At 56.3% G+C, this 55,716-nt stretch carries 57 protein-coding genes and 1 pseudogene (2 of these 58 running past the window's edge); 36 read left to right on the top strand and 22 right to left on the bottom strand.

Annotated elements, in window-relative coordinates; genetic code table 11:
• Positions 1–326: the 5' portion of a ubiquinone-dependent pyruvate dehydrogenase gene (gene poxB, locus FJD38_RS02435; RefSeq protein ID WP_122784444.1), read on the bottom strand. Its footprint begins 1,396 nt before the window's first position; only the first 326 of its 1,722 coding nucleotides appear in the window; the start codon lies at positions 324–326; the stop codon falls past the left edge of the window.
• A gap of 286 nt (positions 327–612) precedes the next feature.
• Between poxB and FJD38_RS02430 the strand changes: the two genes are divergently transcribed.
• The 5 genes from FJD38_RS02430 to FJD38_RS02410 all read left to right on the top strand — a co-directional run bounded on the left by FJD38_RS02430 (position 613) and on the right by FJD38_RS02410 (position 5,487).
• The gene (locus FJD38_RS02430; protein WP_146383816.1) at positions 613–1,098 is read left to right on the top strand and encodes an Hcp family type VI secretion system effector; all 486 of its coding nucleotides are present in this window, start codon (positions 613–615) and stop codon (positions 1,096–1,098) included.
• Complete coding sequence (locus FJD38_RS02425; protein WP_146383815.1) at positions 1,095–1,820, top strand: DUF4225 domain-containing protein; 726 nt, start codon at positions 1,095–1,097, stop codon at positions 1,818–1,820. The genes FJD38_RS02430 and FJD38_RS02425 overlap by 4 nt, the downstream gene beginning before the upstream one ends.
• Positions 1,813–2,115 carry a hypothetical protein gene (locus FJD38_RS02420; RefSeq protein WP_146383814.1) on the top strand — a complete coding sequence of 101 codons (303 nt, stop codon included), beginning with the start codon at positions 1,813–1,815 and terminating at the stop codon, positions 2,113–2,115. Before FJD38_RS02425 ends, FJD38_RS02420 begins: the two co-directional genes overlap by 8 nt.
• 1,194 nt (positions 2,116–3,309) lie before the next feature.
• Positions 3,310–4,689 (top strand): glutamine synthetase family protein, encoded by a 1,380-nt coding sequence (locus tag FJD38_RS02415; RefSeq protein WP_146383813.1) that lies wholly within the window; start codon positions 3,310–3,312, stop codon positions 4,687–4,689.
• A gap of 150 nt (positions 4,690–4,839) precedes the next feature.
• Positions 4,840–5,487, top strand: coding sequence for a class I SAM-dependent methyltransferase (locus FJD38_RS02410; protein WP_122784450.1), 648 nt, complete (start codon positions 4,840–4,842; stop codon positions 5,485–5,487).
• Here the strand turns inward: FJD38_RS02410 and ampC are convergent.
• The gene (gene ampC / locus FJD38_RS02405; protein WP_146383812.1) at positions 5,484–6,647 is read right to left on the bottom strand and encodes a class C beta-lactamase; all 1,164 of its coding nucleotides are present in this window, start codon (positions 6,645–6,647) and stop codon (positions 5,484–5,486) included. The two genes, FJD38_RS02410 and ampC, sit on opposite strands and share 4 nt — an antisense overlap.
• Positions 6,648–6,938: 291 nt before the next feature.
• Between ampC and rnd the strand changes: the two genes are divergently transcribed.
• The 3 genes from rnd to FJD38_RS02390 all read left to right on the top strand — a co-directional run bounded on the left by rnd (position 6,939) and on the right by FJD38_RS02390 (position 9,422).
• On the top strand, positions 6,939–8,072 hold the full coding sequence (gene rnd, locus FJD38_RS02400) for a ribonuclease D (protein WP_146383811.1): 1,134 nt from the start codon (positions 6,939–6,941) through the stop codon (positions 8,070–8,072).
• Entirely contained in the window at positions 8,069–8,362 is a 294-nt protein-coding gene (locus FJD38_RS02395) for a YcgL domain-containing protein (RefSeq protein ID WP_122784453.1), read from the top strand. Before rnd ends, FJD38_RS02395 begins: the two co-directional genes overlap by 4 nt.
• A gap of 127 nt (positions 8,363–8,489) precedes the next feature.
• Positions 8,490–9,422: a D-2-hydroxyacid dehydrogenase gene (locus FJD38_RS02390; protein WP_122784454.1), complete on the top strand. Its 933-nt coding sequence runs from the start codon at positions 8,490–8,492 to the stop codon at positions 9,420–9,422.
• A gap of 147 nt (positions 9,423–9,569) precedes the next feature.
• On the opposite strand, the gene FJD38_RS02385 is transcribed toward FJD38_RS02390, so the two are convergent.
• Positions 9,570–10,163, bottom strand: coding sequence for a nitroreductase family protein (locus FJD38_RS02385; protein ID WP_122784455.1), 594 nt, complete (start codon positions 10,161–10,163; stop codon positions 9,570–9,572).
• A 156-nt stretch (positions 10,164–10,319) separates the two neighbouring features.
• On the opposite strand from FJD38_RS02385, the gene FJD38_RS02380 reads away from it, so the two are divergent.
• The 9 genes from FJD38_RS02380 (at position 10,320) to FJD38_RS02340 (ending at position 21,382) form a co-directional block, all read left to right on the top strand.
• A complete protein-coding gene (locus FJD38_RS02380) occupies positions 10,320–10,769 on the top strand; it encodes a YcgN family cysteine cluster protein (RefSeq protein WP_122784456.1) in 450 nt (149 codons plus the stop codon).
• A 29-nt stretch (positions 10,770–10,798) separates the two neighbouring features.
• Entirely contained in the window at positions 10,799–12,031 is a 1,233-nt protein-coding gene (locus FJD38_RS02375; RefSeq protein ID WP_146383810.1) for a hypothetical protein, read from the top strand.
• A 108-nt stretch (positions 12,032–12,139) separates the two neighbouring features.
• The gene (locus tag FJD38_RS02370; RefSeq protein WP_146383809.1) at positions 12,140–13,144 is read left to right on the top strand and encodes an RHS repeat-associated core domain-containing protein; all 1,005 of its coding nucleotides are present in this window, start codon (positions 12,140–12,142) and stop codon (positions 13,142–13,144) included.
• Between the two features lie 182 nt (positions 13,145–13,326).
• Positions 13,327–13,416 carry a K(+)-transporting ATPase subunit F gene (gene kdpF / locus FJD38_RS02365; protein ID WP_146383808.1) on the top strand — a complete coding sequence of 30 codons (90 nt, stop codon included), beginning with the start codon at positions 13,327–13,329 and terminating at the stop codon, positions 13,414–13,416.
• A gap of 8 nt (positions 13,417–13,424) precedes the next feature.
• Entirely contained in the window at positions 13,425–15,119 is a 1,695-nt protein-coding gene (gene kdpA, locus FJD38_RS02360; protein ID WP_146383807.1) for a potassium-transporting ATPase subunit KdpA, read from the top strand.
• 10 nt (positions 15,120–15,129) lie between these two features.
• On the top strand, positions 15,130–17,202 hold the full coding sequence (gene kdpB, locus FJD38_RS02355) for a potassium-transporting ATPase subunit KdpB (RefSeq protein ID WP_425281160.1): 2,073 nt from the start codon (positions 15,130–15,132) through the stop codon (positions 17,200–17,202).
• 17 nt (positions 17,203–17,219) lie between these two features.
• A complete protein-coding gene (kdpC, locus tag FJD38_RS02350) occupies positions 17,220–17,771 on the top strand; it encodes a potassium-transporting ATPase subunit KdpC (RefSeq protein WP_146383806.1) in 552 nt (183 codons plus the stop codon).
• A 218-nt stretch (positions 17,772–17,989) separates the two neighbouring features.
• Entirely contained in the window at positions 17,990–20,656 is a 2,667-nt protein-coding gene (locus tag FJD38_RS02345) for a sensor histidine kinase (RefSeq protein ID WP_146383805.1), read from the top strand.
• A 36-nt stretch (positions 20,657–20,692) separates the two neighbouring features.
• Positions 20,693–21,382 carry a response regulator gene (locus tag FJD38_RS02340; protein WP_146383804.1) on the top strand — a complete coding sequence of 230 codons (690 nt, stop codon included), beginning with the start codon at positions 20,693–20,695 and terminating at the stop codon, positions 21,380–21,382.
• On the opposite strand, the gene FJD38_RS02335 is transcribed toward FJD38_RS02340, so the two are convergent.
• Positions 21,379–22,416, bottom strand: a complete 1,038-nt coding sequence (locus FJD38_RS02335) for a patatin-like phospholipase family protein (protein WP_146383803.1) — start codon at positions 22,414–22,416, stop codon at positions 21,379–21,381. The genes FJD38_RS02340 and FJD38_RS02335 overlap by 4 nt on opposite strands.
• A 162-nt stretch (positions 22,417–22,578) precedes the next feature.
• On the opposite strand from FJD38_RS02335, the gene FJD38_RS02330 reads away from it, so the two are divergent.
• The 3 genes from FJD38_RS02330 to FJD38_RS02320 all read left to right on the top strand — a co-directional run bounded on the left by FJD38_RS02330 (position 22,579) and on the right by FJD38_RS02320 (position 24,547).
• The gene (locus tag FJD38_RS02330) at positions 22,579–22,860 is read left to right on the top strand and encodes a hypothetical protein (protein ID WP_122784466.1); all 282 of its coding nucleotides are present in this window, start codon (positions 22,579–22,581) and stop codon (positions 22,858–22,860) included.
• A 28-nt stretch (positions 22,861–22,888) separates the two neighbouring features.
• On the top strand, positions 22,889–23,653 hold the full coding sequence (locus FJD38_RS02325; protein WP_122784467.1) for a CHAD domain-containing protein: 765 nt from the start codon (positions 22,889–22,891) through the stop codon (positions 23,651–23,653).
• A gap of 96 nt (positions 23,654–23,749) precedes the next feature.
• Entirely contained in the window at positions 23,750–24,547 is a 798-nt protein-coding gene (locus FJD38_RS02320; RefSeq protein WP_146383802.1) for an acyl-CoA thioesterase, read from the top strand.
• On the opposite strand, the gene FJD38_RS02315 is transcribed toward FJD38_RS02320, so the two are convergent.
• From FJD38_RS02315 to FJD38_RS02305, 3 genes are all read right to left on the bottom strand, one after another.
• Positions 24,548–24,814 carry a terminase gene (locus FJD38_RS02315; protein WP_122784469.1) on the bottom strand — a complete coding sequence of 89 codons (267 nt, stop codon included), beginning with the start codon at positions 24,812–24,814 and terminating at the stop codon, positions 24,548–24,550.
• Between the two features lie 116 nt (positions 24,815–24,930).
• Entirely contained in the window at positions 24,931–26,325 is a 1,395-nt protein-coding gene (locus FJD38_RS02310; RefSeq protein WP_146383801.1) for a methyl-accepting chemotaxis protein, read from the bottom strand.
• 181 nt (positions 26,326–26,506) lie between these two features.
• Positions 26,507–27,328, bottom strand: coding sequence for a TatD family hydrolase (locus FJD38_RS02305; RefSeq protein WP_122784471.1), 822 nt, complete (start codon positions 27,326–27,328; stop codon positions 26,507–26,509).
• 236 nt (positions 27,329–27,564) lie between these two features.
• On the opposite strand from FJD38_RS02305, the gene FJD38_RS02300 reads away from it, so the two are divergent.
• The 3 genes from FJD38_RS02300 to FJD38_RS02290 all read left to right on the top strand — a co-directional run bounded on the left by FJD38_RS02300 (position 27,565) and on the right by FJD38_RS02290 (position 30,070).
• Positions 27,565–28,983 carry an MltF family protein gene (locus FJD38_RS02300; RefSeq protein WP_146383800.1) on the top strand — a complete coding sequence of 473 codons (1,419 nt, stop codon included), beginning with the start codon at positions 27,565–27,567 and terminating at the stop codon, positions 28,981–28,983.
• 101 nt (positions 28,984–29,084) lie between these two features.
• A complete protein-coding gene (locus FJD38_RS02295) occupies positions 29,085–29,519 on the top strand; it encodes a DoxX family protein (RefSeq protein WP_122784473.1) in 435 nt (144 codons plus the stop codon).
• A 242-nt stretch (positions 29,520–29,761) separates the two neighbouring features.
• Positions 29,762–30,070, top strand: a complete 309-nt coding sequence (locus FJD38_RS02290; protein WP_146383799.1) for a class I SAM-dependent methyltransferase — start codon at positions 29,762–29,764, stop codon at positions 30,068–30,070.
• 5 nt (positions 30,071–30,075) lie between these two features.
• Here FJD38_RS02290 and greB read toward each other — a convergent pair whose 3' ends face one another.
• From greB to FJD38_RS02275, 3 genes are read right to left on the bottom strand one after another with little or no spacing between them, the layout of a single operon-like run.
• Positions 30,076–30,573 (bottom strand): transcription elongation factor GreB, encoded by a 498-nt coding sequence (gene greB / locus FJD38_RS02285; RefSeq protein WP_122784475.1) that lies wholly within the window; start codon positions 30,571–30,573, stop codon positions 30,076–30,078.
• 34 nt (positions 30,574–30,607) lie between these two features.
• A complete protein-coding gene (locus tag FJD38_RS02280) occupies positions 30,608–33,112 on the bottom strand; it encodes an ABC transporter permease (RefSeq protein WP_122784476.1) in 2,505 nt (834 codons plus the stop codon).
• Positions 33,112–33,795, bottom strand: coding sequence for an ABC transporter ATP-binding protein (locus FJD38_RS02275; RefSeq protein WP_122784477.1), 684 nt, complete (start codon positions 33,793–33,795; stop codon positions 33,112–33,114). Before FJD38_RS02275 ends, FJD38_RS02280 begins: the two co-directional genes overlap by 1 nt.
• Before the next feature lie 10 nt (positions 33,796–33,805).
• On the opposite strand from FJD38_RS02275, the gene FJD38_RS02270 reads away from it, so the two are divergent.
• The 3 genes from FJD38_RS02270 to FJD38_RS02260 all read left to right on the top strand — a co-directional run bounded on the left by FJD38_RS02270 (position 33,806) and on the right by FJD38_RS02260 (position 35,873).
• Positions 33,806–34,411: an arylesterase gene (locus FJD38_RS02270; protein ID WP_146383798.1), complete on the top strand. Its 606-nt coding sequence runs from the start codon at positions 33,806–33,808 to the stop codon at positions 34,409–34,411.
• 58 nt (positions 34,412–34,469) lie between these two features.
• Positions 34,470–34,763: a hypothetical protein gene (locus FJD38_RS02265; protein ID WP_003446817.1), complete on the top strand. Its 294-nt coding sequence runs from the start codon at positions 34,470–34,472 to the stop codon at positions 34,761–34,763.
• A 96-nt stretch (positions 34,764–34,859) separates the two neighbouring features.
• Positions 34,860–35,873 carry a L,D-transpeptidase family protein gene (locus FJD38_RS02260; RefSeq protein WP_122784479.1) on the top strand — a complete coding sequence of 338 codons (1,014 nt, stop codon included), beginning with the start codon at positions 34,860–34,862 and terminating at the stop codon, positions 35,871–35,873.
• 122 nt (positions 35,874–35,995) lie between these two features.
• Here FJD38_RS02260 and oprI read toward each other — a convergent pair whose 3' ends face one another.
• Positions 35,996–36,247 (bottom strand): outer membrane lipoprotei OprI, encoded by a 252-nt coding sequence (oprI, locus tag FJD38_RS02255; RefSeq protein WP_003172710.1) that lies wholly within the window; start codon positions 36,245–36,247, stop codon positions 35,996–35,998.
• Between the two features lie 417 nt (positions 36,248–36,664).
• Between oprI and FJD38_RS02250 the strand changes: the two are divergent.
• A pseudogene (locus tag FJD38_RS02250) lies at positions 36,665–36,948 on the top strand (GNAT family N-acetyltransferase).
• Between the two features lie 60 nt (positions 36,949–37,008).
• On the opposite strand, the gene FJD38_RS02245 reads toward FJD38_RS02250, so the two are convergent.
• Together FJD38_RS02245 and FJD38_RS02240 are read right to left on the bottom strand one after the other, a co-directional pair.
• Positions 37,009–38,085 carry a 3-deoxy-7-phosphoheptulonate synthase gene (locus tag FJD38_RS02245; protein WP_122784572.1) on the bottom strand — a complete coding sequence of 359 codons (1,077 nt, stop codon included), beginning with the start codon at positions 38,083–38,085 and terminating at the stop codon, positions 37,009–37,011.
• A 131-nt stretch (positions 38,086–38,216) separates the two neighbouring features.
• Positions 38,217–38,660 carry a PilZ domain-containing protein gene (locus tag FJD38_RS02240; protein WP_122784481.1) on the bottom strand — a complete coding sequence of 148 codons (444 nt, stop codon included), beginning with the start codon at positions 38,658–38,660 and terminating at the stop codon, positions 38,217–38,219.
• Between FJD38_RS02240 and FJD38_RS02235 the strand changes: the two genes are divergently transcribed.
• The 4 genes from FJD38_RS02235 to cysB all read left to right on the top strand — a co-directional run bounded on the left by FJD38_RS02235 (position 38,659) and on the right by cysB (position 41,671).
• Positions 38,659–39,045 carry a YbbN family protein gene (locus tag FJD38_RS02235; protein WP_122784482.1) on the top strand — a complete coding sequence of 129 codons (387 nt, stop codon included), beginning with the start codon at positions 38,659–38,661 and terminating at the stop codon, positions 39,043–39,045. The genes FJD38_RS02240 and FJD38_RS02235 overlap by 2 nt on opposite strands.
• 24 nt (positions 39,046–39,069) lie before the next feature.
• Positions 39,070–39,987, top strand: a complete 918-nt coding sequence (locus tag FJD38_RS02230) for a 5'-nucleotidase (RefSeq protein WP_122784483.1) — start codon at positions 39,070–39,072, stop codon at positions 39,985–39,987.
• Between the two features lie 94 nt (positions 39,988–40,081).
• A complete protein-coding gene (locus FJD38_RS02225) occupies positions 40,082–40,582 on the top strand; it encodes a universal stress protein (RefSeq protein ID WP_122784484.1) in 501 nt (166 codons plus the stop codon).
• Between the two features lie 114 nt (positions 40,583–40,696).
• Positions 40,697–41,671, top strand: coding sequence for an HTH-type transcriptional regulator CysB (gene cysB, locus FJD38_RS02220; protein WP_122784485.1), 975 nt, complete (start codon positions 40,697–40,699; stop codon positions 41,669–41,671).
• Positions 41,672–41,776: 105 nt separating this feature from the next.
• Here cysB and FJD38_RS02215 read toward each other — a convergent pair whose 3' ends face one another.
• Both FJD38_RS02215 and FJD38_RS02210 read right to left on the bottom strand, forming a co-directional pair.
• Positions 41,777–42,913, bottom strand: a complete 1,137-nt coding sequence (locus FJD38_RS02215; RefSeq protein ID WP_146383797.1) for a catalase family protein — start codon at positions 42,911–42,913, stop codon at positions 41,777–41,779.
• A gap of 39 nt (positions 42,914–42,952) precedes the next feature.
• A complete protein-coding gene (locus FJD38_RS02210) occupies positions 42,953–44,767 on the bottom strand; it encodes a di-heme-cytochrome C peroxidase (RefSeq protein ID WP_122784487.1) in 1,815 nt (604 codons plus the stop codon).
• Between the two features lie 267 nt (positions 44,768–45,034).
• Between FJD38_RS02210 and bamJ the strand changes: the two genes are divergently transcribed.
• The 4 genes from bamJ (at position 45,035) to FJD38_RS02190 (ending at position 47,343) form a co-directional block, all read left to right on the top strand.
• The gene (bamJ, locus tag FJD38_RS02205) at positions 45,035–45,772 is read left to right on the top strand and encodes a BamJ family beta-barrel-assembly machinery protein (RefSeq protein WP_122784488.1); all 738 of its coding nucleotides are present in this window, start codon (positions 45,035–45,037) and stop codon (positions 45,770–45,772) included.
• A 396-nt stretch (positions 45,773–46,168) separates the two neighbouring features.
• Positions 46,169–46,531 (top strand): helix-turn-helix domain-containing protein, encoded by a 363-nt coding sequence (locus tag FJD38_RS02200; RefSeq protein WP_122784489.1) that lies wholly within the window; start codon positions 46,169–46,171, stop codon positions 46,529–46,531.
• Positions 46,528–46,896, top strand: a complete 369-nt coding sequence (locus FJD38_RS02195) for a hypothetical protein (RefSeq protein ID WP_122784490.1) — start codon at positions 46,528–46,530, stop codon at positions 46,894–46,896. The genes FJD38_RS02200 and FJD38_RS02195 overlap by 4 nt, the downstream gene beginning before the upstream one ends.
• Positions 46,897–47,343 carry an SEL1-like repeat protein gene (locus FJD38_RS02190; protein WP_122784491.1) on the top strand — a complete coding sequence of 149 codons (447 nt, stop codon included), beginning with the start codon at positions 46,897–46,899 and terminating at the stop codon, positions 47,341–47,343.
• 69 nt (positions 47,344–47,412) lie between these two features.
• Here the strand turns inward: FJD38_RS02190 and FJD38_RS02185 are convergent, their stop codons facing one another.
• Entirely contained in the window at positions 47,413–49,494 is a 2,082-nt protein-coding gene (locus FJD38_RS02185) for a carboxy terminal-processing peptidase (RefSeq protein WP_208727485.1), read from the bottom strand.
• Between the two features lie 139 nt (positions 49,495–49,633).
• Here FJD38_RS02185 and FJD38_RS02180 point away from each other — a divergent pair, with 139 nt between their 5' ends.
• Positions 49,634–50,596 (top strand): zinc-binding dehydrogenase, encoded by a 963-nt coding sequence (locus tag FJD38_RS02180; protein WP_122784493.1) that lies wholly within the window; start codon positions 49,634–49,636, stop codon positions 50,594–50,596.
• Between the two features lie 62 nt (positions 50,597–50,658).
• Here the strand turns inward: FJD38_RS02180 and FJD38_RS02175 are convergent, their stop codons facing one another.
• From FJD38_RS02175 to FJD38_RS02150, 6 genes are all read right to left on the bottom strand, one after another.
• Complete coding sequence (locus tag FJD38_RS02175; protein ID WP_146383796.1) at positions 50,659–51,312, bottom strand: HAD family hydrolase; 654 nt, start codon at positions 51,310–51,312, stop codon at positions 50,659–50,661.
• Between the two features lie 34 nt (positions 51,313–51,346).
• Complete coding sequence (locus FJD38_RS02170) at positions 51,347–52,336, bottom strand: ABC transporter ATP-binding protein (RefSeq protein WP_122784495.1); 990 nt, start codon at positions 52,334–52,336, stop codon at positions 51,347–51,349.
• Entirely contained in the window at positions 52,333–53,133 is an 801-nt protein-coding gene (locus FJD38_RS02165; protein ID WP_122784496.1) for an ABC transporter permease, read from the bottom strand. The genes FJD38_RS02170 and FJD38_RS02165 overlap by 4 nt, the downstream gene beginning before the upstream one ends.
• Entirely contained in the window at positions 53,120–53,956 is an 837-nt protein-coding gene (locus FJD38_RS02160) for an ABC transporter permease (protein ID WP_122784497.1), read from the bottom strand. The genes FJD38_RS02165 and FJD38_RS02160 overlap by 14 nt, the downstream gene beginning before the upstream one ends.
• On the bottom strand, positions 53,953–54,768 hold the full coding sequence (locus FJD38_RS02155; protein ID WP_146383795.1) for an alkaline phosphatase family protein: 816 nt from the start codon (positions 54,766–54,768) through the stop codon (positions 53,953–53,955). The genes FJD38_RS02160 and FJD38_RS02155 overlap by 4 nt, the downstream gene beginning before the upstream one ends.
• 174 nt (positions 54,769–54,942) lie before the next feature.
• Positions 54,943–55,716, bottom strand: the 3' portion of a protein-coding gene (locus FJD38_RS02150) for an ABC transporter substrate-binding protein (RefSeq protein ID WP_146383794.1). It continues 294 nt past the right edge of the window; the window shows 774 of its 1,068 coding nt (coding positions 295–1,068); its start codon lies beyond the right edge, outside the window; the stop codon is at positions 54,943–54,945.

Genomic DNA, 55,716 nt, shown 5'->3' with positions numbered 1-55,716 from the left:
ATGCCGATTTCACTGCTGGGGATATGTGCGGCCAACGCCAGCACGGGCACACCGCTGCGGTGCGCGTCGAACAGACCATTAATCAAATGCAAGTTACCTGGCCCGCAACTGCCGGCACAGACTGCCAGTTCGCCAGTCAAATGCGCTTCGGCACCGGCGGCAAAGGCCGCTGACTCCTCGTTGCGCATATGAATCCATTCAATCTGCTGCTGACGGCGCAGTGAGTCGGTGAAGGCATTCAATGAATCGCCCACGACGCCAAACACACGCTTTACCCCTGCTTGCTGCAAGGTTTCGGTGATGAAATCGGCAACCGTTCTGCTCATGGGGGGAGGCTCCTTGAAGTGGGAAATCGGGTGGCTTGAGTCAGGTTGAAAACCGTTGCCAAGCAGGATAGACACTGCATGCGACCCCATCGGTTTTTAAAACGTTCGATGAAGATGTGTTCATGTCACACCTACCGTTCGTGGTGAAGGAGATCAGCGGATGTAACCGGGCGTTACACCGCATAAGAAAAGAGAAGACGAGAATTATTTTAAATACAGAGAATTCCTACATAAAAGTAATGAGTTCTCCGCTAGCTTGCGTTCTTTAACCAGGGGGGAACAGCAAATGGCAAGTCACGGTTACATGAGCATTTCGGGCAAAAGCCAAGGCCTGATCTCGGCAGGCTGTTCCACTGCGGAGTCCATTGGCAATAAATGCCAAATCGGGCATCGCGATGAAGTCATGGTGCTCTCCTTCAATCACACCATGTTGAATCTGGGAAACCTCGACCGAGCCACTCATCAACCCATCGCGATCGTAAAAAACATAGACAAGTCGACCCCTTTGCTGGCGCAAGCCCTGACCAATAGAGAGATCCTTGAGTGCAAGATCAACTTTTACCGAACTTCGCCGATGGGCGTTCAGGAGCGTTTTTTTACCGTTGATATATCGGGTTGTATTTTGACAGAACTGACGCTAGTCATGCCCCATGCCACGTTGGAAAACGATGCCGACATTCAAGAAGTCATGGCTCTGAGTTATCGTGAGATTTGCTGGATGCATCATATCGCCGGCACCAGTGGCTACAGCAGTTGGGATGAGGACAAATGAGGCCTGATAAATCGCAGCATTCATTGGCAGACGATGAAGTGAGGGCGTTAGATCAGGCGGTGAATCTTTTGACGAATCAGGCCTGTACGGTTGGGATACAGCGACTTAAAAATTTGTCTGTTCGCTTGCAATTCAATCGAGACATAACGGAGTACACACGGGGTATTGTTCAGGACGTTTATAGCGGCAAGAAAAGCACCGCGCAGGGACTTGAAGCTATTAATAAACAAGGCAATGCATTGGTGAAACACACCTTAATGGACAAGGCGTTACTAGGCGTGGGGGTTGCGGCTGGAGGCATGCAAGTAGTTTTGGGTGGCGGCGTTTGTTATGTCTCGGCAGGTGGCTTATGTTTAGGCATAGGGGCGCCACTGATGCTTCAGGGTGGGAATAATATTTATGAAAACGGTCGTAATCTTTTATCGGGACGCTCCGATACACAGGGCCCCATACGAAAGGTCTATCACTCTGTAGCCAAAGCAGTGGGCGGGACAGAGCGAGAAGGCAATATTGCTTATGGTGTCGCGGACTTGGCAGGGTCTTTTTATGGTGCGGGAAGGTTGGTTCTGAAACCCGAATCCTGGAAACTATTTAGGTATGTTCGAGCTGATTATCTTAGAGGTTTACAATCTAGTAATCCTGGTAGCACAGCAGTGGGTCTGGTCTCGGATGCTAATAGTTTAATTGCCATTAAAGAGCAATGGGGTAGAGGCAATGAATAATGTCGTTTTTTATGTAGGTTTCGTTTTTTTTAGCATGCTGTTTTATCTTCCTTCATTTTGGGCGAGATTTGCGTACTCAGGAGGGGGTATAAGCTTACTAGGGCTACTGAGTATTGCTGTTTATAATATATTTTTTATAGGTGTTCATGTCCTTCATGCTAAGACAGGCTATTTGCCAGTCATCGATAAAAATACAAGTAATGGAGCGCAGTGGTTCTCTTTCTTTGTAGCTATGGCTTATGTATTTTCTCTCCCTGGGGCGAAGAAAAAATATATGTGGTTTACTCGCAAGTAGCATTGTTCTTCGGTGGGGTTTATGTTGTGATTTGGGTTTGAAAAACCATAGCAGGTAATGGAGCTTATACTTAGTCGAGTGGCTAATATCGTAACGGTTAAGGTGGTATGTGATGAATGGAAACGCGAGAAATGAATAATATGTTGTTTTACACAGGTATTGTTTTATTCAGTGTGGTTTTTTATTTACCTTCACTGTGGGCTACCTGTAAATGGTCCGGAGAGAATGTGACGCAGTTAAAGTTTTGGTCGGTGGTTTTATATAATTGCGTATTTGCATTTGTCCATATGTACTGAATGAGGTTTGGAGAGCTGGTTTTTATAGGCGCTGTTGATAATTTAGCGATGAGATGGTTTTTATCTTTTATGTTGCTTTTGTTTATGTTTACAGGGCCTGTATCGAAGCCTGTTAATTGTGGATTTTCAAAGCGGAAGCTTTGAGGGTGATGGATCTTGAGGTTTTCGGGTGCTTGAGCAAATGAATAGCTATTTATTCTATGTGGGTTTTGTTTTCCTTAGTTTAGTGTGTTACTTGCCTTCATTCTGGGCAACTTATGCATGGTCGGGAGAGAATAATAGCGCTCTCAAGTTTTACGGGGTCACAGTGGTTAATGTGTTTTTTATATTCATACATGTCTTCCATGCCAAGATAGGGTATCTACCCATTGTAGATAGATATACGAGTTATAGCATGCAGTGGTTCTCTTTCTTTGTAGCGTTGGCTTATATGTTTTCTGTCCCGGGGGCCAAGAAAAAATACATGTGGTTCACACGTAGAAAGCTTTGATTAGGCTGCGCCAACGAAGTGATATAAAGAGAATTGTCCGTATGTTTACCCAGAATGAACCTGAAGGTCGTAAATCCTGCATTTGATAAACCCTATAAATCGTGTGAGGCTGGGCATCCCCAATGCGGTGTGGTTGTGAGCATGGTTGTCAAAAAGGCTGAGTGTCCCAGTCCTGAATCGCCGCAGCGCCATGCGCTCCCTGCTGAGAGCTGCCTGGGTTTTCTTCTGCCCGCCCATAATCTCTGCCCCCTCCCTTCGAAACTGGCCTTCTGGGCTTTGTTCCACTGTCGACATGCCCGCCCGCCGGATACCCGTACCTTCCGTTAAGTCTTGAACGTCTGTTACCCCTCGGGGTTGCAGTCACGGCGTGCCTTTACGCCTTTCAGATATGAATTTACGAGTATTGCCATGAGTACCACGACTGCGTTTGCTGCCCTGCAAGAAGCCCAGAGTTTTCTGTCGGATAACCCTGATATCGAAATGTTCGAGCTGTTTATCCTCGACAACAACGGTGTGCCACGGGGCAAGTTGTTGCACCGCGATGAATTGCTGGAAATCTATAAGAGCGGGCGCCCACTGCCGAGCACTATCCTGGGCCTGGACATCAATGGCGATGATGTCGAAAACACCGGGCTGGTCTGGGACGTGGGCGATATTGACTGTCGCGCCTATCCCATCAGTTGCAGCTTGCAGCGCATGCCCTGGCGTTTGATACCCACGGCGGCGGTACAAGTCAGCATGCACCCGCAAGAAGGCATGCCGGCCACTGTGGCCGATCCTCGGCATCTGTTGTCCAAGGTTATCGAGGGGTTGAAGGCCGACGGCTATTACCCGGTAATGGCGGCTGAGTTGGAGTTTTATCTGCTGGATCGCCAGCGCGACAGCAATGGGCGACCGCAACCGGCACGGGACGTAGACGGTCAACGTCCGCGTGCCACTCAGGTGTACGGACTGCGAGAGCTGGAGCAAATCGAACCGTTTTTGGCGGATCTGTACAGCGCCTGCAAGCTGCAAGGGATTCCAGCCCGCACGGCCATTTCTGAATACGCGCCGGGGCAGGTGGAAATCACCCTTGAGCACCGCAACGACGCCTTGCAAGCGATGGATGAAGCCGTACGTTACAAGCGCCTGGTCAAAGGCGTGGCGCATAAACACGGGATGCTTGCCTGTTTTATGGCCAAGCCCTTTGATGACTTGGCGGGCACAGGCATGCATATGCACGTGAGCCTGGCCGATAAAGACGGCAACAACCTGTTCGCCAGTGAAGCGTCTGACGGCACACCCTTGCTGCGCCATGCCGTAGGCGGGATGCTCAGCACCTTGCTCGATTCATTGCTGATGTTTTGCCCGAATGCCAATTCGTACCGCCGTTTTCAGAGCAACAGCTATGCGCCGTTGGCCGCGACCTGGGGGGTCGATAACCGTACCGTGAGCCTGCGAGTTCCGGGAGGTCCGGCGTTTTCGCGGCATATCGAACACCGAATTTGTGGCGCTGACGCCAACCCCTATTTGGCGGCGGCTGCGATTTTGGCGGGAATCCATCGGGGTATCCGCGAAGAGCGTGATCCAGGTGCGCCGGTAGAAGGCAATGGCTATGCGCTGGCCAGCGAAAGGCTGCCGACCGATTGGTTGACCACCTTGCGGGCATTGGAAGCCTCGCATTGGGCGAAAGAAGCCTTTGGCCCTGAATTTCTGAAGGTTTATCTGGCGGTCAAAAATGCCGAGTATCGGCAGTTTATGGGGCAAGTGGGGGAACAGGATTGGCGTTGGTATTTGCATCAAGCGTAAGGGGGGAGGCTAGCGGCAAGCCTCAAGTAAGAGCGGATCGGCTTCTAGCGTGCAGCCAGATTTCCCGATCTGGCTTTTTCGTGACATTTTTTTCACTGGACCATGGTTAACCTGCTCGCAGAACATCAACAAACCTACGAGTCAGCGGGCATGTCCACTCAGCCACCGTCCACCTTTGAGCTTGAATTCGCCGAGCGCTATGGCCGCGAACATGCGCAGGTCTGCCGTGAAGTGCGCCCGCAAGGGTTGACCCGACGGTGGACCGCGTGGCGCGAAAATCAATTGGTACGTCGCGCCCTCAAGGTTGCCGGTGAACCGGGTCTGGTACTGGATATTGCTTGCGGCGCAGGGCGCTTCTGGCCTGTGCTGGCAGAACACGGCAATCGGGTGATTCTCGCTGCCGACTCTTCTCAGAGCATGCTCGATCATGCACAAACACATCATCCCGCGAGTTTGCTGGCCCGTATCAAGTTGTTCAAAAGCGCCGTGTTTTCTATCGACATGCCCGCTAACGCTGTAGACAGCATTTTTTGCATGCAGCTGTTTCACCACGTGCACAACGCTGAGCATCGTCTTGCCATCTTGCGCGAATTACACCGCGTGAGCCGCGATAGCCTCATCGTTTCGTTGTGTGTGGGACGTTCGTCGGAACTGCTCAATAACGCTCCACGGATTGTCGTACGCAAGGACGATGTGGAAGGGCAGTTTGCCGAAGCAGGTTTCAGCATCCTCAAACATTACGATGTGCTGCCCGGCCGCCGGCTGGGCAGTATTTATGTGTTAGTTAAAAAAGCCTAGTTCAAGGCGTTGAAGATTTTGTACGCCACTTCGATGCGTTCACTGTTGGGGTAATTTTTGTTGGCCAGGATCACCACGGCCTGTTTTTTAATGGGGATCAAGGCGATATAGCCACCAAAGCCAGAAGTTGACCCGGTTTTGTTCATCCATACAGCCTGTTGTGGCGCCATGGGCGGGTTCAGGGCCAGGGCGCCATTATTCTCGTAGGCCATTTTGTTTGAGTTGCCTGTCAGCAGGTTTTTCAGTGTGACCGGGTAGGGGTATTGCTCCCAGATCAAATCCTGGGTCATTGGCCCGATCTGGAAGTAGCCGGTGTGGGTCTGCGCAATGGCACGCTGGGTCTTGGGCTGGGGGTTACCCAGCCCAATGTTAAGTTCGGCAAAATGAATCAGGTCATGCACGCTGGTTTTCACGCCATAAGCTTCATTGGCCAGTACGCCGGGATTGACTCTTACCGGCTGGTCATCTGAGTTGTAGCCCTGTGCGTACAGCGACATTTTGGCCGCGGGTACCTGCAAGTAACTACTGCTCAGACCCAATGCCGGAAACAGGGTGTTTTCCATCGCTGCCACAAAAGGCTGGTTCATGCTTTTGGCCGCAATCATGCCCAGCATGCCAATGCTGGGGTTGGCATAGCTGCGCTGTGTGCCCGAAGGGTAGATGGGCTTCCAGGCTTTCAGGTAATCCATCAATTGCTGCTCGTTTTTCACGCGCTCGGGTACTTGTAACGGGAACCCACCCGCGGTGTGGGTTGCCAAATGCATGAGGAGGACTTTGCCGAAGGCACTGCCTTGCAGTTCAGGCAGGTATTTTTCGACGGGATCAGTGAGGGAAAGCTGGCCATTGGCCTGTGCATAGGCAGCCAAGGTGGCCGTAAACAGTTTGCTGATCGAGCCAACTTCAAACAGGGTGTCAGGTGTAACGGGTGCTTGGGTGGCTTTGGAGGCCACACCGAAGCTGTAGAACTGCTGGATGCCGTCATGGCTGACAGCAATCGCAAGGCCGCTAATGTCGTGAGCCTTCATGACCTCGGTGGCGGCTTGTTGCACGACGCTGTCCAAGGTTGCCGGCACAGCGTTTTCAGCGATGGCTGCACGGGTAAAAACACTGAGGCCAATCAGGGCGCAGGCGGCGAGTGACATTTTGGGGGGTGATAACATTCAGTTCATCCTCTTGTTTGTCGATCAGTCGCGCGTGTGCTTTCAAGGCGAGCTGATGGGGAGTGTCCCGTAACAGGCCAACGCGTGAGGTATCAAATTCCGTGTGGCCCGTTCGCCTGGCACCGACCTGCGTTGACACAGGTCGGTGAAACCTACCTGTAAAAATGTAAAAACTCATGCAGGTGGTTACTTTAATTTCTGTAGGTATTTTCGTCGTTTAGATTGTCAGTCATTACCCGATAAGGTCGGGCGGCGATATATACTGCGCGCCATTCTTCAAGGGAGAGCCGTGTGGCCATCGATATTCACTGGATTCGCGACAACGATAGCCTCGGCCAGCATTGTGCCAAATGGCAGCATTTGCCATTTGTAGCCCTCGACACCGAATTTATGCGGGTCGATACCTTTTATCCGATTGCCGGTCTTATCCAGATTGGTGACGGCGAGCGGGCTTACCTGATCGACCCCCTGACCATCGACAATTGGCAGCCTCTGGCCGCCTTGTTGGAGAACACGTCAGTGGTCAAAGTGCTGCACGCTTGCAGCGAAGACCTCGAAGTGCTGTTGCGTCTCACGGGCAGTTTGCCGGTGCCGTTATTCGACACCCAGTTGGCAGCGGCTTATCTCAATCTCGGTTTTTCCATGGGTTATTCGCGTCTGGTCAAAGAGGTTCTCGACCTCGACCTGCCCAAAGGCGAAACCCGTTCTGACTGGCTGCAACGCCCACTGTCGGACACTCAGATCAGCTACGCCGCTGAAGATGCCCTGCATCTGGCTGAAGTGTATGTGCTGTTGCGTCCGCGTCTGTCGGATGAAAAGTACGCCTGGGTGCTTGAGGACGGTGCAGAGCTGGTTGCCAATCTACGCCGCGAAGTAGACCCTTATGAGGTGTACCGTGAGGCCAAGCTGGCCTGGAAACTGTCACGGGATCAGTTGGCGGTGTTGCGTGAGCTCTGCGCCTGGCGTGAAAAAGAAGCCCGTGCCCGTGACCTGCCACGTAATCGAGTGGTGCGTGAACATGCATTGTGGCCTTTAGCCAAAACCCAACCCGATAATCTGGTGTCGCTGGCGCGCATTGAAGACATGCACCCGCGTACCGTGCGTCAGGATGGCGAATTTTTACTGGACCTGATCAAGCGTGCTGGCAGTCTACCGCCTGAACAATGGCCACCCGTTGTACCTGAGCCCTTGCCGGTTGAGGCTGCACTGCTGATCAAACGCTTGCGCGCCGTTGGCCAGGAATTGGCCGAGCGTCTCAATATTGCGCCAGAGCTGATGCTGCGCAAAAAAACCCTGGAAGCGCTGGTAAAAAGTGGCTTTCCCAATGGGCCTTATCAATTGCCGGACTCACTGCGCGGATGGCGCCGTGAGCTGATGGGACAGGCGTTGCTTGATTGCCTGACCTGCGCTGGAGAACCTTCTTGAAACGTATTTGCTCGATCTATCGCAGTACCAAACGCAACGAAATGTATTTGTACGTGCTCAAGGCCGATGCCCTGGAGCGTGTACCCGAAACCCTGATGCTGGCTTTCGGCAAACCTGTTCACGCGTTTGATCTGGTGTTGACGCCGGAACGCAAACTGTCGCGCGAAGACATTACCAAGGTGTTGGATAACCTTGAAACGCAGGGCTATCACCTGCAAATGCCGCCTGCCGAAGACGAATACATTGAGCACTTGCCCGAAGAGCTTCTACGTCGCAACGACCCTATGTAACGGCTGCCTCAGGTGCCCGGGCCCGGGCACCTGTCTCACATTGACTGAATTTGATTGACGGTGGCCGAGCGCGACGGGGCAAACCTGGGCGATGGGCGCTGACAGTGTTTTAAGAAGGTTTAGAAGCATGCGCGTCCTGATTGCCGAGCACGATTACCCCCTTTACGCCAAGCTCCTCCAACAGGCTGCACCGCAGCTGGACATACAAACCAGTGGCGATTCTGCGCAGCTGGCACAAATGGCCGCTGATTGCCCCGTGTGGCTAGGGCAACCCGATTTATTGGCGACCCTGTTGCGCCAAGGGCACACGCCGCAATGGCTGCAATCGACCTGGGCCGGGATCACACCTTTGCTGGCGCCAGGCCTGGGGCGTGACTATCGACTGAGTCGGGCAGTGGGTATTTTCGGGCAGGTCATGGCCGAATACGTGTTGACCTACATGCTGGGTCACGAACGCGAAGTGATGGCGCGGCTGGTCAGTCAAGTCGAGCGCAAGTGGGACAGCCGAACCGGGCAAAGCCTGGTCGGTCGCAAGGTGCTGATTGTCGGTGCTGGGGACATTGGTCAAACCGTGGCGCAGTTCCTGCTTCCGTTCGGAGTGCAGTTGTATGCCATCGCCAGCAGCGCTCGTGAACAGGCGCCGTTTAAAGAAGTGGCAACCCTAAGCGACTTGCCGCGACTGGTCGGGCAGATGGATTACGTCATCAATCTGTTGCCCAACACGCCGGACACGCATGACTTGTACGATGCCGAACTCTTCGCGTTGTTCAACCCCAACGGCGTGTTTATGAACGTTGGTCGGGGTGTGGCGGTAGTGGACGCCGACCTGGTTGAAGCATTACGTCTGGGCCATCTGGCCGGTGCAATCATTGATGTGTGCCGTCAAGAACCGTTACCGGCCAAGCATCCCTTCTGGACAGCCTGGGGCTTGCTGTTGACCGGGCACAGCTCGGCACCGACATCGCCGCAGATGATGGTGCAACTGTTTGTCGACAATTTACGGGCGTTTCAAGCCGGTGAAACGACCTACGGCGAAGTGGATTTCGAGCGCGGTTATTGAGATTAAAACCTGTGGGAGCTGCCGCAGGCTGCGATCGGCAGTGTAGCCGTCGTAAATTCAGAAACAGCGGTTCACACGGTGAACCGCAGGCTCAGACATTGCGATCGTTGTGCAATCGAACGCTGCCTGCGGCGTCTGCTACGGGTCTTACAAGCTGAAATCGCCCTCGGCGACCAGCGTGCTCAGCGGTACGCGCTGGCTGGGCACTTCTTTGGCTTGCAAGTAATCCACCAGGCTTGCCTTGTCACCCCGTTTGCCGATGGCAACCATGGCCTGGACCGCATAACCCTCAGGGATTTTCAGCTCCTGGCGGGCACGTTCGTAATCCAGGCCACTCATGCCGTGGGTGTGCCAGCCGCTCAGGTGCGCTTGCAGCGCCAGATGACCCCAGGCAGCGCCTGTGTCGAAGGCATGGGTCGGCGCCGGCTTTTCTTCAGTGGTACCCGGTGCCGCAAACGTGGTTTTCGACACAATGACCACCAGCGCGGCAGCATGTTTGGCCCAACCCTGGTTGAACTCCACCAGCAAACTCAGGTAACGCTCGAACTCGGGGGTGCCACGCAACGCATACAAAAATCGCCAAGGCTGGGCGTTGTAGGCAGAAGGCGCCCAGCGTGCGGCCTCGAAAAAGCTCAGCAAAGTAGCTTTATCAATGGTTTCGTCGGTAAAGGCACGAGGTGACCAGCGTTGAGTAAATTGCTCGTCTATTTGATGTTCAGCAGTGCGGTTGGAAGCTGGCATTCACGTTTCCCGAGTGTGTAGGTGTCAGTGCAAAACTACTGTTACCGCTTCGATGTGACAAGTCCTGTTACACCGTCTGGCCCTAACACTTGGCTCGCGAGGCCTTGGGCACTAGACTGGCGGCCTTTTCCACTCCCCGATGTAGATGTTTGAGCCATGGCCGCAAAAGTTGAACCGTTCTGGATCCGCAAGACCCTCGATCAACTCGATCAAGAGGAATGGGAGTCGCTGTGCGACGGCTGTGGGCTGTGCTGCTTGCAAAAACTCGAAGACGAGGAGGACAACAGCGTTTACTACACGCGCATTGCCTGCAAACTCCTCGACTTGAAAACTTGCCAGTGCACCGATTATCCCAAGCGTCGGGACACGGTCCCCGATTGCATTCAGTTGTCGCCGGGCAAGGCCGAATCGTTCAAGTGGCTACCGCCGACGTGTGGTTACCGATTGGTCAGCGAGCGCAAAGATCTGCCGTTGTGGCACCACTTGGTTTGTGGCGACCCTGATGCCGTGCATCACGAGCGTATTTCCCAATCAGGGCGCATGCTCGCCGAAGGCAGCGTGGCGGAAGAGGACTGGGAAGATCATCTGATTTTCCGCGCCGGTTAAGTGCCGGAGCGGTGGCCAAAGGAGTGTGTATGCCGCTGCGTTACCAATTATCTCTGGGCTTGGCACTGGTGATGGTCAGCAGTCTGCTGTGGGCCGCCAAAAAAGTGGACCTGGACTATCACGTGCGCCTGTTGCCGCAAAGCAATCAGGCGCAGGTGCGTATGACGCTGGCGGATGGCGCTGCGGTGCGTAGTCTGGATTTCGATTTGGGCGCTACGGGCAGCTACAGCGACTTTAAAGCCGACGGCCAATGGCAGCTCAGTCCGGACGCTACCCATAGCCGAGGCCTCTGGCATCCGACGCCGGGCAAAGCCAGCCTGTCCTACCGCGTGCGCTTGAATCAATTACGTAAAAACGGCAGCTTCGAGACGCTGATTACCCCCCAGTGGGCGTTGTTTCGGGGCGAACAACTGGTGCCACCGGCTGCGCTGGATCAGCAGGACGGCACAGAGTTGGTGTCGCGTCTGGAGTTTGAGCTGCCTGATGGCTGGAAGAGTGTCGAAACCGCGTGGCCACGCATCGGCAAAAACCGCTTTCGCATCGATGACATATCGCGTTTATTCGATCGGCCCACGGGCTGGATGCTGGCTGGCACGCTGGGCAGTCGCCGCACCACCTTGGGTGAAACCGAAGTCACTGTCGCCGCCCCGAAAGGTCAGGGCATGCACCGCATGGATGTGTTGACCCTATTGACGTTTGTCTGGCCGCACGTTCAAGCCGTGTTCCCGCGCAATCCCGCCAAATTGTTGATCGTGGGGGCCGCGAGCCCGATGTGGAAGGGCAGTTCGGCGTCACGCAACTCGATCTATCTGTACAGCGGCTTGCCATTGGTCAGTGAGAGCGGCAGCAGCCCATTACTGCGTGAAGTGGTTCAGGTGTTCAGCGCCATCAACGATGAGCCGGGGCATGTATGGATTGGCGAAGGCTTGAGTGAGTACTACGCCATAGAGCTGATGCGCCGTGCCGGTGGCATGAGCGACGAGCGTTATCAGGCGTTGCAACACAGGCTTAATACTGCCGGCAAGGGGGTGACCCGTCTTCGTGGCCAGCAGGTAAGCCCGGCCATGGTGGCGAGGGCCGTCACACTAATGCAGGCCCTGGACCGCGAAATTCGTTTGCAAACCCACAACAAACGTTCGCTCGATGACGTCAGCCAGGCGCTGATGCGCATGGGCAAGGTCAACACTGAGTCCTTTGTTCAGTTGAGCGAAAGTGTATTGGGTGCAGATTCTGAAGTACTGGACACGCCTCTTTTGCGTTAATCCGGTGAGAGGGGGCGGGCAATAGACGAAGCGCCCCGTCAACTCTGTCAACTAGGATGCCGGCATGTGTTTGCGCAGACTTAGGGCCCTTTACCGGAGCCTCTTCCTATGTCGGCGTTAAAAAATACAGAGCTGTATGAATACCGATTTGATCCGCTTGATCGATGCATTGGCTTTACCTCGGAAGGCCGAGGGTTAACGCAGCGCTTTTATCATCTCGATCGTGTCGCCACTGAAACTCAGAGCACTGGGAAAACCAGTGTATTCCGGTGCGTTCACCAGTTATTGGCTCAGCAGTGTCTTGATCGCTCAACCTTGTTACTGGCCACCGATGTGCAAGGCTCGGTCATGAACGATTTGAGTAACCCCTTACACATCTCACTACGCTATACCCCGTATGGGTATCTTCATGACCCCAGCGTCGAGAGCAGTCTGCTGGGGTTTAACAGCGAGTGGCGAGATGAGTTGACCGGATACTACATGTTGGGCAATGGCTCACGTGTCTATAACCCTGGATTGATGCGCTTTTGCAGCCCCGACACGTTGAGTCCGTTCGACAAGGGAGGGGTTAATGCCTACGCCTATTGCTCAGGTGATCCGCTCAATTGGCAAGACCCCAGCGGCCATATTCGGTTACCTGTGCGTCTGACTTCTCTGGTGGCGTTATTGACTGCGGCGAATCCAGCTCAGGTGCCAAAGGCCATCAGCAAGGCGAAAGAGACCGTTACCCTGGCGTCTCAGGCCCTTGTCGGGAGTAAAAGTATTCCGGATTTCACTTCGGCAGGACGTCAGATAATTCACAGCGCAACTTCAGAACAGCCTTTAACTCAGACCTTTTCCCGCGCCTTGTCTTTGGTGAACCACAATCTGGCCAGCCATGGCATACCCCTTGATCGCGCTGCGGGTGCGCACTACGGCGCTCTTGTGAAGTCTGTAGAGGGAGGGGAAATCCACAATTCGACCGCCCACTTCAAAGCGGCCCACCATTGGATGACCAAAACCTTTGGCCCTGAAAGGGTCGTCGGTGTCACTTTCAATGTAGGCGGTGGGTTACTGGCGGGTGCCCACGATGCCAAAGCGCTAAAAACAGGTAATGCCATACGCGGACTCTGACGCGTTCCCCATTGCTCAACCTGTGGCGTCATTTGATACGCCGGTAATGCCTTGTTTCCGGGTGTAGAGAGTGTTTTTTACATTTTCTTTACGGCCCTGCTCCTGCTCAATCTCGATCCTTTACACCCTGACTCCTCACAATCCTCCTACACGCGGCGCATGCCGTTCTGGGGAGAGTTGTCATGGGTGTACTGGATGGAGTGTCACTGCTGCTGGCCCTCGGGCTGTTCGTTTACCTGCTGGTTGCGCTGTTGCGCGCAGATCGGAACTAGGAGCGGGTATGCACAGTTATGACTATGCGTTGGTGTTGGCCTTTTTTGCGCTGGTACTGTTGCCCGCACCTTGGTTGGGCCGTTTTTACTACAAGGTTATGGAAGGTCAACGGACATGGCTTACGCCTGTCGTCGGGCCTGTAGAGAAGCTCTGTTACCGCGTAGCGGGCGTTGACCCGAGCAGTGAGCAAAGCTGGCGCAATTATGCCCTGGCATTGCTGATGTTCAATCTCGCGGGTTTTTTGCTGTTGTTCTCGGTGCTGGTGTTTCAGCAATACCTGCCTCTCAACCCGCAGCAATTACCTGGGCAGGAATGGACTCAGGCGTTCAATACGGCAGTCAGTTTTGTCACCAACACGAACTGGCAAAGTTACAGCGGCGAAGCCTCGCTCAGTGACTTCAGCCAGATGGCCGGCCTGACTGTACAGAATTTTGTCAGCGCCGCCACAGGTCTGGCGGTGCTGGTCGCTCTGTGCCGCGGTATCAGCCGGCGCTCGGCAAGCACGTTGGGTAACTTCTGGGCCGACATGACTCGCGCTACGTTGTATGGCCTGCTGCCGCTGTGTCTGCTGCTGGCACTGTTTCTGGTGTGGCAGGGCGTACCGCAAACCTTCGCCCATTACGTCCACGCCGTGACGATGCAGGGTGCCGATCAGGTGATCCCGCTGGGACCGGCAGCCAGTCAAATTGCCATCAAGCAATTGGGCACCAATGGCGGCGGTTTCTTTGGCGTCAACTCGGCCCACCCGTTCGAGAACCCGACCGCGTGGAGCAACCTGTTCGAGCTGGCGTCAATCATTCTGATCCCGGTTGCACTGGTATTTACCTTCGGCCATTACGTTAAGGATTTGCGTCAGAGCCGGGCCATCATCGCCTGTATGTTGGCGCTGTTTCTGCTCGGCGGCGGCACCGCGTTGTATGCCGAATATCAACCCAATCCAGCACTCAACAGCCCACTGGTAGAGCAACACGCACCGCTGGAAGGCAAGGAAGTACGCTTCGGCACCACCGGGACGGTGTTGTGGACTCAAACCACTACCGCGGCTTCCAATGGTTCGGTGAACGGCATGCACGACAGCCTTAACCCGCTGAGCGGGATGGTTGCGCTGGTCAATATGATGGTCGGCGAAGTGATCTTCGGTGGGGTTGGCGCAGGGCTTTACGGGATGTTGCTTAACGTCCTTATCGCCGTATTTCTGGCCGGATTGATGATTGGTCGAACCCCGCAATACCTCGGTAAAAAACTTCAGGCCAAGGAGGTCCAGTGGCTGGTGATCACGCTGCTGGTGATGCCGGTCGGCGTATTGGTCCTGGGCGCAGTGGCGGCTATTTTGCCCAGTGCTGTGGCCTCGGTCAGTAACCCCGGCCCCCATGGCTTTAGCCAGATTCTTTATGCCTTTACCTCGGCCAGCGCCAACAACGGTTCAGCCTTTGCCGGGCTCAATGCGAATACCCCGTTTTACAACCTGATGCTGGGTGTGGGCATGTTGATCGGGCGCTTCGGCTACATCCTTCCCGTGCTGGCGTTGGCAGGCAGCCTGGCGCTGAAGAAAGCAGCCCCCATTGACCAGAACAGTTTTCCCACCCATGGCCCGCTGTTTGTGGTGCTGTTAACCATGACCATTTTGCTGGTGGGCGGCCTGACGTTCTTGCCCACTCTGGCCCTTGGCCCCATCGCTGAACAACTGACTCTGGGTTTCTAAGGACACGATGATGAATATGCCTGCTCCTGGTTCAAAGATTTCCCCCGTGCCTGAAGCCCATCCTCATGAGTCACCCAAGACGGCGTTTGCCGACCTGTGGCGACCGGCCTTATGGCAAGCGTTCGTCAAACTCGACCCGCGCCAGCTCAAGCGATCGCCGGTGATGTTGGTGGTGGAATTAACGGCTATTTTCACCACCCTGTTGTGCCTGCTACCGGAACCGGCAGTGCCCACTGCGGTGGCAGTGCAAATCGCCTTGTGGCTGTGGTTTACCGTGCTGTTTGCCAATTTTGCCGAAGCCTTGGCTGAAGGCCGTGGCAAGGCCCGCGCGGACAGTCTTAAAGCCGGCAGCGTCGGCTTGAGTGCGAGGCGCATGACCAGTGCCGGCAGTTTTGAAGTCGTCCCCGCCACGCGCCTGCGCAAAGGCGACGTGGTGCGCGTCGAAGCGGGTGAAATGATCCCCGGTGATGGCGAAGTGATAGAAGGCATTGCGGCCGTCAACGAAGCTGCGATTACGGGTGAGTCTGCGCCGGTGATACGAGAGTCGGGGGGCGATCGCTCGGCGGTCACCGGCAACACCCGGCTGGTGTCGGACTGGTTGCTGGTGCGGATCAGTGCCAACCCTGGCGAGTCGACTCTGGATCGCATGATTGCACTGGTCGAAGGCGCCAAGCGGCAGAAAACCCCCAACGAAGTGGCGCTGGATATCCTGCTGATCGGTCTGACCCTGATCTTTCTGATTGTTGTCGTGACCTTGCAGCCCTTTGCCTACTTTGCCGGTGGCAGCTTGCCGCTGGTGTTTCTGGTGGCACTGCTGGTGACACTGATTCCGACCACCATTGGCGGTTTGCTCTCAGCCATCGGCATCGCTGGCATGGACCGACTGGTGCGACTCAATGTGATTGCCAAGTCCGGCCGTGCGGTAGAGGCAGCAGGCGATGTGCATGTGCTGATGCTGGATAAAACCGGCACCATTACCTTCGGTAACCGCCGGTGTACGGCGTTGTATGCCTCTGCCGGCGTGACCGCCAAAGAGCTGGCAGAAGGGGCATTGCTGGCTTCGCTGGCGGACGAAACCGCTGAAGGCAAGTCTATCGTCGAGTTTATTCGCGGCCTGCACACCTTGCCGGAGCCTGACGCTGCTCAGTTCAGTGCGGTGCCTTTTACCGCTGAAACACGCTTGTCGGGTATCGACTGTCAGGGTCGGATCTACCGCAAGGGAGCGGTGGACTCGGTGCTGGCATTCGTAGGCCTGGCCCGCAACGAAGTACTGCCCGCCCTGTCGCGCGAAATAGACAAAATCGCTCAAAGCGGCGGCACGCCTTTGCTGGTCTGTGCCCAGGGCAAGTTGCTGGGGGCGATTCATCTTAAGGACGTGGTCAAGCCGGGGATACGCGAGCGCTTTGCCGAACTGCGCAAGTTGGGCATTCGTACGGTGATGGTGACGGGCGACAACCCGCTGACGGCTGCAGCCATTGCGGCCGAGGCGGGGGTTGATGACGTATTGGCTGAGGCCACACCGGAGAAAAAACTGGCGCGTATCCGCCACGAGCAAAATGACGGGCGACTGGTGGCCATGTGCGGCGATGGTGCCAACGACGCACCGGCCCTGGCTCAGGCGGACGTGGGTATGGCGATGAACGACGGTACACAGGCGGCACGCGAAGCCGCCAACATGGTCGACCTCGACAGTGACCCGACCAAACTGCTGGATGTGGTGCAGATCGGTAAAGAATTGTTGGTGACGCGCGGTGCGCTGACCACGTTTTCCATCGCCAATGACGTTGCCAAGTACTTTGCGATTTTGCCGGCCCTGTTCGCCTCGATCTACCCGCAACTGGGCGTGCTGAACGTGATGCACCTGCACAGCCCGCAGAGCGCGATCCTGTCTGCCATTGTGTTTAACGCGCTGATCATTGTCGTGCTGATCCCGCTGGCATTGCGGGGCGTGCGGGTGCAGGCGGCCAGTGCGGCGCAACTGCTGCGACGCAACCTGCTGATCTATGGCGTGGGCGGTTTGGTGGTGCCTTTTATTGGCATCAAACTGATCGACATGCTGCTCACTGCGCTGCATCTGGTTTAGGTTTTGGAGAAAAAATCATGACTTCATTATTACGCCCGGCCCTGAGCCTGATGCTGTTGATGACCGCCATTACCGGGGTGATTTACCCGCTGGCCGTGACTGGAATTGCCCAATTGGCCTTCCCCGAGCAGGCCAATGGCAGCCTGATCCATGGCCTTGATGGCCAGGTGCAAGGTTCGGCCCTGATCGCGCAAGATTTCAACGGTGAGAGCTGGTTTCATCCTCGGCCCTCTGCGGGAGCCTTTGCCACTGTCGCGAGTGCGGCCAGTAACCTGGCGCCAAGCAATCCGGCACTGGCCCTGCGGATCAAGGCCAGTGCCGCGGAGCAGGCGGTTGCGGATCAGGGGCCGGTGCCCTTGGCGCTGTTGACCACCTCGGGCAGCGGGCTCGACCCGCACTTGCCACCAGCGGCAATTCGCTATCAACTGGCACGCGTTGCGGCATCACGCGGTTTGCCAGAACAGACCGTCGAACAACTGGTGAAACAGCATATCGAACAGCCCCTGGTAGGTCCGCCAGTGGTCAACGTATTGCTGCTTAATCGGGCGCTGGCACAGATGGCGCCATAACCTGTAGCCGCTGACGAGGAACGAAGGCTGCGATCGGCGGCGTAGCCGTCGTAAAGTCATTCAATCCACGGTATCAGTAAACCACTTAACATTGGCGTTTCAGATAAATCACGCTGTTGGCACTTGCGACGATTGCATCGTCGAACGTAGCCTCGCATTACTCGTCAACTGCTACGGGGATCAGCGGCGTAGCGCCTTCAAATAACGGGTTAAATCTCATGTCGAACGCCTCGCGCGCCGATGCACTGTTAGCCGATTTACCCCGCGCGGGCCGTGGCCGACTCAAGGTGTTTCTGGGCGCGGCGCCCGGAGTGGGTAAAACCTACGCCATGCTGCAAGCCGCGCACACGCAATTGCGCCAAGGGGTAAAGCTGCTCGCAGGGGTGGTCCAGACCCACGGTCGGGCTGAAACCGAGGCGCTGCTCAACGGCTTGCCTCAGCAGCCTTCGTTGCGCTCGGAATACCGAGGGGTTCAGCTCGAAGAGATGGACCTCGACGGTCTGCTCGGCGCTAATGTGCAGTTGGTACTGGTGGATGAACTGGCCCACAGCAATGCCCCGGGCAGCCGGCACACCAAGCGCTGGCAAGATGTTCAGGAGTTGTTGGCGGCTGGCATCGACGTCTACACCACGGTCAATGTCCAGCATCTGGAAAGCCTGAACGATCAGGTGCGGGGCATTACCGGGGTACAGGTGCGCGAAACCGTACCGGACTGGATCGTTCAAGAAGCGTATGAGTTGGTGCTGATCGACCTGCCACCGCGTGAGCTGCTTGAACGCTTGCGCGAAGGCAAGGTGTATGTGCCGGAACAGGCGCGGGCCGCTATTGACGCCTTTTTTTCCCAGACCAACCTCAATGCCCTGCGCGAACTGGCCATGCAGACCGCCGCCGTGTACGTCGACGATGAGCTGGACAAAGGCTATCGCCAGCTCGGTCAGAGTGCGCCGGCGTTGCGTGGCCGGTTAGTGGTCGGAATTGACGGTGACGAGCAGGCCGAGCGACTGGTGCGCCATGCCAGTCGTGTGGCTGAACGTCGGCATTTGCCCTGGAGTCTGGTGCACGTTGATAACGGTCGCCCCCGCGACGAACAATCGCGGTTGCGTCTGCAAAGTGCCCAGCTTTTGGCTGAGCGCCTTGGCGGTGAAGTGGTGTTGCTGCGTGCCGGCGAAGTGGCCAAAACCTTGATTCAGCACGCCCGTGAACGGCGCGCCAGTTTGTTGCTGGTTGGCCAGTCGCGCTTGCGCTGGCACCGTCGCCTGCTGGGTGGAGGGTTGGCGGCGCGGTTATTGCGTGATGCTCATGGGTTGGAAATCAACGTGCTGGACCATGAGCAATCAACTGCCCCTGTCGCGCGTCGTGCCAGTCACTCGGTCGGCTGGTTTGACTACGCATTGGCAGTGCTTGCCACAGGATTGGCCAGCGCTTTGGCCTGGGGGGTGTCCAGCGTACTGGCGCTGCCCAATATCTCATTGGTGTTTCTCGCTGCTGTGTTACTGGTCGCGGTACGCAGCAGCCTGGGGCCTGCGCTGGTCTGTGCGGCGCTGTCATTTCTGGCGTATGACTTCCTGTTTATCCCGCCCAATTTTTCGTTCAGCATCCAGCGCGAAGAAGACGTGCTGACGTTGCTGTTTTTCTTGTTGATGGCGGCCCTCACCGGCAACCTTGCCGCGCGTCAGCGTCGACAGCTACAGGCACTGCGCGAAACTCAAGAAGAGACCACGCAACTGCTCGACCTGTCACGCAAACTCACCGCCGCCACTGACCGTAAAGCCGTGATCAGCGCAGCGGCTCAGCATTTCAGTGGCTGGAAGGACCTTGAGATGTGCCTGCTTAACCGCGATGGCGCGCAAGGCTGGCTGATAGAAACCGGCGGCCCGCTGCAATTCAATGAAGCCGAGCGCGCTGCCGCCGACTGGGCCTGGAGCCATGACCAGCCCGCCGGACAGGGAACGGATACCTTGCCGATCAGCAATTGGTGGTGGTGGCCCTTGACGGTGGAGGATGGCCCCCTGGCATTACTGGGTGTGCGTAGCCGCCCCGGTCAGCCGCTTAACGGGCAACGCCGGCGTTTGTTGATGGCGCTCAGCCAGCCGCTGGCGCAAGCATTGGCGCGTGCCCGGTTGGCGCAAGACCTCGAAGCGGCACGCTTGCACGGTGAGACCGAACAATTGCGCAGCGCCCTGCTGGCGTCCGTGTCCCATGACTTGCGCACGCCTTTGACCACCATGCGCGGCAGTATCGATACGTTATTGGCGCTGGGTGAGGCAATCCCTTTGCATGACCGGCGTGAATTGCTCGAAGGCACCCGTGACGAAGCGGAACGCCTTGATCGCTATATCCAGAACCTGTTGGACATGACTCGCCTGGGGCATGGGGCGCTCAAGCTGGCCCGCGACTGGGTTGCCCCGACGGATATAGTCGCCAGCGCCTTGAGCCGCTTGCGCGCGGTGCTGGCGCCCTTGCAGGTGCAGGTTGAGGTGCCCGGGCAACTGCCGCTGTTGCATATCCACGCGGCCTTGATCGAGCAAGCATTGATCAATGTGCTGGAAAATGCAGCGCGCTTTTCACCGCCTCAGGGGCGATTGGTATTGCACGCAGGTGCGGATGAGCGTGAGCTGTGGTTTGCCGTCAGCGATCAGGGACCGGGAATCCCAGAGGTTGAACGGGCACAGATTTTCGACATGTTTTACACCGCCGCCCGAGGCGACCGCGGTGGCCAGGGTACCGGGCTGGGGTTGGCGATCTGTCAGGGAATGGTCGGTGCGCACGGCGGACGCATTACGGTGGCTGAAGGTATTGACGGGCAGGGCACCTGCATCACCTTGTTTTTGCCATTGCCCGAACAGCCCGAGCCAGGGACTGAAGAGCTGGAACATGAAGACTGATACTCTTTGGCCATTCTTTATTCACGATGAGCAGCCATGAGCCAGAACGCGACTATTTTGGTCATCGACGACGAGCCGCAGATTCGTAAATTTCTGCGCATCAGTCTGGTTTCCCAAGGCTACATCGTGCACGAAGCCGCAACGGGCACGGAAGGTTTGAGTCAGGCTGCGTTGAAAAAGCCGGATTTAGTGGTGCTGGATCTGGGCTTGCCTGACATGGATGGCCAGCAGGTGCTGCGCGAGTTTCGGGAGTGGTCGAACGTGCCAGTCCTGGTGCTTTCAGTACGTGCCAGCGAAGCGCAAAAGGTTGAAGCGCTGGACGGTGGGGCCAATGATTACGTCACCAAACCGTTCGGGATTCAGGAGTTTCTGGCGCGGATTCGTGCGTTGTTACGTCACGCACCGGCAGGAGAAACCCTCGATGCAGCACTTTCGCTCGGCCCGCTGACCATCGATTTTGCTTTTCGCCGGGTGCAGCTCAACGGTGCCGAAGTGGCTCTGACGCGCAAGGAATACGCCGTGTTGGCACAACTGGCGCGGTACCCGGGGCGGGTCATTACCCAACAGCAATTGCTCAAGGATATATGGGGCCCCAGCCATACCGAAAACAGCCATTACCTGCGCATTGTGGTGGGTCATTTACGGCAAAAGCTCGCAGACGATCCCACCCGGCCACGCTTTATCGCCACTGAAGCCGGGGTCGGTTACAGACTGCTTGAGGTTTAGTGTTCCTGACTTTCGTAACGGTCCAGCGTGTCTTTGGCAATTTGCCGGCCCAGTTCGATCAATTCGGGTGCCTTGTAAAACTCGAAAAAGCGGCAGACCTTCTTCGGCACATTGATCAGGATGTCGGGCGGGTAACCGGCGATCTTGTACTGTGCCAACGAGGTTTGCATCACTTCAAAACTTTGGTTGATCAAATCCACCAAAGAGGCTGGCCCCACTGTATCAATCACCACCGAGCCGTCTGCCGAGTGGGGAGTCGCCGGGTCTGCCGGTTTGGGATTTGGGTAGGATGACTCAAGCCAGGGATCGCGTGGTGTTTGCGCAAGCGGCTCAATGATGGGTTTGAGCATTTCACGTTCCAGGTTGAGTAATTCCTCGACATGCCTGGTGCGGAACGGCATGCGCGATCCCAGCGAGCTGATCAAATTATCAAAACGCCCTTTAAAACTCGCAGGGCGCGCAATGACGGGCAGTTGGTAACTGCTTTGAATCGTCGAGTTCAGATTGACCGCGACGATCAGGTCGCAATGCCCGGAAACGACCGCCACGATGGGCAACGGATTGAGCAGGCCGCCATCGACCAGCATGCGGTTACCTTGCACCACCGGCGTGAACAGGCTCGGAATGGCTGCCGAAGCGCGCATGGCCTGATGCAGACAGCCTTGTTGAAACCAGACTTCCTGCTGGTGAGTCAGGTCGGTGGCAATGGCGGTGTAAGGAATGCGCAGGTCTTCGATATTCATCGGGCCGACAATGTTGCGGATATGCCCGAAAACTTTTTCACCGCGGATGGCACCCAACCGAAAGCTCACATCGACCAGACGCAATATGTCGAGGTAATCCAGGTTTTGAATCCAGTTGCGGTATTCGTCAAGCTTGCCGGCGGCGTAAATGCCGCCGACGACTGCGCCCATCGAGCAGCCAGCAATGCAGGCGATGTCGTAGCCGCGCCGCTCCAGCTCTTCAATGACACCGATGTGGGCATAACCGCGGGCACCGCCGGAGCCTAATACCAATGCAATACGCTTTTTCATGACTCGATCCTTCGACTGGCAGGTGAACATTGCCTGTGAGTGAAGTGTAGCGACAGCTCAAACTATTTCGGTGGGCTAGTATACGGATCAGTACGCAGGGCACTTTCATGTCGTTTTTTCGTCTTAGCTTGTTCTGACTGTTTATTTTTGAGGAAACCCCCCATGAAAGCCTGGATGTGTGTTCCATTTATTGCGTTGGCTCTGGCAGGTTGTGCGGGCAATAAATCTGCTTACCGAGACAGCTGTGCCACTCAGCTGGACGCCGCCTGGCATGAGCTTGATCTGGCCAAGGCTGAAGGTTTTGCAGGCACGGTCAGCTACTCCAAAGCGCTGTCCTTGCTGACTGCGGCTAAAACACAGCAGCAATTTGAAGCGTTTGAAGGTTGCACCATCAAATCAGAAAAAGCGCGCTTTTATATCAAAGAGTCCCGTGCCGGACGTTAAACCGGCAGGGTGAAAGAGGAGGGGACGGATGGCTGAGTTGGCGGACCGGATAATAGAAAATGTAGTACGCCTGGAGGTCAAGCTGTTGGCCTGTCAGGCGCGCCTGCAAGCCGAAACGGATCCTGAAGCGTTGCACGATTTACGCACCACGGTGCGTCGATTGCGCAGTTTACTGCGACCGTTGCGCGGCTTGCCGGGTGTGGTGCAATTGGAAATGGCGGCGTCCCAGGTGGGGAGTTACACGACTCCCTGGCGTGACCTGGAAGTGCTGGCGGCCTATTTGCAAGAGCATGACCAGCCTCTATTGGCGGCCCGTCGACGCGAGCAACTGGCGGGGATTTACCCGACGGTGGCCGACAGCGTCCAGTTGGCTCAGTTATTGATGATTGTTGACGTGTTTCCTCGCTTTATCCGGGCCGCTGAACGCGAAGGGCTGTTGCGAGGGCTGCGTCAACGCATCGAAAAGGTGCTAGAGAAGCAATGGCTGACGCTTGAAAAAGCACTGAATGACCCCGGCCATGATCGTCATCGCGTGCGCTTGTTAATCAAGCGCGTGCGCTACGGAGCTGAGGCCTACCCCCAACTCAACGAATTGTCCGCGCGGGTGCTCAGCCGTTTGAAACAGGCGCAACAGGCGCTGGGTGAGTGGCATGACGCATGGCAATGGCTGGTTCAGGCGGAGCAAAAGCCCGATTTGCAGCCGTGTGTGGAGCAATGGCGTGCGGCGTTGGTGCGTGGCGAGAAACGCGCAGATCGGGCTCTGGTCAAGCTCAGTGCGGCTTGTTTTCAATAATCGGCACAAAGCCCGGAGTTTGGCGCATTCAAGGCCTGTACACGGGATAAGCCCTGCGTAGTATTGCCCGGTGTTTTATCCACTTGTGAGGTGCTCATGGAATTTTCAGCATTGGTCGCTGCGGTGCGTCACGACCCGAAGGCGGTGACTATTCCGGCAGATTGGGGGCAAGGGCGCGCGACATTTGGCGGTCTGATGGTGGCTCTGCAATACGAAGCCATGCGCGCGCAAATCCCGGCCGAACGAACATTGCGTTCATTGTCGGTGAGTTTTGTCGGGCCGGCTGAACCGGGTGTGCCGGTCAGTTTTGAGGTCGAGATACTGCGCGAAGGCAAGGCAGTCACTCAGGTGCTGGGACGGGCGATGCAAAATGGCCAGGTTGTCACACTGGTTCAAGGCAGCTTTGGGGCTGCACGTGAATCTGTGGTGAGCGTCGACAGTGTGCCGGGACCTGAAATGAAAGCACACGCAGACTGTCAGCTATTACCCTATATCAAGGGCATCACCCCCGAGTTCATGCGCCATGTGTCGATGGCGTGGGCAGTGGGTGGGCTGCCGTTCAGCGGTCGTGGCACACGTGAAATGGGTGGCTGGGTGCGCCTTGGCGGGGATCTGCTCGACGAGCCCTTGACCGAAACCCATCTGCTGGCGCTGGTTGATGCCTGGCCGCCAGCGTTGCTATCGATGCTCAATAAACCGACGGCGGGCAGTACATTGACCTGGACCATTGAGTTTGTGCAGCCGTTACGAAACGTCCGCACACTGGACTGGTGCAAATATTTGGCGGTTATCGAGCATGCCCGCGATGGCTACGGCCATGTGGCGGCTAATCTGTGGTCGCTCGAGGGTGAGCTGATTGCGATCAGCCGCCAGACCGTAACCGTTTTCGGTTAATCAGAACGTTTTGCTGCGCTGCCGATCTTTGGCCTGCCCTTCAAGTTGGCGGCCTTGATGCTGGATGACCATGCCTGCGATCAGCGCAACCAGTCCGATCACGGCACTTGTTGCATTGTTGCTGAATACGCCTGAAGCCATCAGCAAAAACGCAACGACCATGATCGGAATGGCGATCAGGTCAAGCGCTTGCAGTGCAGCGCTCTGTGCGTTAAGTGGGCTGGAGCGCCATTGCCAGGCAGGCTGGTCAGGATGTTGTTTGCCCATGATTGCTCTCCTTGTGTTGTATGGGTTCAGTCTTGGCTGAACCGGATAAACAAAGAATAGGGCGCAGCGCCAAGAACGGCGAATCAACAATGGCTATTGGCCTTATAGGCAGTTGCCTATAGCTTTAACTGGCCAATGGCGCGGTTCAATTCCCCTGCCAGAGTTGCCAGCTGGTTGCTGGTGGTGGCCGAGTCGACGGTCTGCTGTACGGTGTTTTCGGTGACGTCGCGAATGCTGACCACCGCCCGATTCATCTCCTCGGCCACTTGGCTTTGCTGCTCGGCGGCCACCGCAATCTGGGTGTTGCTTTCGCGCATCTGCGCCACGGCCTGAGTGATCTCGGCCAGCGCAGCACCCGCTTCTTGCGCTTGCTGCACGCAGTCGTCAGCCTTGAATGAGCTCTCCTGCATAAAGTCCACCGCGTCGCGAGTCCCTGACTGCAAGGCTGACACCATGAGCGTAATTTCATCGGTGGAGGCTTGTACGCGTTTGGCCAGGTTGCGCACTTCATCCGCCACGACCGCAAAGCCTCTGCCCATTTCGCCGGCACGAGCGGCTTCAATAGCGGCATTGAGCGCCAGCAGATTGGTTTGTTCGGCAATACTGTGAATGACCCCGACCACGCTATTGATCTTCTGACTGTCCAGAGCGAGTTGTTGAATCATCTCGGCGGTGGTTTGCACCCCGGTGGACAAGCTGGCGATGGAGTGTTGCACGCGGCTTACCACCTGTTGACCGCTGCCCGCCAAGGTATCTGCGGTTTGTGAGAGGTCGCGTGTGGCGCCCGCGTGTTGAGCAATGTGGTAGACAGTGGCGGACATTTCATTGATGGCTGTCGCTGCCTGATCTGTTTCGCTCTGTTGTCCGAGCATCCCCTGACGCACCTCATCCATGCTGCTGGCCAGCCGCGCCGCACCCACATCCAGCTGCGCAGCAGTTTGGGCGACCGTATTGACGACGCGCTGAAAACCAGCCTGCATGGCGTTGAAGGCGCTGGCCATCTGTCCGACTTCATCGGTGCAGGCCAACGGCACACGGGCTGATAAGTCACCGGTCTGTTCGACATTCAACATCACGTCCTTGAGCGTGTTGAGTTGGCTCAGCAAAAAGCGGATGAGCAATTGTGAGGCCCCGAGCATGGCCAGCATCAGCACCAAAACGGCCACTGCATAGTGGGGTAGGCGCTCTAGAAATACCTGTTTGAAGCTCGGGGCATCAGCCTTGACCGCAAGGTTCTGGCCGTCGTCGCGCGTAACTCTGAGGGTTCCTGGTGGCGTCGGCTGGCCGGCTGGTACGCGCAGCAGATAAGAGGGCTCAGGCAGTGGCTGACCGGCGGGCCAGGCACTGAGTAACCGGGCGTGCTCTTGGGCGTTGGCCAGTGCAGCGTCACTGCGTGCTTGCTGCTCAAGGTGTACGGCATACAGCACCAGCAGCAAGGTGGTGACAAAGGCCACCGCATTGACGGCCCAGAATTTGTATTTGAGCGAGATGTTGCTAAGCCAGGTACCCATGGGAGGTCTTCTCTGTTTTACACGCACAATATTGGCAAGGTGCCATCATTGTGCCGGTATTCCAGAAGGGCCTGTTGATATGGGTCAAGGTTGGGGGCAGAGGCAACTGACTGGTGTGTGTTGCTGAAGGCGACGTCCGCGGATTGACGCTGCTGTCGCCGGACGCAGCCTTCGGCAGTTACTACGCTTCAGGTGAGTCAATGATCACGGGCAGTCCAAAAAACGCCCGTGCGCAGGCGGTAGTGTGGGCGGCCAGGTCTTGTTGGCTTTCTTCGCGGTGCAGGGCTACTTCGCGCAGCACTTCGGTCAAATATGCCGGTTCGTTGCGGCCATTTTTAGGCTTGGGTCGCAAGGTGCGTGGCAGCAAATACGGTGCGTCGCTTTCCAGCATCAAGCGGCCACGGGGGATGTCACGCACCAACGGGTGTAAGTGGGTGCCACGTCGCTCGTCACAAATCCAGCCAGTGATGCCGATGTGCAAATCCATATCCAGGTAACTGAACAGCGCACGTTTTTCGCCGGTAAAACAGTGCACCACTGCCGCTGGCAAGTGATCGCGGTAGTTACGCAGAATTTCCAGCAGGCGCTGGTTGGCGTCGCGCTCATGCAAAAACACGGGTAATTGCAAGTCAACGGCCATCGCCAAATGTTCCTCCAGGACCTTTTCCTGCTGCGGTCTTGGGGAGAAGTCTCGGTTGAAGTCCAGCCCGCATTCGCCAACGGCGCGCACGTTGGGCTCTTTGAGCAGTGCCAGTAAACGTTGGGCGCTATCGCCATTCCAATCACTGGCCGAGTGGGGATGGATACCCGCCGTTGCAAACAGGCGCTGCGCGCTGTCATCCAGCTCGCGGCACAGATTCAAGGCTTGTTCACTGCCTTCAACACTGGTGCCCGTGAGCACCAATTGTGAGATGCCTGCCGTGTAAGCACGCTCTAAGACGGCTTGGTGTTTGCCGTCGAAGCTGGGGTTGGTCAGGTTGACGCCGATATCGATGAGTTGCATGGTGCTACCTCAGGCCAGAGGCCGGGAAGCATATCAGAGCTGTAGATTGATAAGAAAAACCAAGAACTACAGACAGTTATGGTTGTCTTTGAATGCCGCATCAACGTAACGCCAGGTTTGCAAAGACTGCCGCTGTACGTTTGCTTACTGTTTTCAGCGCTTTTTTAATCCCAAAAGGGTAACCGGTGGTCGGGTAAATCGATCCAGTGCTGAAGGCCATTCACTCCGGAGAACGGATGATTAGACCCACGCTATTGATTGCCCTGTGTCTCATGATCTTGCCCGTATCGGCGACGGCGCGTCTGGCCGGACCTTCGCAGGTCGGCAAACCGAGTCAGGCCCGTGATCTGGCGCAGATTCGCAGCAGTAAGGTACTGCGGGTGCTGGTCAATCAAAGCCGCAACAGTTCGGGTGAGGTTCAGGGTCAGGACATTGGCGTTGAATACCATCGCTTGCGCGCTTTCGAACGCTACCTCAATGGCCATGCCCGTGATGGCCAGAAAATCACGCTCAAGATCATCCCTAAAGCCAAAGACCAATTGCTCGGCGCCCTGTCGCGTGGCGAGGGTGATGTGGTGGCCCCCGGCGAACTGTTCAACCTCAAGCCCGGCCGTGCAATCAGTGCCAGCGCCCCGATTGTCGATGACGTGCCCTTGCTGCTGGTGGGCGGCAAAGGGCAGCGCCGTTTCACCCGTCTGGAGCAGCTTTCAGGGCGTACAGTGGCGCTGACCACCGGCAGCGCGGCGGGGGCCGCGGTGAATGGGGTCAATCAAAAGCTGGCCCTGCGCAAATTGCCTCCCGTAAAGATCGAGTGGGTCGACCCGACGCTTGCAGTTGAAGATGTACTGGAGATGGTGCAAGCCGGTATTTTTCATCTGACGATCGTTGAAAAGCCAATTGCTGAGCGTTGGGCCACGCTGATGCCCAAGCTGCACTTCGATCGCAAGGTACTGATCAGTGAGCCCAGAGCCATGCGCTGGTACGTGCGGCGTGATGCCTCAATGTTACGGGCGAGCATTGATCGTTTTTTAGTTGGCTATAAAGCGCCTTCCAATCAGGACATGGCGTTTGAGCGGGTTTATCGGCGTTTGTACCGTGTGCATAACCCGCTGGCCCGTGCCGACCGCAAGAAACTTGAGCAGTTACGCCCGGTGCTGCAAAAACATGCCGGTCAACAGGGTATGGACTGGCTTAATCTGGCCGCGCTGGCTTTCAAGGAGTCAACCCTGAACCCCAATGCCAAAGGCGGCGGCGGGGCAACAGGGTTGTTGCAAATTACCCCGTCGGCAGCCCAACGGGTGGGCGTCAATAACATTCAAAACGTTGATAACAATGTGCAAGCCGGGGCCAAGTACCTGGCGATGATTCGGCGCAAGTTTTTTTCCAGTCCCAAGCTCAATGAGAGAGAGCGCATGGCCTTTGTACTGGCGGCTTACAACATGGGGCCGGAACGTGTGCAGGGGATGCGGGCCGAAGCCCGGCGACGCGGGTTGAACCCGGATCAATGGTTCTTTCAGGTGGAGCGCATTGCGATGGAGCAGGTTGGGATGGGGCCGGTCAGTTACGTTAATAGTGTGAATAAATACTTTTTGGCTTTTGATCGGGTTCGGGGCTCTTTAGAGCCCGCAAAGTCAGCGGTGGCATCACGCAAGTGATCTAAAAAATCGATTGTTTAGTTGGGTTTATTCGACTTTTAACATTTTAAAAACTGATTAATATGGCGCCATTCCCACCTGAATAGTCAAAGGACTTCACCATGAGCAAATTCATCCAGATCCTACTGAGCACGCGTGCAGGTTATGGCTTGACCCTATTGCGGATTTTTGTCGGCATCATCTTCGCCGCTCACGGCTCGCAAAAACTATTCGGCTGGTTTGGTGGGGGCGGTCTGGCGGGTACGGCTCAATGGATGGAAAGCATTGGCCTGGCGCCGGGCACGCTAATGGCGCTGTTGTCGGGCGGCACGGAGTTCTTTGGCGGGTTGGCCTTGATCATTGGTTTACTGGCCCGCCCAGCAGCACTGGGATTGTCTTTCACGTTGCTGGTAGCGATCTTCTCGGTGCATATCCATAACGGCTTGTTTATGGCCAACAATGGCTACGAGTTTGCCTTGGCTCTGTTGGGCGGCACGCTTGCGGTGCTGATCGAAGGGGCGGGCAAACTGTCGTTTGATCGTGTCATCGCCCGGTAAACCTCTGCGCAGCTCCAAGGCCCGTCTAGTACGGGCCTTTTTCGTTGTACGAGATTCTTGACAGTTGCAAGGCGGTTTATCTAGGATGTTTTCTTGCGCCGATTTAAACAGCTACTTGCGGGGCGCCAGAGGGTCACTAGACTTTCTAAGAGGTTTGTAGCAAACCTCGAAATACCGCTAAAGCGCTGGTTCGGTGTTGCCTCTCACCTGCCACGCAGAATCCTGAGGCGGAGAACCGAAACATGAGTCAACCACGTCCCGTTGCAAGCTTGGCGCCTGTCACTGCCAACTCGTACCTGCGCAATCCAAAAATCCTTCTGGGTGGTAAGCATCAACCTACGCTGCTGCGTTGGCTGGACGGCTGGCCACGTCGCAAGGGCCGCGCTTCGGCTTTCTTGATTCAATTTGTGGAAGAGGGTGACGAACTGGCGCGTTTTGCCAGCGACAGCTTTGATCTGGCGGTCATTCAATCGCCGAGAGCCGAAGAGGCCGAAGTCGTTATCCGCAACTTGATCCGGGTCTCGCGTCAGGGCTTGATTGCTTTAGGCTAACGGCGTTACGGGTACTCAATCGCAACGATATACACCCATTGCTCACCGGTGGGTGTTTGCACCTGGACTTCAGCATCCAGCGCTTTGCCGATCAAGGCCCGTGCCAGCGGAGAGTCGATGCTGATAAGCCCCTGCTTGAGGTCAAGCTCGTCAGGGCCGACGATGCGGTAGCGTGATTGTTTACCTTCTTCGTCCTCAATCGTGACCCATGCGCCGAAATAGACTTTATTCGGATCGCTGGGCTTCTCGCTGACAACCTTGAGACTCTCCAGACGTTTGGTGAGAAAGCGTACGCGACTGTCAATTTCGCGCAGCATTTTCTTGCCGTATGTGTATTCGGCGTTTTCTGAACGATCCCCTTGGGCCGCGGCCTCACTGACTGACTGGGTCACTTGCGGTCTGCGTACATGCCATAGCTCATGCAGTTCGGCGCGCATCCGCGCTTCACCTTCGGGGGTGATTAGCGCGGTGCCAGCAGGGCGAGGAGGGCGATAGCGGCTCATGGGCAATCCGTTGGCAGAGAAGGGCGCGAGTCTATCAGCCCTCGCGCAATACTGTCAGCGGGCTGGCATTGAGCGCTCGGCGGGTGCCAAAGACCCCTGCGCCGCCGACCATAAGTGCCCCCACTACCGGGAGTAATAGAAGCCACGGGTGAGGATGCCACGGCAGGTCAAAAGCAAAGCGATACAAGACCAGGCTCACCAGTTCAGTGCCCAGAGCCGCCAGCAAACCACTGGTTGCACCCAGCAAGCCGAACTCAATGCGGCGGGCTTTGACCAACAGTTGCCGTTCTGCCCCCAGAGCCCGCAGCAGAGCGCCTTGGCGAATGCGCTCATCCAGTGTCGATTGCAGGCCGGAAAACAACACCGCCAGGCCGGCTGCCAAAACAAACAACAGCACGTATTCAACCGCGATGGTCACTTGGGCCAGGATGCTGCGTAGCTGCGCAAGCAAGGCTTCGATGGGCAGAATGGTCACCGCCGGGAAACTGCGTGAAAGTTCGATGATTTCCTTGTCATGCCCTGGTGCCAGATAAAAGCTGGTGAGGTAGGTGGTGGGCAAGTCCTGCAACGTCCCAGGCTGGAAAATCATAAAGAAGTTCGGCTGGAAGTTGTCCCAGTTGATGCTGCGCAAACTGGTGACTTGCGCCTCGCGATTAACCCCGCCGACGGTAAAGGTCAGATGGTCGCCCACCTTCAGTTTCAGGCTCTCGGCGACTTTGGCCTCGACCGATACGCCGGGAATATCCCCTTCAGGTTGGGCACTCCACCACGTGCCATCTGTCAACTTATTGCCCTCGGGCAATTGAGCTGCCCAGGTCAGGCTCAGGTCGCGCTGGATGGCTTTGTCGCCACTGGAGTCTTTAGTGACGATCTCTTGCACCGGCTCGCCATTAATGCTGACCAAACGTCCAGGTACAACGGGATAAAGCGGTGCGGCCTGAGCTTGTAGCTCGTGCAGGCGAGCGCCGAAAGCGTCTTTGTCGGCTGGCAGAATGTTCAGGGCAAAATAATTGGGCGCGTCTTTGGGCAACTGGTTTTGCCACGTGTCCAGCAGTTCGCCACGCAGCAGTGCGATTAAAGCCATCGACAGCAAAATCAGGCCAAAAGCCAGGGACTGGCCCGCTGCTGCCAGCGGGTTACGCAGAAGCTGGCCCAGCCCCAGTCGCCACGCCAGTGTCGAACGTGCCAATAATCGACGCAGGCTTTGCAGCCCCAGCAATAACAGCCCGCCGAGCACCAATGCGGCAATAACGCCACCGCCGAGCAGGGCAAAAGTCAGCACCAGATCCAGACTCATGCGCCACATGATCAGACCGAGCGCCAACAGGGCCGCTCCGTAAACCGTCCAGGTGCTGGCGGGCACAGGCAGAATGTCGCGGCGCAATACGCGTAAGGGGGGCACGCGCCCCAGTGCAGCCAACGGCGGCAGGGCGAAGCCGGCCAAGGCGACAAGCCCGGTGCCCATGCCTGCTATGGCTGGCATCAGGCCTCCGGGCGGCACGTCGGACGGCAGCAGATTATGCAGGATCGCGAATAAACCGAGCTGCGCCAGCCAGCCCAGCAAGGCGCCGGCGAGACTTGCCAGTAGCCCAAGCAATGCGAGTTGCAGAGTGAATAACCACAAGGTTTCGCTGCGCGACAAGCCCAGGCAGCGCAGTAAGGCGCTTGCATCAAAACGTCGGTTGGCAAACCGGGTGGCCGATAATGCCACGGCCACACCCGACAACAGCACGGCCACCAAGCTGGCCATATTCAAGTAGCGTTCGGCCTTGCCCAGAGCGCCGCCAATTTGCTGGTTGCCGTCACGCCCGTCGAGCAAGCGCTGGTTAGCATCAAGGCCGGGCTTAAGTGTTTGTCGATAAGACTCAAGCGCAGGCGCGTCCCCACGCCACAGCTCGCGAAAGGTGACTCGGCTACCCGGTTGCACGATGCCCGTGGCGGCCAGATCGTCAAGATTGATCAGAACCCGGGGGGTGAGGCTGTAAATATTGCCGGCACGGTCGGGTTCATAGGTCAGAACCCGGGTGATTCGCACGGTTTTTGAGCCGACATCGATCTCATCACCGACTTTCAGGTCCAGTGCCGTGAGCAGTCGTGATTCCGCCCAGGCCTCTCCGGGTTTTGGACCGCCCCCGGGCTGCTCCTCGGCGTAAGGTTGGGCCGCACTTTTCAACTCTCCACGTAAAGGGTAAGCGCTATCGGCCGCCTTGATACTGGACAGTTGAATGCCGTTGTCAGTGGCGATGACGCTGGAAAATTCGACAACACGCGCGTGTTCCAGGCCAAGATCGAGGCCAGTGCGCACTTGTTCTGCGCGGGCCGGGGTGCTGCCGTCAAGGACCAGATCAGCCCCCAGAAACTCGGTGGCACGCAACAGCATGGCGCCATTGAGACGCGCACCGAAGTAGCCGATGGCCGTGCTGGCTGCAACGGCCACCAGCAGGGCGAAGAACAGAACTCGCAACTCTCCGGCGCGGGCGTCGCGTAGCAATTGGCGCACGGCGAGGCTGAACAGACGCAACAACGGAAGGCGTGCCATCAGGGCTCCAGAGGGCCGACCAGATGGCCAGCTTCAAGGCGGATCAGGCGCCGGCAACGATGCGCCAGGCGTTCGTCATGCGTCACCAGCACCAGGGTTGTGCCGCGCTCCTTGTTCAGCTCAAAGAGCAGATCAGTGATGCGCTCACCCGTGTGGCTGTCCAGATTGCCAGTGGGTTCATCGGCAAACAGCACGTCGGGGTTGGCGGCAAATGCGCGGGCGATAGCCACCCGTTGTTGCTCACCGCCAGACAGTTGGCGTGGCGAGTGACTCAGACGTTGACCCAAACCAACCCGTTCCAGCAGGTGCCGGGCATGGGCGCGGGCATCTTTGCGGCCGTCAAGCTCCAGCGGCAGCATGACGTTTTCCAGCGCATTGAGGCTGTCGAGCAACTGGAATGACTGGAACACAAAGCCGACATGTTCAGCCCGTACTCGCGCGCGCTGGTCTTCATCCAGCGTGCTCAAGGCTCGCCCGGCCAGTATGACTTCGCCTTCGCTGGGCAGGTCCAGACCGGCCAGCAAGCCCAGTAATGTGGATTTACCCGACCCCGATGCGCCAACAATCGCCAGGCTGTCGCCCTTGTTCAGCGCTAGGCTCAAGGGGTGAAGGATGGTTAACTCGCCTTCCGCGCTGTGAACCACTTTGCTAAGGTTCTGCGCGGTGAGAATACTTTCGCCCATGGAGAATCCAATGCGTGTGTGGTTTTTAAGTGCTGCTCTGACCCTGATGTGTATAGCTCAGTCTGCAACGGCGGGAACACTATTGATCGTCGGCGATAGTATCAGCGCGGGTTTCGGCCTGGATACCCGTCTTGGGTGGGTGTCCTTGCTGGAGCAGCGTCTCAAGCAGCAAGGGTATGACGACAAAGTGGTCAACGCATCCATCAGCGGCGACACCAGTGCGGGCGGGTTGGCGCGGCTACCAGCACTGCTTGCAGCGCATAAGCCCGACGTAGTGATTCTAGAGCTGGGCGGTAATGACGGCTTGCGTGGCCAGCCTCCGGCGCAATTGCAACAAAATCTTGCGAGTATGATTGATCAGTCACGCGCAGCCGGTGCCAAAGTGCTGCTGCTGGGTATGCAGATACCGCCCAATTATGGTGTGCGCTATACGACGGCGTTTGCCAAGGTGTATAGCGATCTGGCTCAAGAAAAGAAGGTCGCGCTTGTGCCGTTTTTTCTTGAAGGAATAGGGGGGCATCCCGATTTGATGCAGGCAGATGGCGTACATCCTGCAGTCCCGGCTCAGGAGAAGCTGCTGAATAATGTATGGCCGGTGCTAAAACCCCTGCTTTGATGCTTCTCTACTGGCAGTGTTTGGGCTAATGTGGCGCCCCCCTGATTTGGAGCCCCAGATGTCGCGTCCTGCCTGGTCTTTATATGCCTATCAACTGATCGAGCCTGACGAACAGCTCGATCTGTTCGCCTGCCAGGAAGTTCGGGTGCATCTGGTCACGCGCCAACTTGAACTGGGCGGCACCATTGATCGCACGTTATGCGGCTCGCTGTTGCCTGCTCAACCGCGCTGGTCGGATGTCACGCGCAAGGTCTTTCAGGATCACCGGCTCTGCCCGTTGTGCCGGGCGATCATCGAGTCGCAGCGTCGCGGTACAGAGCCTATCTGGCCGGAACTGCGCTTTGAACTATGATGTTACCTGACTGACGCCTTAGCCGGCTCACGAACCCTGTGGGCGCGGTGTACACTCCTTTTTTTTATCCCCGTTGCTTTGCGAAGGATGTTCCGGATGTTGTCGCGCCTACCTGCGGTCACCCGCTACCTGTCAGTTGCCGCACTGTGTGTTGCCGGCCCCGTCTCTGCGCTTGAGTTTGCGCTGCCGCCGCCCGGCGAAGATGTTGTGGGGCAGGTGCAGGTGATAAAGGCTCAATATGAAGACTCCTTCGCCGATCTGGGCGAGAAGTATGAATTGGGCTACTCGGAAATGATTGCGGCCAATCCTGGCGTGGATGCCTGGCTGCCGGTCAAACGCAAGGGTGAAGAGACCGACGTGGTGCTGCCCACCCAGTTTGTTTTGCCGCCGGGCAAGCGAGAAGGCATCGTGATCAATCTGGCCGAGTACCGCTTGTACTACTTTCCGAAAGACCGCGACGTGGTTTATACCTTTCCACTGGGGATCGGTCGGGAAGGTTGGGGTTCGCCCGTAGGCACCACCAGGATTACCGCTAAAACGCCTAACCCGACCTGGACGCCCCCAGCGTCGATCAAGGCCGAGCATGCCAAGAATGGCGATCCCTTGCCGAACGTTGTCCCGGCTGGCCCGGATAACCCCCTGGGGCCTTTTAAATTCACCCTGGGCATGCCTGGCTATCTGATTCATGGCTCCAACGCCAAGTTCGGCATCGGCACGGGCACCAGCCACGGCTGTTTCCGTATGTTCAACAAGAACGTGCTGCAAATGGCGAGCATGGTGCCGGTCGGTACGCCGGTAAGAATCATCAACGAGCCGTACAAGATCGGTGTCAGCGGTGGCAAGGTCTATCTTGAGCTGCATCAACCCTTGAATGTCAGCGATGGTTCTCTGGTCGCCGTAGGGGCGCCTTCGGCAGCTTCAATTGAAGAACTGAACGAGCGCTATAACGCAGTGATGAATGCGGTGCTTAAACGCCCTGATTTGAAAGAGACTATTCAGATTGATCGGGACAAGGCGTGGGAGGTTGTTCGCGCCGAAACTGGAGTGCCTACCGAAGTGGGTTTTGATATCTCGGCACCCGTGGGTCAGTCGTTGGACTACATACCCTGATTGCAGTGTTAAAAAAACCGCCACGGCATTAGCCCTGGCGGTTTTTTATTGCCTGCTTAGTTGCCGGCAATAAAAAAGCCGACCCATAAATGGATCGGCTTGGTAACAATCCTGACGGACTATTACTTGCGGCTAGCTTTTTCAAGCATACGCAGAGCGCGCTCGTTAGCTTCGTCAGCAGTCTGTTGTGCTTTTTGAGCAGCAGCCAGAGCTTCATCAGCTTTACGGTAAGCTTCATCAGCACGAGCCTGGGAGCGAGCTGCTGCATCTTCAGTTGCAGTCAGACGGGCTTCAGTTTCTTTAGATACGCTGCTGCAACCGGTAGCCAGAACTGCGGCCAATGCCAGAGCAGAGAATTTCAGAACGTTGTTCATCGTGTTCCCCTTCAAGGACTTTCTAAATGAAGCTGCTCCTTCAAAGTGAGGAAACAGCCGGCGTACATACTACCCATTACTTGTAGTAAGTAAACTGACCTAGCGCAAGAACCAAAAAAAATTTCTAGTAATCAACGCCTTTCGACTAACGTTAACCAATTGTGCTTGAAAAATAGCCTGCTCAGTATTGACCGAAGTCAAAATCATGGCCCCATTAGGTGACTTTAAGTGGGGGCATGCGTCATAGCCTCAACCGCAAGAAAGCGCTGCTATCCCCCAGAATAGGCTCTTGCAGGGGCTATTCTTGAACACAACTCACCTTGCACAGGCAAGGTGTATGTGATGGCAGGCAGTTCCCTCGGCCCAAAAACAACAGTAATGTAGAGGTCACGGTTCAAGACCCGCTAAGGAGCAATGATGAGCGAGGCGTTGTCTATCCACCATGACCAGGCAGGTCACCAGTTTGAGACCATTGTTGACGGTCACCGCGCTTACCTGACCTACATGGATCTGGGCAAGCAGACGCTGGATATCTACCGCACATTTGTGCCCAATGCACTGCGTGGGCGGGGTATCGCGGCTGCCTTGACCGAGGAGGCCCTCGACTACGCCGATAAAATGGGCTACGGAGTGAGATTCCTTCGTGTTCATACGTCGAGCGATATATGGAGCGCCACAAGCGCCCTCAGGCGAGTATCTGAACCAGCACGCAAAAAAAACCGGGCCAGGCCCGGTTTTTTTGTGCTCGTGTAACCGGCCAATCAGCCGCGCGAACGTTTTGGCAGTACATCCTTGAGCTTGGCGTGCATGCTGCGCAGTGTGCTTTCGGTGCTCGCCCAGTCGATGCAGGCATCAGTGATCGAGACGCCGTACTGCAAGTCTTCCAGGTTTTTAGGGATGGGTTGGCAGCCCCAGTTCAGGTGGCTTTCTACCATCAGGCCGATGATGGACTGATTGCCTTCAACGATCTGGTTGGCGACGTTCTCCATCACCAGCGGTTGCAGGGCCGGGTCCTTGTTGGAGTTGGCATGGCTGCAATCGACCATGATGTTCGGCAAGATTTTCGCTTTGTTCAGTGCTTGCTCACACAAGGCGACGCTGACTGAGTCATAGTTTGGTTTGCCGTTGCCGCCACGCAATACCACGTGCCCGTAGGCGTTGCCTTTGGTGGTGACGATCGAGACGCCGCCTTCCTGGTTGATGCCCAGGAAGCGATGCGGGCTGGAGACCGATTGCAAGGCATTGATGGCAACCGTCAGGCCGCCGTCGGTGCCGTTCTTGAAGCCCACTGCCGAAGACAGGCCGGATGCCATCTCGCGGTGAGTCTGCGACTCGGTAGTGCGTGCGCCAATGGCTGACCAGCTGATCAGGTCTTGCAGGTACTGTGGCGAAATCGGATCAAGTGCTTCGGTTGCTGTTGGCAGGCCCATTTCAGCCAGATCCAGCAGCAGTTGACGACCGATATGCAGGCCATCTTCAATTTTGAAGGAGTCATCCAGATACGGGTCGTTGATCAGGCCCTTCCAGCCAACGGTCGTGCGCGGTTTTTCGAAATAGACGCGCATGACCAGATACAGCGTATCGCTGACTTCAGCCGCCAGCACCTTGAGGCGTTCGGCGTACTCGTGGGCAGCCTTGAGGTCGTGGATCGAGCAAGGCCCGATGACAACGAACAGTCGATGGTCTTTGCCATCCAGGATGTTGCGAATTACCTCACGTCCTTTGGTCACAGTCTGCAGAGCGGTCTCACTGAGAGGAATCTCGCGCTTGAGCTGTTCAGGGGTGATCAGGGTTTCGTTGGAGGCAACGTTTAGGTCGTCGATCGGTAAATCAGCCATCGTGTTACTCGTCAGGTCACGGGTGCCGGCCGCCAGCGATCCCCGTGCGGCGGAGCACAGCTTGATTGAGCGCATCGGGGAGCCGAACCTTAACGCGTTAACCGGTTATTCGACAATGGGCATGCAGCGCTTTAATCCACCAGCGGAGAAGCAAGTGCGCGATCAAGGGTGGCCTGAGAGAACTCGACGGCATGATGACCGATCCACTCCAGGGCCAGTGTTTCGATATTTTCGGGGCTCTGGCTGTGCTGTTGAAGGCGGTAATAGTGTTCGATTTGGCAGACTTGCTCGCCCATGCGTGCGCCGAACAATATCTGGTCATCGGTAAATGCAACGCCGACCCGATAACCGTCGGGGCGTTTTTCGCACCATGCAATATAGCCGGGGTATCGGGCGTTCTCGCCCAGGGTCGGCATGCTGAGTTCTACAGCAGTGCCACGTCGCCAGCCTCTGTCGCTGTTGCATGAAACGCCGGCAAGGCTGATAGAGTGCAGTTTGTGGCGTGAAAGAGCGGGTTGTTTGCGGGGTTGGATCTCAACAGGAATATCGTCTGGGTGAGGTAGAAAACGACCCATGTATGCACACTCCGAGTGCCAGCATTTCAATATTGTTTTACTAAGTATAGTGAGTGAAATGGATCTGACTGACTTTGATGCGGATCAGCGTCTGTTGGCGCTGCCCGGCACCTCGCTGGTGGTATTCACTAGCGTGGGCTGTGGCAGTTGTCGAACGGCACGTGCCCAATTGCCTGAAATGCAGTTGCCGATCAATCAGTTGTGCTGGATTGATGCGGGGAACAACGGCGGCTTGGTCGAGCGCTATGAGATTTTTCATTTGCCAGCATTGTTCGTCGTGCATGACGGCGCATTTTACGGCGAATTGAAGTCGCGTTTGAGTGAGGGCGAGCTGGCGCACCATATCCGCCTGGCCTTGACCCGTGAGCCTGACGAGCTGCCTTGAGACATCACACCGTGCGGAGGCAACATGAGCAAAGGTTTAAAAGGCAAGCTGGTACTGGCCATCTCATCTCGGGCTCTGTTCGATTTGAGCGCCAGCCATCAGGTGTATCTGACGCAAGGAATCGAAGCTTACCGCCAGTACCAGATTGAGCATGAAGATGAAGTACTGGAGCCGGGCGATGCATTCGAACTGGTGAAAAAACTCCTCAGCTTCAACGCAAGCCTTGGTCGTGAGCGAGTTGAAGTGGTGCTGGTGTCTCGTAACAGTGCCGACACCGGGTTGCGAGTATTCAATTCCATACAGCATTACGGTCTGGCCATTTCCCGCGCCGCCTTCTCCGGTGGTCGAAACCCCCACCCCTATTTGAATGCGTTTGCATGCGACCTGTTTTTATCGACCCATGCGGACGATGTACGCAGTGCGTTGGATGCCGGTTTTGCCGCCGCGACGATTCTGTCGGGTGGAGCGCGGCGCGCCGAAAGTGCAGAGCTGCGCATTGCCTTCGATGGCGACGCGGTGCTGTTTTCCGATGAGTCGGAGCGGGTCTACCAGTCGGGGGGGCTTGAGGCGTTTCAATCCCTGGAGCGTGAGTCGGCTCGCAACCCTTTGCGGGGTGGCCCTTTCAAAGGCTTTCTGGAGGCATTGAACCTGTTGCAGCGTGAATTCCCGGCCGACAGCTGCCCGATACGTACAGCGTTGGTTACTGCGCGTTCCGCACCCGCCCATGAACGGGTGATCCGTACTTTGCGCGATTGGGATATTCGCCTCGACGAGTCGTTGTTCCTGGGTGGGCTGGATAAGTCGGCTTTTTTGGAGGCGTTTGCCGCTGACGTGTTTTTTGATGACCAGGCCGGTCATTGTGAGCGGGCGCGGCAGGTGGTTGCCACCGGCCATGTGCCCCACGGTATCAGTAACGAGACGCGCAGCCTGAGCTCAGACTGAGCATGACGTGTAAGTCATCGTGCGGGTCATCGTACAGGTGAGGGCGCTGCTAAGCTGATGGTGTCTCGGCCATTCTGGCACTCGGGGAGGCCGCATGATCCGCTCAATACTCTATGCCACTGACCTTGGGATATACGCGCCGGTCGTGATGCAGCATGCATTGGGTATGGCGCGGGGCTTCAGCGCAGATTTGTATGTCATCCATGTGGTAGAGCCCATGGGGCTGTTTGCAGAGTCAGTGTTGCAGAGTTATCTCGACGAGCAGTCCCTGAATCAATTGCAGCAGCAAGGCATGCACACGATGCTCATGAATATAGAGCAGCGTGTACTCGACAGTTTTCGCGATGATTTGCTTGAAGGTGATCAGGAGCTTGCATTGATACGCTCCGTCAAGGTTCTCCAGGGGGAGCCTGCGCAGATCATTCTGGAGCAGTCCCTCAAACTGGAGGTCGACCTGTTGGTACTCGGCAGTCATTGCCAGCCGACGGGGGCTATAACTCATTTGGGGCGCACAGCCGCGCGGGTGATCGAGTTGGCGCAGATGCCGGTGTATATGGTGCCACTGTTACATCGGCGGCACCGTTCAGGAGTGTAAGGCGCAGGGAATGGATAAAATGATAATAAAGTTCTAGATTTATTCTCTTGCCCTTCCATATAGTTATATATCGCCGCCGATACCCTTGGCGTCAATCTGCTTTGAGGGATGCATATGAAGCTTCAACAATTGCGCTACATCTGGGAAGTGGCGCACCACGACCTCAACGTTTCAGCGACCGCGCAGAGCCTTTACACCTCACAGCCGGGTATCAGCAAACAGATTCGCCTGCTTGAAGACGAGCTGGGCGTCGAGGTCTTTGCTCGCAGTGGCAAGCACCTGACCCGCGTTACACCTGCGGGGGAGCGGATTATCACCACGGCGGGTGAGATCTTGCGCAAGGTCGAGAGCATCAAGCAGATCGCTCAAGAGTTTTCCAACGAGAAAAAAGGCACTCTGTCGATTGCCACCACGCACACCCAGGCTCGCTACGCCTTGCCGCCGGTGATCAGCAATTTCATCAAGCAATACCCGGATGTCGCCTTGCACATGCATCAGGGCTCACCGATGCAAATTGCTGAAATGGCCGCGGATGGCACCGTTGACTTTGCCATCGCCACAGAAGCGCTGGAGCTGTTTGGTGATTTGGTCATGATGCCCTGCTATCGCTGGAATCGTTGCGTGGTAGTGCCACAAGGCCACCCGCTGACCAAATTGCCCAAGTTGACCCTTGAAGCGCTGGCTGAATACCCGATTGTCACTTATGTATTCGGTTTTACGGGTCGCTCCAAGCTGGATGAAGCTTTCAGCCATCGTGGCTTGACCCCCAAAGTGGTCTTTACCGCAGCTGACGCTGACGTGATCAAAACCTATGTGCGATTAGGACTGGGCGTTGGCATCGTGGCCAAGATGGCCGTCGATACCAACCTGGACAAAGACCTGGTGGTGTTGGATGCCAGTGAGCTGTTTGAGTCGAGCATTACCAAGATCGGCTTTCGCCGTGGCACGTTCCTGCGTGGATTCATGTGCGACTTTATCGAAAAATTTGCGCCGCACCTGACCCGCGAAGTGATGGCCAAAGCGATTCAATGCCATAACAAGCAAGAACTTGAAGACTTGTTTGAAGGGGTTGAGCTGCCTGTGCACTGAGGCTGTGTCACGTTTAACCAAGGCTTGCGTCACCGTGATCACGTATTGAACTGATCACGAGGGCGCAAGCCTTTTTATGCGCCCCACGCAGGGTTAATGTACCGGTCACTGCTCTGCGTTTCGTGCATGTCGGTATTGGCTGACCGCTTCATACACCGCTTTACGCAGCCGGTTGATTCCACCAATCGGTTGATGCTCCTTAATCCCGTGCCAGGGGTTGAAAGACAGGTTGTCACACGCCAGATTCTCGCCAGGGGTGTCGAAGTCTTGAGCGGGAATCGTGACCCTGGCTACCGTTTCAAACGGTGCATCCGACTCTTTCCACTCGATGCTGGTGTCTTCAATCGGCATATAACGGTTGGCATTCTGTCGTTGAATTTGCAGTACAAAACAGGCCGGCACGCGATCCCTTGAAAGCTGCTGGTTCAATGCGCTGCGCAAGAAGTTGGGCAGTGCTTCATTTTGTGCGGGCAGGGTGTAGGCGGGGCAACTGTCAGGGTCAGGCGCTACCCGGTATTTGGCATTGGCTGCACCAAATTTGTAGGGCGAGACCGAAAAGTATGTGGTTTGGGTCGGACTTGGAGGGGGCGGCGCCAGCGTGGCCAAAGCGATAAACAAGTGGCGGATCTGCCAGCTGCGAGGGTCCGGGGACGGGAAGAACGCCATCACTTTCTGACCATCAGCTTGCGCGCCGATGTTCTGGCGGTATTCAGCTACATCGCTGACAAAGAAATTGGGATGGTTGAACATCACAAAATCCTGCTCGCTACGTCCGTGCTGGCTCGGCATAAGCTGAGTACCGGGCACGTCCAGCAATTTAAGGGCCATGCCCCGGGCATCGCGCAGGCTGTCAAATTGCGGGTAGGCGTTGCCATTGGACAGGCGCATGACGGCTTGCCAGGTTTTACCCGGTTCTGCGAAAACCCCCTGGCGCAGTGTCGGATCAAGGTTTTGCAGCACCGCGACTTCTGCTTTTACGCATCCGTGAGCTTTGGCATGAGCGTCACGCAGATAGCGTGTGTTGTCGCGATGTTGATCCACTATTTTGATGGCGGTTTGCAGAATGTCTTGAGTCATGGCGGCTTCGCCCGCCGGGATTTCTTCCTGAGCGGACACCGGGCCGCGGTGGTGCCACGCGAACCAGCCGGTGGCCAGCGCCCAGCCGATCAGGCCCAGCGCAATCAGCGTTAGCACAAGTTTGCCCAGCCAGGTGCCGAGACGAAGCCAAAGTTTAGTGAGCATGAATACTTCCTTTTAGCGGGCACGATAAGGCGTGGCACTTCATAGGGATGGCAACTGTTGTTCCAGCGGTCCGCCGAGTACTTTCAAATACTCCAGCAATGCCCAGCGCTCTTCGGGTTGCAGCAGACGACCAATCACGCCGTTGCCACGTGGGCCGGCGCGGAATTCATGACCGCTGTTGTGGTTGCCGCTGATTCGCGTGTCGAGAACAAAGCCACCGTCAAACGCTTCGGTGTGATAACCCAGATGGCGCGGATCGTATTCAAAACTGCCGCGGTAAAACGTCTCGTCCCGCTCAGATTGAGGTGAGAGCAGTTGATACAGCGTGGGCACTGAGCCGTTGTGCAAGAACGGCGCAGTCGCCCAGATGCCTTCCAGCGGGCGGGCCTTGTAGCCGCGAACTTCCTGAACCGCAATAGGCAAACCATAGCCATTGAGGCGTGCTTGCTCTTGGGGGTCGATCCCGGCCTGAGCATACGCATGCTTTTCTACAAAGGCGGTGATGTAGGCAAGGCCTTTGGCCACTGACAGAGAATGCAGGTTCAGAGGTTCGTCGCTGGCGGGAACCAGATCGACATTGAGGTTTGCCAGCTCGGCAGGGTCCCATTGCAGGGCACTGACGTCATAACGGTTATCGGCAATATTGTTCGCACTGTTAGGGTCTGTGCCAATCACCTCCAAAGGAATGACTCGCAGCTGTTGTACCTGGCGGCCGTTTTCGTCTTTGACGGGCGGCACGTGACACGCGGCGCAGTTCTGCGCAAAGAGAGCACGGCCTTTTGCGGCCAGGGGGCGGTCGATCTGACCGAAGAGTGTTTCTGGCCAAACCGGCGGTTTGAGCCGTTGCAACGTTTCTTCGATGAGGTGCAAATCATGCACTCGCACGCTGGAAGGGTAGCGTGCGTCGCCTTGCAGGGGCTGGCCGTGGCTGTCGAAAAAGTTGAGGGTGGCACCCACCCCCAGCGCTTCCCCGATATTGCGGGCCATGGGCTGCTTGGCTGACGCGTTCCATTGCACCCAATCAAACGTCCACATGTCCCACAAGTGCGGGTAATCAACTGGGGCGTTGGCGACGCGATAGTTGTCCGGGGTAATGGCGTCACCAAAGCTGGCATTGGCGATACGCCCGAATGCATCGGTCCGCCCAGGCCCTTCAAGGGTCGGGTACAACCCGCGATGGGTGTCGTTCCAGGCCACTGCGAGAAAGGTGTTCAGCGATGCCTTGAACTCAGCGCGCAACTGCTGGTGCTGCTCGTCGTAGTTGTCGCCCAATACATGGCGAGCGAAGCGTTCGAACTTCCACGGGTTGTAATACGTTGCGGCCAGACTGGCAACCAACGCCTGGCCAAAGCTGCCTCCGCGCAAGGTCGGCACGCTGGAGGGGAGTACATGCTGTGCGGGGGCGCCATCGACACGCAGGGCTTGGCCCTTGTAGCGCAGTTCGCCGGTGTGGCAGGCCGCACAGGTTATGTCCAGATACTCGACATTGCTGTCTGGATTTTGATGGCGTGTAAAACCTACGGGCAAATTGCCCGGGTTGGCGGCACTGGCTTTTTGCTGTGGATCCACCAGAAAACCAAACCTGGCCAGATAGTCAGGCGCTGCAAACGGTTGTTCAGAGAAAGGCAGTTCCAGGGCAGTGAACCAGTTATAGCGCAGACCTTTAACTTGAGTCCCTTGAGGGGTGTAGTAATAAATCTGGCGATCTGCAGCACTCCACTGATCCTGATAATGCAGCTGCTGCGGCACCGTGTATTCGGGCAGTTTGGGGTGGGCGGTGAAATAGAGGATCAGGCCTATGAGGGCACCTAGAGCCACTAACAACATCAGAAAAACCCGGTAAAACACACGCACAGTAACGCTCCATGTAAGAATTTTTACAGTCTTATGCCCCAGGTTCTTTCTGGCATCAAGTAGCCATGAGTCTCCTGTGCATGAAGAGTGCTAGTCTTGACAGGTTGTCAGGTGTGTAAGCAAAGGTTGCTGTATTTATGAATTGTCTTTTAGGCATGAACTTATCTGTGCTTTGTGGCTCTCATGCCGGTAGCCATTGGTCGCGGCCGCCTGATAAGCTCGCGGCTTTATTCGATTGCCCATTTGGCGCATGAACAAGGAAATAGCATGAAACAGCATCGGTTGGCGGCAGCTGTTGCCCTGGTAAGTCTGGTACTGGCGGGTTGTGATTCGCAGACCAGCGTAGAGCTGAAAACCCCGGCGCAAAAAGCCTCTTACGGCATTGGCCTGAACATGGGTAAAAGCCTGGCTCAAGAAGGCATGGACGATCTGGACTCCAAAGCTGTTGCTCTGGGTATCGAAGATGCCGTTGGCAAGAAAGAGCAAAAGCTGAAGGATGACGAACTGATCGAAGCTTTCGCAGCGCTGCAAAAGCGTGCTGAAGAGCGTTTGACCAAAATGAGCGAAGAAGCCTCTACTGCAGGCAAAAAATTCCTCGAAGAAAATGCCAAGAAAGCCGGTGTTGTTACCACGGCTTCGGGCCTGCAATACGAAGTGATCAAAAAAGCCGACGGCCCTCAGCCTAAAGCAACTGACGTGGTGACCGTTCACTACGAAGGCAAACTGATCGATGGCAAGGTGTTCGACAGCTCGGTTGAGCGCGGCAGCCCGATTGACCTGCCGGTTAGCGGCGTGATCCCGGGTTGGGTCGAAGGTCTGCAACTGATGCACGTGGGTGAGAAGTACAAGCTGTACATTCCTAGCGAGCTGGCTTATGGCGCGCAAAGCCCAAGCCCGGCTATCCCGGCCAACTCGGTGCTGGTATTCGATCTGGAACTGCTGGGTATCAAAGACCCTGCAAAAGCTGAGCAAGACGCTGCTGCTCCACAAGCTGCTGCCCAGTAAGTCGTTTACGTACACCTGACGCCCCGTCTCGACGGGGCGTTTTTATGTGTGCCGATTTTTGACCCGTTTCCCTGAGGGCGGAGCGCAATGTCCCGCACTTAGTGGTTGTTGACTGGCAAGTCAATGAATTTATGGGTTTTTTTATGTGTGTAAAAAATGCCCGATTTGAGCGCAGCCCTTACAGAACGTGCCTTTCAGCCGTAAAAATCGGCTCTGTTCACAAGGTTATCCACAATTTGTGTGGATAACATTTACCCCTCTTCCCCCTGTTTTTAGCGTTTCAGTATGAAACTTGCGTTTCACATCAAAAACCCCAGAGACCTTGGCGACTGATAGGATTAAGCTTCTAGGGAAAGTTCCGACTCAATTTGCTTAAAATTCTGACGGGGTTTAGTAATGGATCTGCAAGTTATCAAACGTAATGGCGAACCCGAATACGCGGTTTTGTCATGGGAAAGCTATCAGGCGCTGCTCAAGGCTGCAGGTGTTCAGGAATTACCAACTGCCAGCGAAGTGTTGCACGCCCCTGATGCCGAGCGATCAACATCTGATGAACCTGCTCAGATGCCACCAGGGCTCGATCAGTTGCGAGGTTTGCGTGAAACCAAGGGTCTAGCCCTTGAAGCGCTGGCACGGACTGTAGGCATTAGCCCTTCTTATCTGGAAATGATCGAAGCCGGTGAGCGTCTACCCGACCTTGCCATTCGTCGTAGCTTGGCCTGGGAGCTGGGTTTACCAGGCTGGAGGGAAGGAAAATGAACGTACGCATCAGTCGTCAACACTGGGATGGGTTACTGGCTGAGCTGGATCAAGCGCGTCGACAGCGCCATTTATTGACGTATCGCGCACTGCTGGAGCGTTTGCAATTGCCAAGCCCGGCGATGCTCACACTGACTGCGGCTCTGGAACATTTGGCTGCTATGGATGTGAAAGCCGATCAGCCATTGCGCAGTTCGCTGGTCATCAGCCAAGGGGCTAGCCGTTTACCGCGCACAGGGTTTTTTGAGTGTGTAGAGCGGCTGGGGCGTTTCTCGGGGCCGCCGGATGGTGTTGCAGCTGCATCGTGGCACGCGAGTGAAGTGGTGCGGGTATTTGAATTTGCCTACGAAACTGAGGCGGTTTGAGTGTTATGGAGGCTGAGGGCACGTTGTTGCTATAGCGTGGCGCGCACATTTTTCCGCCGCGCTTGGTGCGTTCGTCAGCCCTATCTCTGGCGGTGGATGGAAGGGCAGTTTTCGCGGATGGCAAGCCTGGGTGATACCCGCGCTCAAAGCTTTTACGGCCATGTTCTAGCCTTTCGCGGTGAAGGGCCGGGTGCAGCTGAAGAGGGCGTCCGTTTGTTGCATCTGGCGGCTTTGGGAGGCGATGCAAAGGCTGCCTACCAATTAGGCGCTTTCAGTCTGGCAGGCACCGTTGTGCACGGGCCAGATGCGGGTGCAGCCGTGCGCTGGTGGACGATGGCGAGAAATGCCGGGCATCCGTTGGCGGCCCTCAGGCTGGTTGAGCTTTATCGGCTGGGTGGTCCCGGTTTGCTGGCCGACCCGAAGCTGGCCGCGCACTATCAGGTTTAACCGTAAGGCAATAAAAAGGGCGGGCCGCATTACGCGGCCCGCCCTTTTTACATCTTGATGCTGGCTTTCTTACTTCTTGGCGACTTGTGAAGTCAGCTTGAGGTAGTCCAGCAGAATGCGCCCGGTCTCACTCAGGTAGGCGTCATCTTCCGGTTTGGTCTTTTCAGGCTCGACCGGCAATGCATCTTCGTCTTCTTTTTTCATTTCCTTGAGCGGCGCTTCGCCTTTAGCCTGACGGCGGGCGTTCTCCATCACCAACTGCTTGGCATCAATATCAGCATGCTGAGCACGACGTTCTGCTTCGTTCAGGCTGACCGTTTTTTCGGCCATCAATTTCTCGGCCAGGGCCAGCTTGTCGCGGATGAAGATGAACTCGGCATCTTTGGTCACCCGTGCATCGTGCTCAGCTTTGAGTTGATTGATGAAAGGCTTGAACGGGTCAGATGCAGGCTTGATCGCGGGGCGAATGGTGTCCCACGGCATGGCCTCGGGCAGTGCGCTTTCACCGATTTCCTTGGTGTCGATAATCGACGGGAAGGCGATGTCAGGCAGAACGCCCTGATGCTGAGTACTCTGGCCAGAAACCCGGTAGAACTTGGCCAGTGTCAGCTTCAGCTCGCCATGATTCAGGGGCTGGATGGTTTGCACCGTCCCTTTGCCGAAGGTCTGGCCACCGATAATCAATGCGCGGTGGTAGTCCTGCATCGCACCGGCAAAAATCTCTGAAGCCGAGGCCGACAAGCGATTGACCAGCAATGCCATCGGGCCTTTGTAGAACGCCCCCGGGTTTTCATCTTCAAGCACATCGACTTTGCCGTCTGCATTACGCACCAGCACGGTTGGGCCCTTGTCGATAAACAGACTGGTCAGCTCGGTCGCTTCTTGCAGCGAACCGCCACCGTTATTGCGCAGGTCGATAATTACGCCATCGACTTTTTCTTTCTGCAATTCGGTCAGCAGCTTTTTAACGTCGCGGGTGGTGCTCTTGTAATTCGGGTCGCCCGCACGGAACGCTTTGAAGTCCAGATAGAACGCTGGAATTTCAATCACACCCAGTTTGTAGTTCTTGCCATCCTGCTTGAGGTTCAGGATCGACTTTTTCGCCGCCTGCTCTTCAAGCTTCACCGCTTCGCGGGTGATGGACACGATCTTGCTGGTCTGGTCATTCGGTGCGTTGCTCGCCGGAATTATCTCCAGGCGCACGACAGAGCCTTTAGGCCCACGAATCAGTTTGACCACTTCGTCCAGACGCCAGCCGATGACGTCGACCATCTCTTTGTCGCCTTGGGCAACGCCGATGATCTTGTCAGCCGGAGCCACCTGTTTAGTCTTGTCGGCCGGGCCGGCAGGCACCAGTCGCACCACCTTGACCTGGTCGTTATCGCTCTGCAACACCGCGCCAATGCCTTCCAGCGACAGGCTCATGTTGATGTCGAAGTTTTCCGCACTGTCTGGTGACAGATAGTTGGTGTGCGGATCGTAAGACATGGCGAACGTGTTGATATAGGCCTGGAAGATGTCTTCGCTGCGGGTCTGATCAAGACGCGACAGTTGGTTCTTGTAGCGCTTGGTCAGCAGCTCCTGAATTTTCGCAGGCTCTTTGCCGGCGATTTTCAGGCGCAGAACTTCATCTTTGATTCGCTTGCGCCACAGGTCGTTGAGTTGGGCTTCACTGGTGAGCCACGGAGCGTCCTTGCGGTCGATCTCCAGGGTTTCCTTGGCCGTGAAATCGAACGAATCAACGCCTTTGTTCAGCTCGGCAAGGGCAAAGTCCAGACGCGACTTAACGCGATCCAGATAGCGCTTGTAGATGATGAAGCCGGGGTTGAGATCGCCGCTTTTGAGGAAGTCGTCAAACTGGAATTTCCATTTGTCGAATTCGGCAATATCGCTGGCCAGGAAATAACTGCGCGATGGATCAAGCAGCTTCAAGTAGCTGTCATAGATGATGGCGGAGCGTGTGTCATCCAGTGGGGGCTTGCTGTAATGATGGCGCTTGAGCAGCTCAACGACGTTAAGACTGGCAATCACCTCATCACGATCGGGCTGAAGGTTATCCCAACTGTTAGCGGCGAACGAATTAGCCGAAAACGGCAAAACGCCAAGGCCAATGAAGAGGGCAAGTGCGGTGCTAGGGAATAAATGCTTCATGCTGATTCGACGCGGGGGCAATTGATAACGCATATTAGGCCGTCTTTGAAGTCGCCGGTTCCATCAAGGACCGGTCGCATAATGCAAAAAGCCCGGTGCTTCAGCGCCGGGCTCAGTCCAGACTCACTATGGAGGCACTGTGAAAGCATTGCAAGGCGTTGAAGGTCTAGTGAAGTGGGTAGAAGAGCCAAGCCCCACCTGTGATGTAGGGCAAATCCGGATTCGTGTAGCGGCTGCCGGGCTTAATCGGGCTGATTTGTTACAAAGCGCGGGCTTGTATCCGCCCCCGCCAGGGGCCAGTCAAATGCTGGGGCTGGAGTGCTCGGGTATTGTCAGCGAAGTGGGGCCGGGGTCGGCATGGCAAGTCGGCGACCGTGTTTGCGCGCTGTTGGCAGGGGGGGGCATGGCCGAGGAAGTGGTGGTCGATGGCCGTCACGCGTTGCCTGTGCCGGATGGCTTGTCGTTACAAGAAGCCGCTGCGCTGCCCGAGGTGTACACCACTGCGTGGTTGAACCTGTTTCAATTGGCGGGCCTTAAGCCCGGCGAAAAAGTTTTGCTGCATGCTGGGGCCAGTGGTGTTGGTTCAGCCGCCATTCAGCTGTGCAAGGCGTTTGGTAGCCCGTGCTGGGTGAGCGTTGGCTCGGCCGAGCGTTTGGCTTACTGCGAAGCGCTAGGGGCTCAAGGTGGAGCATTACGCACAGAAGGGCTGGACAGCCTCAAGGCCTTGGGGCCGTTTGATGTGGTGCTGGACCCTGTGGGTGCCAACTATGTTCAGGACAACCTCAAATTGCTGGCGCTGGACGGCCGTTGGGTGCTCATTGGTTTGATGGGTGGGCGCAAGGCCGAGCTGGATTTGGCGTTGGTGTTGGGCAAGCGTATTCAATTGCTGGGTTCGACGCTGCGCAGTCGTAGTGATCAGTTCAAGGCTGATTTGCTCAGTGACCTGGGCCAGCAAGTGTGGCCGTTGTTCACTGAGGGGCGGTTAAGCCCGCAATTGGCCAAGACTTACCCGATTGAGCAGGCCCAGGAAGCCTTTGCCGAATTGGCCAGCAATCAAGTCTCGGGCAAGCTGGTGTTGGTCATTGACGAAACGCTGGTTTAACCCGTTGTAATGAATACGCCCCTTTCACTGCCACAGGCTCGGGCAGTGAAAGGGGTAAAGTGTTACTGCCAATAATGGATCGGCCACCCGGCTTTTTCTGCGTGTTCACGTAAAACCGGGTCCGGGTTGACCACGTTTGGATAATCCACTTTGAGCAGCAACGGTAAGTCGTTGCGTGAGTCTGAGTAAAAGCTGGCCCCTTCAAGGTTTTCTTCTTCAGCGTCTAGCCATTCCAGCAGTCGTGTGATTTTACCTTCGCGGTAAGTGAGGGTTCCCACGGTTTTGCCGGTGTACACGCCGTGTTCGACTTCAAGCTCAATCCCCAACACTTCATCGATGCCCAAGCGTTCGGCAATCGGTTTGACCAAGTGCGTTCCCGACGCCGAAATGACCAGAATCCGGTCGCCCTTCTTGCGGTGCGCGGCAATGGTTTTGCAGGCGTCACTGAAAATGATCGGTTCGATGAAGTCTTCAACCCACGGCCCCACCAGATGCGCCACTTCTTCTGGCGTGCGGCCGATCAAGGGCTCAAGGCTAAAGGCCATATACTCTTCCATTTTCAGCTTGCCTTGGCTGTAGTACTCCATTAGCTCGTTGTTGCACCTCATGAAGGATTCAGAATCGACCCACCCCAGGCGACCCATTTGCTCGCTCCACAACGTGGCGCAATCACCGTGAATCAAGGTTTCATCCAGATCAAAAATTGCCAGGGCCATCAGTCCAACTCCCTTTTCTGCGACTTCAAAAGCATCAGGCTACCTCACACAGCGTGCTGTTATCGATGGAAAGCGACACACGCTGCCCATCTGGGTACAAGTCGGCCGGTGAGCGGTTAAGCACGTCCACCAGCAGTTCGACGCCTCGCACCTCGACGCGATAGCGAATCACATTGCCCAGCAGGCTATGACTGAGAATCAGCGTGTCGGGTTCGCCGTGCAGGCTGAGCCCAAGGGTTTCAGGACGAATCGCAATCCGGCTGCTTACCGGGTGTTGCAAGAGCCGGCTGGCGGCGTCGACGTCCAGCAAGTTGTAGTTGCCGATGAACCCTGCGGCAAACACATCCACCGGGGCAGCGTAGAGGCTTTGCGCATTGCCGCTCTGCACGATGCGGCCCTGATTCATCAAAAAGATGCGATCGCTCATGACCAGCGCTTCTTCTTGATCGTGGGTGACGAAAATCGTCGTCAAGCCCAATTCACGTTGAATAGCCCGAATTTGCTCGCGCAAATGTTTACGAATACGCGCATCCAGGGCTGACAGCGGCTCATCGAGCAATAACAGGCGCGGTCGTGTCACCAGCGAACGTGCCAAGGCAACACGTTGACATTGGCCCCCTGAGAGTTGATGAGGATAGCGCGTGGCAAAGTCGTTCAGTTCTACGAGCTGCAACACCTCTGCTACGCGTTTTTGGGTGTCGTTGGCGCTGACTTTCTGCATGCGCAAGCCGAAGGCCACGTTTTGCTCGACGCTCATGTTGGGGAACAGCGCGTAACTCTGAAACACCATGCCGATGTCGCGCTTTTGTGGGCTCAGTGGAACGATGTCCTGACCCTCCAGCAGGATTTGGCCGGCATCCACCGGGGTTAACCCGGCGATACAGCGCAACAGGGTTGATTTGCCGCACCCCGAGGGGCCAAGCAGGGTGACAAATTCGCCCTTGCTGATGGTGAAATTGATATCGCTGAATACCGGGGTCGCAGAATAAGTTTTTTGCAAATGTTCGACGCTGACGAAGCTCATTGGCTTTTGTCCTTGTTCAGGAAGGTGGCAACCCAAGTCAGCACCAGTACAAAGAGGAAGTACGAGATCACCAGTGCACTGGTGAAATGGCCGCTGCTGTTACGCATGTTATTGAGGAACACCTGCAAGGTTTCATAGCGGGTGCCCACCAGAATGTTGGCGAACACAAATTCGCCGAACAGGAACGAAAATGACAGCAACAGCGCTACCAGCAAGCCTTTGCGCAGGTTAGGCAAAACCACCAGAAATGCGGCTTGCCAGGTGTTGGCACCGAGCAATTGGGCCGCGTCCATCAGGTCTCGCAGGTGAATGGCTTGCAGGTTGTTGGTGATAGCCCGGTACATGAAGGGGAGGGCGATGGTGAAGTAGCAACCGATCAGGATCCAGGGAGTGCCGACCATTGCCATCGGCCCGGAGCCATACAGTTGCAGCAAGCCGACTGAGGAGACAACAGGCGGTACCGCGAACGGCAGCAGGATGAGGATATTCATCAGCGCGTCGAGTTTGGGGAAGTGGTAATGGACCACAAACAGCAACGGCAGAATCAGCACCACGGACAGCACCAGTGCGCCGACGCAAACCAGTAATGAGCGACCGAAGGCGGATAAAAAGCGCGGGTCGCTCCACAATTGGCTGTACCACTTGAAGCTGAATCCACTGGGCAGAATGGTCGCCGACCAACTGCTGGAGATTGAGTAGATCAGCGTGCCAAGCAGGGGCAATAGCAAGATGAGAAACAGCAGGTAAACCACGCTACGGTGGTAAACGCTGGCGGTTGGGGCTTCAGCGCGCGACATGGTAGCTCCTCTTTAACAGCCATTGATGCACCAACGTGACCAAGGTCATCAACCCCACCAAAATCACCGCCAGGGCGCTGGCCATATTAGGGTCCAGGCTGATATCTCCCGACACCATGGCCGCAATGCGGATCGGCAGTACGTTGAAATTGCCGGTGGTCAAGGCATACACCGTGGCGTAGGCGCCCAGGGCGTTAGCCAGCAAAATCACAAATGTGCCCAGCAGGGCGGGTGTCAGGACGGGCAGTCCGATATGGCGCCAGAACTGCCAACTGCTAGCACCCAGTAACGAAGCTGATTCGCGCCAGTCTTCGCGCAGCGCATCAAATGCCGGGTACAGCAGCAATACGCCGAGTGGGATCTGGAAGTAGGTGTAGAGAATGATCAGACCGGTTTTCGAGTAAAGGTTGAAGTCCTCGATGATGCCTGCCTGTTTAAGCATGATCGTGATGCTGCCGTTAAACCCCAGCAGGATGATGAACGCGAACGCCAGTGGGACGCCCGAGAAGTTGCTGGTCATATTGGCGAAAGCGTTAACGAAGTTGCGCAACCGCGAATCTACTTTGCGCAGCGAGTAACTGCCCAGCACGGCAATCACAATGCCGAACAGGCTGGACCAAAAGCTGATCTCAAGGCTGTGCTGGATGGCTTGAAGATAAAACTTTGAACTGAAAATTTTGCTGAAGTTAGCCAGTCCCCAACCGCTTTCTTCAGATTGCACACTGTGTATCAGTACCCAGAACAGTGGGGCGATTTGGAACAGGATAAAAAACACCGCGAAGGGCACCAGGCACAATAGCGCTAACCATTTTCCGCGGGTCATGGCGCGGGCCTCAGTAAATCACGGCACAACGGTTTATCGTGGGCGATGCCAAGCAACTCGCACACAGTGCCGCACAGTTCAGTTTGTTTAGGCATGACGTCGGGGTTCAGGCTGAAGGCATCACCCAGCACAAACAGGGGCACTTCACGCTCTTCGGGCAGCAAACCGTTGTGCGATCGGTCGTTGTTCATGCCGTGGTCGGCGGTGATCAGCACTTGATAGCCTGCGAGCAGCCAACCCTGGAGGTAGTCGGCCAGAATAATGTCGGCAGAGCGGGCGCTGTTGCGGTATTGCGCCGAGTCCAGGCCGTGTTTGTGACCGGCATCGTCGATGTTCATGGGATGAACCAGCAGAAAATCCGGTGTGTGGTTGACGCGCAAGTGTTCGGCGTCTGCGAACAGGTGTGAGTCGGGGTAGTGATCGCTCCAGTAAAAATGCCCGTACTGGATGGGCAAGTCGCTGTCTTGCGTGTGACGGTCGCGTGCGGCGATAAAAGGTGAGCGGTTGTACAGTTCGCTTATCCAGTGATACGCCGCAGCCGCCGTGCTTAAACCGGCCTCTCGGGCGTAGTGAAACACGCTGCGCTGATGAGACAGACGAGAAATATGGTTGTGCACAATGCCGCTTTCGATGGGCGTTACACCGGTCAGGATGCACTCGTAGAGCGGGCGGGACAGGGCGGGGAGTTCACACGTGAGTGTGTACAAGGCGGCGCGCCCGGCACCCACGTACGCCTGCAAATGCCCCATGGCATGATTGGCGACGGTGTAATTCAGACCGTCGAGAACCACCAGAATGACCTTGTGTTTCATGTGCGACTCCGCGAACAAGCTGGATATGGCTCGTCTGACCCGTAGCAGCTACCGCAGGCTGCGTCCGATTGCGCAGCGATCGTAGACCCAATTATCACGGTCTGAACCGTGAATGAATTTACGCTGGCCATGCCGCCGGACGCCGCCTGCGGCAGCTGCTACGGGATCACTCGTTTAATTCATTTGGATAATGACTTGGTCCTGCCACAGTTGCGGTAGCGCTTTGGAGGTTTTTTCCCACGCAGCAGCGTCTTTGATTGGCGTCACGTTTTTGTATTGCTCGTTCGGCAGCAGCTTGGCCTGTACTTCAGGCGGCAACGTGAGGTGTTCTGCGCGAATAGGTCGGGCATTGCCGTTGGCCAGGTTGATTTGCCCTGCATCGCTGAAGATAAATTCGCGGGTCAATTTGGCTGCATTCGGGTGCTTCGCGTATTTGTTGATGATGGTGGTGTAACCCGAAATCACAGTACCGTCAGAAGGAATCAGCACCACGTAGTCATCCGGGTTCGCCATCTTGGCCTTGTAGCTCAGACCATTGAAATCCCAAACCACACCCACCTCTACTTCGCCCTTTTCCATGGTTGCAATGGTCGGGTTGGCCAATGAGAGACGCCTCTGTTTGGCGATATCAGCGAACATCAGTAGCGCAGGCTGGATGTTCAATTCGCTCCCCCCCTTGGCAATCGCGGCAGCCAGAACGCCGTTGGAGGCTTGAGCGGCAGTGCTGACGTCACCGATGGACACCTTATATTTGCCTTTCACCAAGTCAGCCCACTTGGTCGGGACTTCAGAACCATGCAGCAGTTTTTTGTTGACGATAAAAGCAATGGTGCCGGTGTAAGCCAATGCCCAGTTGCCATCCTTGTCCTTGGCCCAGTCCGGGATTTGATCCCAGGTGGTCGGTTTGTATGGCTGGGTAACGCCCTTGGCCACCGCAATCGGGCCGAA

Source organism: Pseudomonas saxonica (assembly GCF_007858365.1).
In the GTDB taxonomy this organism is placed as follows: Bacteria; Pseudomonadota; Gammaproteobacteria; order Pseudomonadales; family Pseudomonadaceae; genus Aquipseudomonas; species Aquipseudomonas saxonica.
The sequence above is the reverse complement of the archived record's forward strand: the minus strand, read 5'-3'. Positions and strand labels throughout refer to the sequence as shown.

Coding starts and splice junctions, on each gene's coding strand:
- FJD38_RS02275 (WP_122784477.1), bottom strand. CDS start 33,795: ATGGGCGAAAGTATTCTCACCGCGCAGAACCTTAGCAAAGTGGTTCAC.
- FJD38_RS02160 (WP_122784497.1), bottom strand. CDS start 53,956: ATGACCCGCGGAAAATGGTTAGCGCTATTGTGCCTGGTGCCCTTCGCG.
- FJD38_RS02185 (WP_208727485.1), bottom strand. CDS start 49,494: ATGAAGCATTTATTCCCTAGCACCGCACTTGCCCTCTTCATTGGCCTT.
- FJD38_RS02375 (WP_146383810.1), top strand. CDS start 10,799: ATGCCGCTGCGTTACCAATTATCTCTGGGCTTGGCACTGGTGATGGTC.
- FJD38_RS02245 (WP_122784572.1), bottom strand. CDS start 38,085: ATGGCTGATTTACCGATCGACGACCTAAACGTTGCCTCCAACGAAACC.
- FJD38_RS02295 (WP_122784473.1), top strand. CDS start 29,085: ATGAGCAAATTCATCCAGATCCTACTGAGCACGCGTGCAGGTTATGGC.
- FJD38_RS02240 (WP_122784481.1), bottom strand. CDS start 38,660: ATGGGTCGTTTTCTACCTCACCCAGACGATATTCCTGTTGAGATCCAA.
- FJD38_RS02290 (WP_146383799.1), top strand. CDS start 29,762: ATGAGTCAACCACGTCCCGTTGCAAGCTTGGCGCCTGTCACTGCCAAC.
- kdpB (WP_425281160.1), top strand. CDS start 15,130: ATGAATATGCCTGCTCCTGGTTCAAAGATTTCCCCCGTGCCTGAAGCC.
- FJD38_RS02385 (WP_122784455.1), bottom strand. CDS start 10,163: ATGCCAGCTTCCAACCGCACTGCTGAACATCAAATAGACGAGCAATTT.
- FJD38_RS02415 (WP_146383813.1), top strand. CDS start 3,310: ATGAGTACCACGACTGCGTTTGCTGCCCTGCAAGAAGCCCAGAGTTTT.
- FJD38_RS02155 (WP_146383795.1), bottom strand. CDS start 54,768: ATGAAACACAAGGTCATTCTGGTGGTTCTCGACGGTCTGAATTACACC.
- FJD38_RS02330 (WP_122784466.1), top strand. CDS start 22,579: ATGAAAGCCTGGATGTGTGTTCCATTTATTGCGTTGGCTCTGGCAGGT.
- FJD38_RS02340 (WP_146383804.1), top strand. CDS start 20,693: ATGAGCCAGAACGCGACTATTTTGGTCATCGACGACGAGCCGCAGATT.
- FJD38_RS02315 (WP_122784469.1), bottom strand. CDS start 24,814: ATGGGCAAACAACATCCTGACCAGCCTGCCTGGCAATGGCGCTCCAGC.
- kdpC (WP_146383806.1), top strand. CDS start 17,220: ATGACTTCATTATTACGCCCGGCCCTGAGCCTGATGCTGTTGATGACC.
- FJD38_RS02320 (WP_146383802.1), top strand. CDS start 23,750: ATGGAATTTTCAGCATTGGTCGCTGCGGTGCGTCACGACCCGAAGGCG.
- kdpA (WP_146383807.1), top strand. CDS start 13,425: ATGCACAGTTATGACTATGCGTTGGTGTTGGCCTTTTTTGCGCTGGTA.
- FJD38_RS02195 (WP_122784490.1), top strand. CDS start 46,528: ATGAACGTACGCATCAGTCGTCAACACTGGGATGGGTTACTGGCTGAG.
- FJD38_RS02265 (WP_003446817.1), top strand. CDS start 34,470: ATGTCGCGTCCTGCCTGGTCTTTATATGCCTATCAACTGATCGAGCCT.
- FJD38_RS02425 (WP_146383815.1), top strand. CDS start 1,095: ATGAGGCCTGATAAATCGCAGCATTCATTGGCAGACGATGAAGTGAGG.
- FJD38_RS02420 (WP_146383814.1), top strand. CDS start 1,813: ATGAATAATGTCGTTTTTTATGTAGGTTTCGTTTTTTTTAGCATGCTG.
- cysB (WP_122784485.1), top strand. CDS start 40,697: ATGAAGCTTCAACAATTGCGCTACATCTGGGAAGTGGCGCACCACGAC.
- FJD38_RS02200 (WP_122784489.1), top strand. CDS start 46,169: ATGGATCTGCAAGTTATCAAACGTAATGGCGAACCCGAATACGCGGTT.
- FJD38_RS02430 (WP_146383816.1), top strand. CDS start 613: ATGGCAAGTCACGGTTACATGAGCATTTCGGGCAAAAGCCAAGGCCTG.
- FJD38_RS02370 (WP_146383809.1), top strand. CDS start 12,140: ATGTCGGCGTTAAAAAATACAGAGCTGTATGAATACCGATTTGATCCG.
- greB (WP_122784475.1), bottom strand. CDS start 30,573: ATGAGCCGCTATCGCCCTCCTCGCCCTGCTGGCACCGCGCTAATCACC.
- oprI (WP_003172710.1), bottom strand. CDS start 36,247: ATGAACAACGTTCTGAAATTCTCTGCTCTGGCATTGGCCGCAGTTCTG.
- FJD38_RS02390 (WP_122784454.1), top strand. CDS start 8,490: ATGCGCGTCCTGATTGCCGAGCACGATTACCCCCTTTACGCCAAGCTC.
- FJD38_RS02270 (WP_146383798.1), top strand. CDS start 33,806: ATGCGTGTGTGGTTTTTAAGTGCTGCTCTGACCCTGATGTGTATAGCT.
- bamJ (WP_122784488.1), top strand. CDS start 45,035: ATGAAACAGCATCGGTTGGCGGCAGCTGTTGCCCTGGTAAGTCTGGTA.
- FJD38_RS02170 (WP_122784495.1), bottom strand. CDS start 52,336: ATGAGCTTCGTCAGCGTCGAACATTTGCAAAAAACTTATTCTGCGACC.
- FJD38_RS02335 (WP_146383803.1), bottom strand. CDS start 22,416: ATGAAAAAGCGTATTGCATTGGTATTAGGCTCCGGCGGTGCCCGCGGT.
- FJD38_RS02260 (WP_122784479.1), top strand. CDS start 34,860: ATGTTGTCGCGCCTACCTGCGGTCACCCGCTACCTGTCAGTTGCCGCA.
- FJD38_RS02230 (WP_122784483.1), top strand. CDS start 39,070: ATGAGCAAAGGTTTAAAAGGCAAGCTGGTACTGGCCATCTCATCTCGG.
- FJD38_RS02310 (WP_146383801.1), bottom strand. CDS start 26,325: ATGGGTACCTGGCTTAGCAACATCTCGCTCAAATACAAATTCTGGGCC.
- FJD38_RS02280 (WP_122784476.1), bottom strand. CDS start 33,112: ATGGCACGCCTTCCGTTGTTGCGTCTGTTCAGCCTCGCCGTGCGCCAA.
- FJD38_RS02235 (WP_122784482.1), top strand. CDS start 38,659: ATGTATGCACACTCCGAGTGCCAGCATTTCAATATTGTTTTACTAAGT.
- FJD38_RS02325 (WP_122784467.1), top strand. CDS start 22,889: ATGGCTGAGTTGGCGGACCGGATAATAGAAAATGTAGTACGCCTGGAG.
- FJD38_RS02410 (WP_122784450.1), top strand. CDS start 4,840: ATGTCCACTCAGCCACCGTCCACCTTTGAGCTTGAATTCGCCGAGCGC.
- ampC (WP_146383812.1), bottom strand. CDS start 6,647: ATGTTATCACCCCCCAAAATGTCACTCGCCGCCTGCGCCCTGATTGGC.
- FJD38_RS02165 (WP_122784496.1), bottom strand. CDS start 53,133: ATGTCGCGCGCTGAAGCCCCAACCGCCAGCGTTTACCACCGTAGCGTG.
- FJD38_RS02305 (WP_122784471.1), bottom strand. CDS start 27,328: ATGCAACTCATCGATATCGGCGTCAACCTGACCAACCCCAGCTTCGAC.
- kdpF (WP_146383808.1), top strand. CDS start 13,327: ATGGGTGTACTGGATGGAGTGTCACTGCTGCTGGCCCTCGGGCTGTTC.
- FJD38_RS02175 (WP_146383796.1), bottom strand. CDS start 51,312: ATGGCCCTGGCAATTTTTGATCTGGATGAAACCTTGATTCACGGTGAT.
- FJD38_RS02380 (WP_122784456.1), top strand. CDS start 10,320: ATGGCCGCAAAAGTTGAACCGTTCTGGATCCGCAAGACCCTCGATCAA.
- FJD38_RS02215 (WP_146383797.1), bottom strand. CDS start 42,913: ATGCTCACTAAACTTTGGCTTCGTCTCGGCACCTGGCTGGGCAAACTT.
- FJD38_RS02345 (WP_146383805.1), top strand. CDS start 17,990: ATGTCGAACGCCTCGCGCGCCGATGCACTGTTAGCCGATTTACCCCGC.
- FJD38_RS02225 (WP_122784484.1), top strand. CDS start 40,082: ATGATCCGCTCAATACTCTATGCCACTGACCTTGGGATATACGCGCCG.
- FJD38_RS02300 (WP_146383800.1), top strand. CDS start 27,565: ATGATTAGACCCACGCTATTGATTGCCCTGTGTCTCATGATCTTGCCC.